44 protein-coding genes (2 of these 44 cut by a window edge) are annotated in these 57671 nt (G+C 42.3%); 28 read left to right on the top strand and 16 right to left on the bottom strand.

Features of this window, described 5'->3' with window-relative positions; genetic code table 11:
• From Xvie_RS13265 to Xvie_RS13205, 13 genes are all read left to right on the top strand, one after another.
• Window positions 1–284 carry the 3' portion of an ATP-binding protein gene (locus Xvie_RS13265; RefSeq protein ID WP_244175636.1) on the top strand. Its footprint begins 799 nt before the window's first position, so the window shows 284 of its 1083 coding nt (coding positions 800–1083); its start codon lies off the left edge, out of view; the stop codon is at window positions 282–284.
• Between the two features lie 131 nt (window positions 285–415).
• The gene (gene pstS, locus Xvie_RS13260; RefSeq protein WP_086109781.1) at window positions 416–1456 is read left to right on the top strand and encodes a phosphate ABC transporter substrate-binding protein PstS; all 1041 of its coding nucleotides are present in this window, start codon (window positions 416–418) and stop codon (window positions 1454–1456) included.
• Window positions 1457–1541: 85 nt separating this feature from the next.
• Complete coding sequence (gene pstC / locus Xvie_RS13255) at window positions 1542–2498, top strand: phosphate ABC transporter permease PstC (protein ID WP_086109780.1); 957 nt, start codon at window positions 1542–1544, stop codon at window positions 2496–2498.
• A gap of 58 nt (window positions 2499–2556) precedes the next feature.
• Window positions 2557–3408, top strand: coding sequence for a phosphate ABC transporter permease PstA (pstA, locus tag Xvie_RS13250; RefSeq protein ID WP_086109796.1), 852 nt, complete (start codon window positions 2557–2559; stop codon window positions 3406–3408).
• Between the two features lie 140 nt (window positions 3409–3548).
• Window positions 3549–4322: a phosphate ABC transporter ATP-binding protein PstB gene (gene pstB, locus Xvie_RS13245; protein WP_086109795.1), complete on the top strand. Its 774-nt coding sequence runs from the start codon at window positions 3549–3551 to the stop codon at window positions 4320–4322.
• A 17-nt stretch (window positions 4323–4339) separates the two neighbouring features.
• Window positions 4340–5056, top strand: a complete 717-nt coding sequence (gene phoU, locus Xvie_RS13240) for a phosphate signaling complex protein PhoU (protein ID WP_086109779.1) — start codon at window positions 4340–4342, stop codon at window positions 5054–5056.
• A gap of 155 nt (window positions 5057–5211) precedes the next feature.
• Window positions 5212–6060, top strand: coding sequence for an ABC transporter substrate-binding protein (locus Xvie_RS13235; RefSeq protein WP_086109778.1), 849 nt, complete (start codon window positions 5212–5214; stop codon window positions 6058–6060).
• 152 nt (window positions 6061–6212) lie between these two features.
• A complete protein-coding gene (locus Xvie_RS13230; protein WP_086109777.1) occupies window positions 6213–6950 on the top strand; it encodes an amino acid ABC transporter permease in 738 nt (245 codons plus the stop codon).
• A gap of 1 nt (window position 6951) precedes the next feature.
• Window positions 6952–7695: an amino acid ABC transporter permease gene (locus tag Xvie_RS13225; protein ID WP_086109776.1), complete on the top strand. Its 744-nt coding sequence runs from the start codon at window positions 6952–6954 to the stop codon at window positions 7693–7695.
• A gap of 246 nt (window positions 7696–7941) precedes the next feature.
• Window positions 7942–8421 (top strand): Hcp family type VI secretion system effector, encoded by a 480-nt coding sequence (locus tag Xvie_RS13220; RefSeq protein WP_086109775.1) that lies wholly within the window; start codon window positions 7942–7944, stop codon window positions 8419–8421.
• 166 nt (window positions 8422–8587) lie between these two features.
• Window positions 8588–9505, top strand: coding sequence for an Ssp4 family T6SS effector (ssp4, locus tag Xvie_RS13215; RefSeq protein WP_483053301.1), 918 nt, complete (start codon window positions 8588–8590; stop codon window positions 9503–9505).
• 42 nt (window positions 9506–9547) lie between these two features.
• Window positions 9548–10237, top strand: a complete 690-nt coding sequence (locus tag Xvie_RS13210; RefSeq protein WP_086109774.1) for a hypothetical protein — start codon at window positions 9548–9550, stop codon at window positions 10235–10237.
• A 97-nt stretch (window positions 10238–10334) separates the two neighbouring features.
• The gene (locus tag Xvie_RS13205; RefSeq protein WP_086109773.1) at window positions 10335–11555 is read left to right on the top strand and encodes a hypothetical protein; all 1221 of its coding nucleotides are present in this window, start codon (window positions 10335–10337) and stop codon (window positions 11553–11555) included.
• A gap of 283 nt (window positions 11556–11838) precedes the next feature.
• Here Xvie_RS13205 and ampC read toward each other — a convergent pair whose 3' ends face one another.
• On the bottom strand, window positions 11839–13002 hold the full coding sequence (gene ampC / locus Xvie_RS13200) for a class C beta-lactamase (RefSeq protein WP_422645936.1): 1164 nt from the start codon (window positions 13000–13002) through the stop codon (window positions 11839–11841).
• A gap of 390 nt (window positions 13003–13392) precedes the next feature.
• Entirely contained in the window at window positions 13393–14874 is a 1482-nt protein-coding gene (locus Xvie_RS13195) for an MFS transporter (protein ID WP_086109772.1), read from the bottom strand.
• A gap of 99 nt (window positions 14875–14973) precedes the next feature.
• Between Xvie_RS13195 and Xvie_RS13190 the strand changes: the two genes are divergently transcribed.
• Window positions 14974–15555, top strand: coding sequence for a TetR/AcrR family transcriptional regulator (locus Xvie_RS13190; RefSeq protein WP_086109771.1), 582 nt, complete (start codon window positions 14974–14976; stop codon window positions 15553–15555).
• 254 nt (window positions 15556–15809) lie between these two features.
• Window positions 15810–17147 carry an NCS2 family permease gene (locus Xvie_RS13185; protein WP_086109770.1) on the top strand — a complete coding sequence of 446 codons (1338 nt, stop codon included), beginning with the start codon at window positions 15810–15812 and terminating at the stop codon, window positions 17145–17147.
• Between the two features lie 73 nt (window positions 17148–17220).
• On the opposite strand, the gene Xvie_RS13180 is transcribed toward Xvie_RS13185, so the two are convergent.
• The gene (locus Xvie_RS13180; RefSeq protein WP_086109769.1) at window positions 17221–18693 is read right to left on the bottom strand and encodes a glycosyltransferase family 39 protein; all 1473 of its coding nucleotides are present in this window, start codon (window positions 18691–18693) and stop codon (window positions 17221–17223) included.
• Window positions 18694–18840: 147 nt separating this feature from the next.
• Here Xvie_RS13180 and yihI point away from each other — a divergent pair, with 147 nt between their 5' ends.
• Together yihI and hemN are read left to right on the top strand one after the other, a co-directional pair.
• Window positions 18841–19368 (top strand): Der GTPase-activating protein YihI, encoded by a 528-nt coding sequence (gene yihI / locus Xvie_RS13175; protein ID WP_086109768.1) that lies wholly within the window; start codon window positions 18841–18843, stop codon window positions 19366–19368.
• 233 nt (window positions 19369–19601) lie between these two features.
• Window positions 19602–20975 carry an oxygen-independent coproporphyrinogen III oxidase gene (gene hemN / locus Xvie_RS13165; RefSeq protein WP_086109767.1) on the top strand — a complete coding sequence of 458 codons (1374 nt, stop codon included), beginning with the start codon at window positions 19602–19604 and terminating at the stop codon, window positions 20973–20975.
• 206 nt (window positions 20976–21181) lie between these two features.
• On the opposite strand, the gene glnG is transcribed toward hemN, so the two are convergent.
• From glnG to Xvie_RS13145, 4 genes are all read right to left on the bottom strand, one after another.
• Window positions 21182–22627 (bottom strand): nitrogen regulation protein NR(I), encoded by a 1446-nt coding sequence (gene glnG, locus Xvie_RS13160; protein ID WP_086109766.1) that lies wholly within the window; start codon window positions 22625–22627, stop codon window positions 21182–21184.
• 37 nt (window positions 22628–22664) lie between these two features.
• Entirely contained in the window at window positions 22665–23714 is a 1050-nt protein-coding gene (gene glnL, locus Xvie_RS13155) for a nitrogen regulation protein NR(II) (RefSeq protein ID WP_208612583.1), read from the bottom strand.
• 119 nt (window positions 23715–23833) lie between these two features.
• A complete protein-coding gene (glnA, locus tag Xvie_RS13150; RefSeq protein WP_086109765.1) occupies window positions 23834–25243 on the bottom strand; it encodes a glutamate--ammonia ligase in 1410 nt (469 codons plus the stop codon).
• A 399-nt stretch (window positions 25244–25642) separates the two neighbouring features.
• Complete coding sequence (locus Xvie_RS13145) at window positions 25643–27469, bottom strand: RCC1 domain-containing protein (RefSeq protein ID WP_086109764.1); 1827 nt, start codon at window positions 27467–27469, stop codon at window positions 25643–25645.
• Between the two features lie 447 nt (window positions 27470–27916).
• On the opposite strand from Xvie_RS13145, the gene Xvie_RS13140 reads away from it, so the two are divergent.
• From Xvie_RS13140 to fabY, 8 genes are all read left to right on the top strand, one after another.
• Entirely contained in the window at window positions 27917–31708 is a 3792-nt protein-coding gene (locus Xvie_RS13140; protein WP_086109763.1) for an inverse autotransporter beta domain-containing protein, read from the top strand.
• Between the two features lie 361 nt (window positions 31709–32069).
• On the top strand, window positions 32070–33821 hold the full coding sequence (locus Xvie_RS13135) for a hypothetical protein (protein ID WP_086109762.1): 1752 nt from the start codon (window positions 32070–32072) through the stop codon (window positions 33819–33821).
• A 409-nt stretch (window positions 33822–34230) separates the two neighbouring features.
• Window positions 34231–35883: a hypothetical protein gene (locus Xvie_RS13130; RefSeq protein WP_086109761.1), complete on the top strand. Its 1653-nt coding sequence runs from the start codon at window positions 34231–34233 to the stop codon at window positions 35881–35883.
• A gap of 42 nt (window positions 35884–35925) precedes the next feature.
• Window positions 35926–37470, top strand: a complete 1545-nt coding sequence (locus Xvie_RS13125) for a hypothetical protein (protein ID WP_086109760.1) — start codon at window positions 35926–35928, stop codon at window positions 37468–37470.
• 356 nt (window positions 37471–37826) lie between these two features.
• Window positions 37827–39650 carry a ribosome-dependent GTPase TypA gene (gene typA, locus Xvie_RS13120; protein ID WP_086109759.1) on the top strand — a complete coding sequence of 608 codons (1824 nt, stop codon included), beginning with the start codon at window positions 37827–37829 and terminating at the stop codon, window positions 39648–39650.
• Window positions 39651–39913: 263 nt separating this feature from the next.
• Window positions 39914–40531, top strand: coding sequence for a glucose-1-phosphatase (gene yihX, locus Xvie_RS13115; RefSeq protein WP_086109758.1), 618 nt, complete (start codon window positions 39914–39916; stop codon window positions 40529–40531).
• 155 nt (window positions 40532–40686) lie between these two features.
• Window positions 40687–41124 carry a D-aminoacyl-tRNA deacylase gene (gene dtd / locus Xvie_RS13110; protein WP_086109757.1) on the top strand — a complete coding sequence of 146 codons (438 nt, stop codon included), beginning with the start codon at window positions 40687–40689 and terminating at the stop codon, window positions 41122–41124.
• 136 nt (window positions 41125–41260) lie between these two features.
• Window positions 41261–42178, top strand: a complete 918-nt coding sequence (gene fabY, locus Xvie_RS13105; protein WP_086109756.1) for a fatty acid biosynthesis protein FabY — start codon at window positions 41261–41263, stop codon at window positions 42176–42178.
• Here fabY and Xvie_RS13100 read toward each other — a convergent pair.
• Together Xvie_RS13100 and Xvie_RS13095 are read right to left on the bottom strand one after the other, a co-directional pair.
• Complete coding sequence (locus Xvie_RS13100; RefSeq protein WP_086109755.1) at window positions 42168–43985, bottom strand: AsmA family protein; 1818 nt, start codon at window positions 43983–43985, stop codon at window positions 42168–42170. The two genes, fabY and Xvie_RS13100, sit on opposite strands and share 11 nt — an antisense overlap.
• A 112-nt stretch (window positions 43986–44097) precedes the next feature.
• The gene (locus Xvie_RS13095; RefSeq protein ID WP_086109791.1) at window positions 44098–45483 is read right to left on the bottom strand and encodes a nucleobase:cation symporter-2 family protein; all 1386 of its coding nucleotides are present in this window, start codon (window positions 45481–45483) and stop codon (window positions 44098–44100) included.
• Window positions 45484–45726: 243 nt separating this feature from the next.
• Between Xvie_RS13095 and gltS the strand changes: the two genes are divergently transcribed.
• The gene (gene gltS / locus Xvie_RS13090; protein ID WP_086109754.1) at window positions 45727–46941 is read left to right on the top strand and encodes a sodium/glutamate symporter; all 1215 of its coding nucleotides are present in this window, start codon (window positions 45727–45729) and stop codon (window positions 46939–46941) included.
• A gap of 103 nt (window positions 46942–47044) precedes the next feature.
• On the opposite strand, the gene recG is transcribed toward gltS, so the two are convergent.
• The 5 genes from recG to gmk form a co-directional block, all read right to left on the bottom strand.
• On the bottom strand, window positions 47045–49126 hold the full coding sequence (gene recG / locus Xvie_RS13085; RefSeq protein ID WP_086109753.1) for an ATP-dependent DNA helicase RecG: 2082 nt from the start codon (window positions 49124–49126) through the stop codon (window positions 47045–47047).
• Window positions 49127–49190: 64 nt separating this feature from the next.
• Window positions 49191–49856, bottom strand: coding sequence for a tRNA (guanosine(18)-2'-O)-methyltransferase TrmH (trmH, locus tag Xvie_RS13080; RefSeq protein WP_086109752.1), 666 nt, complete (start codon window positions 49854–49856; stop codon window positions 49191–49193).
• A 5-nt stretch (window positions 49857–49861) separates the two neighbouring features.
• Window positions 49862–51976, bottom strand: coding sequence for a bifunctional GTP diphosphokinase/guanosine-3',5'-bis pyrophosphate 3'-pyrophosphohydrolase (gene spoT / locus Xvie_RS13075; protein WP_086109751.1), 2115 nt, complete (start codon window positions 51974–51976; stop codon window positions 49862–49864).
• Window positions 51977–51994: 18 nt separating this feature from the next.
• Window positions 51995–52270 carry a DNA-directed RNA polymerase subunit omega gene (rpoZ, locus tag Xvie_RS13070; protein ID WP_086109750.1) on the bottom strand — a complete coding sequence of 92 codons (276 nt, stop codon included), beginning with the start codon at window positions 52268–52270 and terminating at the stop codon, window positions 51995–51997.
• Between the two features lie 54 nt (window positions 52271–52324).
• Window positions 52325–52948: a guanylate kinase gene (gene gmk / locus Xvie_RS13065; protein ID WP_086109790.1), complete on the bottom strand. Its 624-nt coding sequence runs from the start codon at window positions 52946–52948 to the stop codon at window positions 52325–52327.
• A gap of 322 nt (window positions 52949–53270) precedes the next feature.
• On the opposite strand from gmk, the gene ligB reads away from it, so the two are divergent.
• Window positions 53271–55088, top strand: a complete 1818-nt coding sequence (gene ligB, locus Xvie_RS13060; RefSeq protein ID WP_086109749.1) for an NAD-dependent DNA ligase LigB — start codon at window positions 53271–53273, stop codon at window positions 55086–55088.
• A 131-nt stretch (window positions 55089–55219) separates the two neighbouring features.
• Here the strand turns inward: ligB and Xvie_RS13055 are convergent, their stop codons facing one another.
• Window positions 55220–55837 (bottom strand): trimeric intracellular cation channel family protein, encoded by a 618-nt coding sequence (locus Xvie_RS13055; RefSeq protein ID WP_086109748.1) that lies wholly within the window; start codon window positions 55835–55837, stop codon window positions 55220–55222.
• A gap of 135 nt (window positions 55838–55972) precedes the next feature.
• On the opposite strand from Xvie_RS13055, the gene Xvie_RS13050 reads away from it, so the two are divergent.
• The gene (locus Xvie_RS13050; RefSeq protein ID WP_086109747.1) at window positions 55973–57262 is read left to right on the top strand and encodes a YidR family protein; all 1290 of its coding nucleotides are present in this window, start codon (window positions 55973–55975) and stop codon (window positions 57260–57262) included.
• 108 nt (window positions 57263–57370) lie between these two features.
• On the opposite strand, the gene Xvie_RS13045 is transcribed toward Xvie_RS13050, so the two are convergent.
• On the bottom strand, window positions 57371–57671 hold the 3' portion of the coding sequence (locus Xvie_RS13045; protein WP_086109746.1) for a YceK/YidQ family lipoprotein. 92 nt of this gene lie beyond the right edge of the window; only the last 301 of its 393 coding nucleotides appear in the window; its start codon lies beyond the right edge, outside the window; its stop codon occupies window positions 57371–57373.

Below are 57671 nucleotides of genomic sequence, written 5' to 3'. Positions count from 1 at the left end.
ATGACAACGGCACCGGGATAACAGAGGAAGAAGTCGCTATTTTATTCCAGCCTTTCAAGCAAGGCGTTCGGGCCAGCAGCATCCGTAGCAATGGTGGCGCGGGATTGGGGCTTGCGATTATCCACCGTATCATTGGCATCCACGGGGGGAGTATTCAGGTAGGGAGCAGTGAAAAAGAAGGGTTATCCATCCGCGTATATATTCCATTGAGTGCAGCGTTGAGTACACCACTGAGACCGCAAAATAAGGTATCTCCGAAACGTTCTGTCATAAAAATGTCATAATTCATACATTGTATTGTCATTGAATTCACTTACTTTCCTTCACGATTCATCTTTTAACCTAAAAATCAAATTGTCAGCCATGCCTGGCATTATATTTTTAATGAATGATGTGTATCCCAATAGGAGAGAGTATGAAATCAATGCGTACTACCGTGGCGAGTATCATGGCCGCTGTATTTGCCATGACATCCCTGTCTTCATTTGCTGCCACCAGCTTGACGGGAGCAGGTGCGACATTTCCAGCACCGATATATACCAAATGGGCGGATTCTTATCAGAAAGAAACTGGCAACAAAGTTAATTATCAGGGTATCGGCTCTTCTGGTGGTGTAAAACAGATTATTGCCAATACTGTTGATTTTGGTGCATCCGATGCTCCTCTTCCTGATGAAAAGTTGGCTGCTGATGGGTTGTTCCAGTTCCCGACGGTAATCGGTGGTATTGTGCTGGCGGTGAACATTTCCGGTGTTAAATCCGGTCAGTTGGTTCTGGATGGTAAAGCCCTTGGTGACATCTATCTGGGGAATATCAAGAAATGGAATGACCCCGCGATTGCAAAACTGAATCCTAATCTCAAATTACCCGATCAAAACATTGCCGTGGTTCGTCGTGCCGATGGATCAGGGACTTCCTACGTCTTCACGAGTTATCTGTCTAAAGTTAACAGCGATTGGAAACAAAAAGTTGGGGCAGGCTCGACCGTCAAATGGCCAACCGGATTAGGCGGCAAAGGCAATGATGGAATTGCTGCATTTGTTCAGCGTCTGCCTGGCTCGATTGGTTATGTCGAATATACCTATGCGAAGCAGAATAACCTTGCTTATACCAAATTGCTCTCAGCGGATGGTGCAGTAGTTGCACCTACCGGAGAGAGTTTCAGTGCTGCCGCCAAAGGTGCAGATTGGAACAGTAGCTTTGCTCAGGATCTGACAAATCAAAAAGGTAATAATGCGTGGCCAATTACATCCACCACATTCATTCTCATCCATAAACAACAGGCAAATGCAGAGAATGGTACCGAAATTCTGAAATTCTTCGATTGGGCTTATGACAAAGGCAAAAAACAGGCGCAGGATTTGGATTATGCTGCTCTGCCAAAAGAAGTAGTCAGTCAGGTACGTGCAGCATGGAAGAGCAACATCAAAGACAGCAGTGGCAAACCGCTATATTGAATTTTCCTATCACCGGTGTGAACCGGCGATTATAAAATCTCCCCCTTTATTAAGGGGGAAATAACTCAAAATGAGAATTAAGCGTATGGCCGAACGTAAAACGGCACTGAAAGCACCAAGCAAAAATGGCGACATTATTTTCAGCATCCTGGTTAGGCTAGCGGCGTTGCTGACTTTGTTCCTGTTGGGAGGCATTATCGTTTCGCTGATCATTGCTTCTTGGCCGAGTCTACAAACATTTGGTTTTGCTTTCTTGTGGAGCAAAGAGTGGGATGCACCAGCGGGAGTGTTTGGCGCGTTAGTACCGATTTATGGCACATTGATGACTTCATTAATTGCCTTGATTATTGCGGTTCCGGTGAGTTTTGGCATCGCCCTGTTTCTGACGGAATTAGCTCCGAATTGGTTGAAACGTCCGTTGGGCGTGGCCATTGAGCTATTGGCAGCCATCCCCAGTATCGTTTATGGCATGTGGGGACTGTTTGTTTTTGCTCCATTATTTGCCACGTATTTCCAGCAACCCGTCGGTGATGTGCTCTCGAGCCTTCCTATCGTTGGCGAGTTGTTCTCTGGCCCCGCCTTTGGCATTGGCATTCTGGCGGCAGGTGTCATTCTTGCCATCATGATTATTCCCTATATCGCTTCTGTAATGCGTGATGTGTTTGAACAAACCCCCGTGATGATGAAAGAGTCTGCCTATGGCATTGGTTGTACAACATGGGAAGTGATTTGGCATATCGTTTTGCCTTATACCAAGAATGGTGTGATTGGGGGCGTGATGTTGGGGCTTGGTCGGGCATTGGGAGAAACAATGGCTGTCACCTTTATTATCGGTAATACCTACCAACTGGATAGTTTGTCTCTGTACATGCCGGGGAACAGTATCACCTCTGCATTGGCGAATGAATTTGCAGAGGCTGAATCTGGCCTGCATACCGCCGCACTGATGGAGCTGGGGCTGATTTTATTTGTAATCACCTTTATTGTGTTGGCGTTGTCAAAATTGATGATTATGCGTCTGGCAAAAAATGAGGGGCGCTGAGATGACAACCACCAATAAGCAACCATTACATTTAGTTGATGCAGCAAGCGAAGTGGACATGAAGAGCCGCCGTCGCATGCAGTCATGGCGTCGGCAGAAAAATCGGTTGGCTTTGATGTTATCCATGGCGACGATGGCATTTGGGTTATTCTGGCTGAGTTGGATTTTAATCTCCACCATCACTAAAGGCATTGATGGTATGTCGCTGGCGTTGTTTACTGAGATGACGCCACCACCCAATACAGGGGGCGGTGGGCTGGCAAACGCCATTGCCGGCAGTGGCTTGCTGATCTTCTGGGCAACGGTGTTTGGTACGCCATTGGGGATTATGGCGGGGATTTATCTGGCGGAATATGGTCGCCGTTCATGGCTGGCAGAAATCATTCGCTTTATTAATGACATCTTGCTTTCAGCACCTTCGATTGTTGTCGGGTTGTTTGTCTATATGGTCGTAGTAGCGAAGATGCAACATTTTTCCGGTTGGGCAGGGGTCATTGCTCTGGCGTTGTTGCAGATCCCCATAGTGATTCGCACGACAGAGAACATGCTGAAATTGGTACCGGATAATCTGCGCGAAGCTGCTTATGCACTGGGAGCACCAAAATGGAAAATGATTTCAGCCATCACGTTGAAGGCATCAATATCAGGCATTATTACGGGGGTATTGCTGGCTATCGCCCGTATTGCCGGAGAAACGGCTCCATTGTTGTTTACTTCGCTTTCCAACCAGTTTTGGAGCACTGATCTCAGCCAGCCGATTGCAAACTTGCCTGTTACTATTTTCAAGTTTGCCATGAGCCCATTTGCTGACTGGCAGCAACTGGCATGGGCAGGAGTATTGCTGATCACTCTGTGCGTACTGTTGATTAACATTGCGGCGCGTGCGTTGTTTGCGAAGAAAAAGCACTAATATTTTTCCAAACCTGCATTTTTAACATGCTATTTCTTGATGGAATACCCGATGGAATAAAAGCATGAAAGGTATTAAAGAGATAAATACTGATGAACAAGGCTAATGACATTGCAGTCAATAAAGTGACAGTCAACGAAATCGCAGTAGACAAAACAGCAGAAAGCAAAATTCAGGTACGTGACCTGAACTTCTATTACGGCAAATTTCACGCGCTGAAAAATATTACGCTGGATATCGCACAAAATAAGGTAACAGCATTCATCGGGCCATCGGGCTGTGGTAAGTCTACGTTGCTGCGTACTTTCAACAAAATGTATGAATTGTATGGCGAACAGCGAGCTGAAGGTGAAATTATTCTGGATGGCACTAATGTTCTGACAGATAAGCAAGATATTGCTTTGCTGCGCGCTAAAGTTGGGATGGTCTTCCAGAAACCGACGCCATTCCCGATGTCTATTTACGACAATATTGCTTTCGGGGTGCGCCTGTTTGAAAAACTATCCCGGGCAGAGATGGACGAACGTGTCCAATGGGCGTTGATAAAAGCGGCATTGTGGAGCGAAACCAAAGATAAATTACATCAGAGCGGGTATAGCCTTTCCGGTGGTCAGCAACAACGTTTGTGCATAGCCCGTGGTATTGCTATTCGCCCGGAAGTTTTGTTGCTGGATGAACCCTGTTCGGCACTTGATCCGATCTCAACAGGGCGTATTGAAGAATTAATCAGTGAGTTGAAATCAGAATATACCGTAGTGATCGTCACTCACAATATGCAGCAGGCAGCTCGTTGTTCTGATTACACGGCATTTATGTACCTTGGTGAACTGATTGAATTCAGCGATACCGATAGATTGTTCACCACACCGAAGATGAAACAGACCGAAGATTATATTACTGGCCGCTACGGTTGATATGGGGATAGCTTAAGATGGACAATCTGAATCTCAGCAAACACATCTCTGGTCAGTTTACTGCTGAACTGGAACATATTCGTACAGAATTGATGGTAATGGGTGGGCTGGTGGAAGAGCAGCTCAGTAAAGCAATTCTGGCGATGCATAACCAAGATGAAGTGTTGGCACGACAAGTGATTGAAAATGACCAGAAGGTCAATATGATGGAAGTGGCGATTGATGAGGCTTGTGTCCGTATCATCGCAAAGCGCCAACCGACAGCCAGCGACCTGCGTCTGATCATGGTTATTTCAAAAACCATTGCTGAACTGGAGCGAATTGGTGATGTTGCCAATAAGATCTGCCAGACTGCGCTTGAAAAATTTTCACACCAACAGCAATCCTTGCTGGTCAGTTTAGAATCACTGGGTCGCCATACTATCCAAATGTTGCATGATGTGCTGGATGCCTTTGCCCGCATGGATCTGGAAGAGGCTATCCGTATCTATCGTGAAGACAAAAAAGTTGATCAGGAATATGAAAGCATCGTTCGTCAGCTAATGACTTACATGATGGAAGATCCCAGAACGATTCCGAATATTATGACGGCTCTTTTTTGTGCCCGCTCTATTGAGCGCATTGGTGACCGTTGCCAGAATATTTGTGAATTTATTTTCTATTATGTCAAAGGACAGGATTTCCGCCATGTTGGCGGTGATAAGCTGGAAAAGTTGCTTACTCAAAAAGAGTAATTTTTTAATTATCTGAAACGCTGGTGTTTTTTCCGGCGTTCTTTTTTATATTCCATATAATTATAAACATAGCATTTTATATTATTTCAGGTGCTATATCGAAATTGATAGCTTTTGTTGGTCATATAAAAATTAATAACCAACAGGGGTGTACAATGAAAATTCGCAATAAATCTCACGTAGCGGTGGCGGCTTTATTGACCAGCTTGGCACTGGTTTCAGGTGTGGCAAAGGCTGATAAACTTGATGATATTAAAAAAGCCGGCACGGTACGCATTGCGGTATTTGACAGTAACCCTCCATTTGGTTTTATCGATCCTCAGACGAAGAAATTGGCAGGCTATGATGTGGATATTGCCAATGCGATTGCCAATGATTTGGGCGTTAAGTTGGAACTGCGTCCGACGAATCCCGCAAACCGAATTCCTCTGCTTTCTTCCAAGAAAATTGACTTAATTGCCGCTAACTTCACGGTTACTGACGAACGCGCCAAACAAGTTGATTTCTCCATTCCTTATTTTGCGACAGGTCAGAAATTTATTGCCCGCAAAGGCGTACTGACCAATCCGGACGATATTGCTAAATTGCGTATTGGAGCAGATAAGGGAACTGTGCAGGAAATTACTCTGCGTGAGCGTTATCCAACAGCAAAAGTTATCTCTTATGACGATACACCGCTGGCATTTGCAGCCCTGAGAAATGGTAATGTTCAGGCAATCACGCAGGATGATGCGAAATTGGTTGGCTTGCTGGCAAACGTACCAGAAGCCCAGAAAGCAGATTTTGAGATTTCACCTTTCAGCATTACCCGCGAATATCAGGCGGTAGCGGCTTCCAAAGGAGAGGGGCGACTGATTGATGCGGTTAATCACACTTTACTGAAATTGGAAAAAGAGGGTGAAGCAGGGAAGATCTACAACCGTTGGTTTGGCCCGGAAACTAAATCTGCTCAGCCACGTGGTGATTTTAAATTCGCACCATTGGAAAGTCATGCAAAACTGTGATGTTAATTTTATAGCTTCTGTTTAGCGCTATTTTTTAAAAAGATAGCTTAAAAACACAGCTTAAGAACACAGATTGAGATTGATTGAAAAACAAAGACTGAAATTAGCCCCGTTATCTCGGGGCTTTGCTGCTTGTTTATGCGGTGAATGATATGTTTGAGCAATTTATTACCGAGCACTTACTGGCTCCCGAATATCTACAATGGCTTTGGCAGGGGTTTCTGATCACCTTGTGGCTTTCTGCGTGTGCCATAGCCTCTTCCACTTTACTGGGCTTCTTGATTGCTGCGGCACGAGACAGCCAAATCAAGCCACTGTGCTGGCTGGTCACAGTTTATACGACTGTATTTCGTAACACACCTCTGTTGGTGCAACTGTTTTTCTGGTACTTCGCATCCGGGCAAATTTTGCCACAAGAGGCGATGGTGTGGCTGAACACGCCCCATAACATCACGATTTCCGGTCTGACATTGGAATGGCCATCCTTTGAATTTTTGGCAGGATTCATCGGATTGACCCTTTATTCAGCCCCATTTGTTGCAGAAGAACTACGCGCTGGAATCCAAGGCGTCGGACGTGGGCAGAAATATGCGGCTCATGCATTAGGTTTAACAGGCTGGCAGGCCATGCGTCATGTTGTATTGCCACAAGCACTGAAAATAGCCATGCCGCCTCTGTTGGGGCAATACATGAACATCGTTAAGAATTCATCATTAACCATGGCGATTGGCGTGGCTGAGTTGTCCTATGCTTCCCGTCAGGTGGAAACCCAAACCTTACAAACCTTTGAGGCATTTGGTGTAGCGACTGTACTTTACATCGCCATTATTGCTGTGATGGAAGGTTGGGGGCAATGGCGCCAGCAGAAAACCTTGGCGAGAGGGCATTGATATGGATTTTACTGTTATTGCAGAAAACTGGCACTATTTGCTCTTGGGAACCTTTCCTGACGGGCCACTGGAAGGGGCGGCATTGACGCTGGCGATCAGCATCATGGCGGGGGCGATTTCCATTGTATTGGGCACGTTAGGTGGAATTGCACTGGCAATGTTGCGTGGTTTTTGGGTCAACCTATTGGCGGCAGTGTTGGGTTTCTTCCGCGCCATTCCGGTCATTATGCTGATTTTCTGGACATATTTCTTGCTTCCCGTGGTATTGGGGATGGAAATTCCTGAAATTACTACCGTTGTCTGCGCGCTGGCGTTAATTACTTCGGCCTATTTGGCACATGGTGTCAAAGCGGGGATTCTGGCAATAGGGGATGGTCAATGGCGGGCAGGGCTATCGCTGGGCTTCAACCGTTGGGAAGTGCTGTGGTATATCGTCTTACCACAGGCACTGCGCATGATGGTGCCTTCATTCATCAATCAATGGATTGCATTAATTAAAGATACCTCATTGGCCTATATTGTCGGTGTGGCGGAATTGTCATTTTTGGCAACCCAAGTGAATAACCGCAGCATGGTCTATCCGATGGAAGTCTTTTTATTCGTTGCGCTGGTTTATTTTGTGATGTGTTTATCACTGGAATTGATTGCCAATTATATTGCCCGTCATTTTTCGGTCAGACGTGAAAAAACAGCAATCTTCGGATTCTGGCGTAAAAAAACATTGGACGTGGTTCCTCAAAATTAATATCTGACACCTGGCAGATATTTTTGTTGTATTCATTCCCTACCGTGAGGTGGGGATTTTTTATATTAGGCTGGTAATTTTAAAGTTATTTAATTTACTCGTTTGATATTTTTCTTATTAAATCAAAATGTTTTTATCTATGTGATTAGTTTGTTTTTTAGGATCTAATCGGTATTTGTTGATTGATTTTTTATGCTATAACAACAAGAGGTAAAGCAAAAAATAATGATGAAGGATTAAGATAATATGGCTAATTCTATTTATGTGACAATAAAAGGGAAGCTTCAAGGGTTGATCTCTCAAGGGTGTTCCACGCTGGATTCTATTGGTAATAAATTTCAGTTTGGGCATGAAGATCAAGTTTTTGTATTACAATTTAATCATGGAATTTCTCGTTCACAAAACGTTGCTCATCAACCGGTTAAGTTTATCAAACCTCTGGATAAATCATCACCATTACTATTGATGGCAATTTCAAACAATGAAGAACTTGATCTCATGTTTGATTTTTACCGAACTTCGCAAGCTGGTGGGCAAGAGCGTTATTACTCTGTCAATTTAAGAAATGCCAAGTTAATAAATGTTAATGTTCAATATCCACATTCTGTGAACCATAATGATCGGCAGCCAGAAGAGGTTGTTGCAGTAAGATATAAAGATATTGTTTGTCAGCATCATGTGGCAGGCACATCAGGGTATTGTGCTTGGGAAGAGACGGTTTACTGATTATATAAATTATCTTAGAACAATACATAAAATAATAATCACAATTGGTAAATAATATGCGATTTGAAAGTCTAACATCACAACTAAGAAACGAGTTTGATGAAAGTAAGTTACCGAGCTTACAGCATGCCAGAATGCTTGGTTCCATACATCACGGGCTTCCAATATAGATTTTCAGGCTATTGCGGATGCATTAGATTGCCACCGTGATTTTTATGGTGCTGGAATTATTTATTCCGATGGCTTCTATAAACGCTATTTAGTTAGACCATCAAAAAGACGTGGGAATAATGTCTCTTCTGAGTTAACACATATTATTATTTTCAATCTTGAGGCAGGAGTTACTCCAAAAGTAGAACTGAAAAAAACGGTATCAGAGCCTAGTTTGATGCTGGAGATTGGCTCTACGGCGCTTTCTTGTGGTGGAGCACTGGTATCGGCATTCGGATTATTTGGCTCGGGAGTAGCAGCACCATTTACAGGAGGAATGAGTACACCCGTAGCTATTTTAGCTTATGGCGGTTTAACAGCATCTGGTCTGCAATGTGTAAATGGAGGATATAGAGTTTATCAACTTACAGGTGCAGGGGGGGAAGGAGTAGAACATGTTGCTTGGTTAGATTCGCAAGATTGGTATGTTACAACCACAACTATATTAGATGTAATATCCCTTACCTCTGGAGCTGCTGCACTAAAGGATGCATATAAAACTTATAAAATAATGAAAGCAACTTCTCCTCGTAGAGCATCAGAATGGCTAAAAAACATGCCAAGACATGAGAGAAAACGGTTAACTGAAGAAATTATGCGACATAATAATCCTGGAATATCTAATCAAGTAATTAAAAAAGCGATAGAGCAGGGAAGGTATATTAAGCGTTATCCTAATGAAGAGATACAAAAGGCATTGTGGAACCATTTGAAAGATTCGCTTGTCGCAGGTAGTGGGTTTGTGGGTAGTGGAATGACAGGAACAATTAAGAGTCCAGAAAATATATTTACTTCAGGTAAATATATTATTGGCACGATTCACTCTATTGTTTACGAAAACCCCGCTAGTTATTTATCTGAACATTTTAAATAACTGTATTGATTCTATGGGCTCATTGTTTGTGATAATTATTGTATGAATATAAAAAATTTTGTTTTAAATGCAGGATTCAAAAAATTATTGGATAAGTCTAGAGATCTGGAATCAAAAATAAAGATGGCTGATCCAACTATAGAGTACATCACTGTGGATGAACGGAGTTATAAAAAATTCTTCGATTATCCTGGTAGGTTTAAGATAACTCTTATTATATTTTTTATTACGATAGTCTTCATGGCTTTTTTTTCAGGTGCAGCGGTAGCTATACCTGATTTGTTAATAAATAATCCAAGCAACGAAATAAAAGCATTTTCTTTCGTATTGTCATTGTTAATTAGTGGTGTTATTTCAATTTTTCATATTGGATTTACTTTAAGGGGATATTATTATGGTCCTATGATTCATAATAGTGTAAATTCAATTATATTTATTTTTAGTTTATTTGTAGCTATTTTACAAGAGGTGTTTAATTCTGATGGCCTATATTTTTTTTCTATAGCGTTATGTTGCTTGTTGATTAAATTTATATTGAATAGCCAGTATTACTCTGATTTTATATGGACTAGGATGTGCCTCAGAATTAATCGTGTTCTTTTTAAAAGTGAACTGGAAAAAATAAAAGTTTTTAATAAAAAACAATTAAGAGAGTATTCCAGAGCGTTAAAATTAGAAAATCGTAAAAAAATAAGAGATAAAAAAAGAGCAAGGAATTCTGAGGAGAAATAGGATGAATGAAAAATCCGATCACGTATCAAACCCGTCGATGATTTAAGTAAAAAAAGGAAATGAAATATAAAAACAGTTATTTTTTGGAAAAACAAACATGAATATAAGATATATATTAACTAACAATCAATTTAGAAATATTTTTATTCAGTATGAAAATATAAATAGTAGGATCAAAAAGAATGATTCTTCACTGTTGGGTGAACCAGATATTGTCAGGCTAAAAGATCAAGTGGTCATTAACCGATCTTCAGAAGCAAGTCTACTGCTGATGTTATTTCCTATATTGATATCTATTTCCTATATCATGTTGGTTATTGTGTTCTATGGTTTTTACTTTTCCTCTGATATTGCTGGTTTCCAACGTTCCGCCGGTATATTCATTATTTCTATAATCTGTTTATTAACGTTGTATGCCTATAGAGGAAGCCTTTTTGCTTTAAAAACTCTGAATGTGCTGAATACAGTAAGTATCATATTTGCGATCGCTATTCTTTTGTTTGATTACTTTGTCTATTATATGCATCACGAATGGTATTTATTAACAATCGTGTTTTTTAATTTCCTATCTAACCGAATTATTATTAATAGTAAGGTTTTTTCCCAAACAATGACGGAAATTTTATGGTTTAGAACAACTAATCATATTTTGAGAAAGAAGATAGACGGAATAGCAGGAAGGTATGATGTTGAAAATCATGAAAAAAAAATAAAAATAAAATTTTTTAAAAAAATTTGGCAATATTGTGTGCTAAATAGAAATTTAAACAATGTGCTTAAAATAAGCTATAATCTTAACCAAAGAGTAGAAAATAATGATATTAGTTTGCTGACAGAAGATAGATTAAATAAATATCGTAATTTATTGAATTTCGGAGTGCAAAAAAAGGCATTGCTGATAACATTATTGTCTACTGTTTTACTGGTAACAGATTATGTAATGACTACATTTATATTATTATCTCATCTTGATAACAAGAATGATCTTCCTATTTTATTTTTTGTAGTAGCTTTGGCATTAATGTTTTCTTCTTTTTCTATTTTATTAACGCATCGGGGAGTGAATTTTGGTTTTAAGATATTAATTATTGCTCATTATCTCTTTATAGTGCTTTTTATCATATTGGTGGTGCTGAAATTTGTTGTTGGAATATTAGATTATAGCAATATCTCTTTGTGTTTTATTGCAGTGAGCTTTTTATTGACATTCTTTATGTTAAATACCCAATATTACTGTAATTACCTTAAGGAGCTGCATTGTTTTTTGGCATGGCATAAGATGATTAGAAAAAATAGTAAATCAAATCGTATTTTTTGAGAATGCAATACTTTTGATGCCAAATTATTCGGTATTCTTAATCGAATAATTTGGCAAGCCAATGATAATTAGCTGAGCTTCCTTTTTGCCAGTAGAGCGATCATTGTAGAGGTCAATCACAACTTCAAGGGTTTTTAGATCCATTGGAACGAAAACCTACGTTTAGAGAGTCACAGTCTGATATGGCAAGACTCATGAGATTCAAAAGTATCTTTTTCGATTTTTGATACCGTTTAGCGTAGGTTTCCGTACCGTTGGACTTCAAATCCCTACAGCATCACCCTCAACGCAATGCCTTAAGAATACGATACGCAGCTTCCACGCGGACAGGATTTGGATAGTTCTTGTTAGCCAACATTACAATGCCAATCTTCTCCTCCGGGATGAAAGCAATATAAGCCCCAAAGCCATTGGTACTGCCGGTCTTATGTACCCAGGATGCCGGTACAGCAGAACGTGGCGGTATCAGTGCCTCAACCTTATGTGGCTGCAAGGCGATGTTATTGCTGCTGTCGGCAATCACCCTCTGCGGATTGATAGGCCAGTTATGCATTTCCCATCCTAGCCCCTGAAACATGTTTCCCACTTGGTAATAACGAGACTGGGCCGCGAGGATGGCCTTCTTTAACTTATCGTTATCGGCAGGCAGGCTGTCTGGAGCCATATTGGCCTGCATATATTTCACCATATCTTGCGCGGTGGATTTCACCCCGTAGGCTTCTGCACTCAACATGCCCGGTGTGACGCGTACTGGCTGGCCATTCTTATATCCCCACGCGTAATCAGACTGCATCGATTCCGGGACGGTTATAAAGGTATGCGTCAGTTTTAAAGGCTGGAAAACATATTTCGTCATATAGGCTTCAAATGTCAACTGGCTTTTATTCACAGCCAGAGAACCGAATAAGCCAATGCTGGCATTGGAGTAATTACGCATCATCCCAGGTGCCCACAGTGGTTGCCATTGCTGATAGTACTGCCACAATGACTTCTGGTCTGTGACCGAATCTGGGAGCTGAAGAGGAAGCCCTCCCGCAGTGTATGTCGCCAGATGCAGCATTTTAACCCCCCGCCACTGATTGCCCGTTAGTTCAGGACTGTACGCTGTCACCGGATCATTAAGGTTTAGGATATCGGTTTGCATGGCATATCCCCCGGCAACCCCGGTAAAGGTCTTGCTGACTGAACCCAGTTCAAACAGGGTATTTTCTGTTATCGGGCGTCGAGTTTTTATATCCGCCACGCCATAGTTAAAAAATTGAGGCTTTCCGTCATAAACCACAGCGACAGCCATACCGGGAATATCCTGTTTTTCGAGCAGCGGTGTAAGCGTATTATTGACAATCTTTGCGACCTGTTGTTCCGTCAGTGTTTTTTGTGCTGCAGCATAAAACGGAGAGGTTGCGACTGTGACAAAAACCAAGGTATTAATTACAAATTTTTTCATTATTGGGAAAGCTTCCATCAGTTGATATATCAGACTGTGACTCTCTAAACGTAGGTTTTCACTCCAATGGATCTCAAACCCCTTAAAAAGCCTCGATGATAGGCTGATTGCGGAAAGTGAAAAACCATCGTAATTGTCTTTCGAAGAGAGGACAGAAAAGAGATTTTAATTGAAGGTTCATAGTCAGGAAAACAAAATTCATTTTCCTGACATCTGAAAATTGGAGCAAGCCATTCTCACCCCAGACTAGAATGTATTACTGTTAGCTCAGTAGACTTTCGGTGTTTATTTTTCTTTGCGTCACCGGGATGCTGTTGCTCGCGCGCTAAAAAACTCCGCCCGCGATGTGTAACAACGCTCCCTCTGGATAATTTGGCAGGCCAATGATAATTAGCTGAGTTTCCTTTTTGCCAGTAGAGCGATCATTGCAGAGGTCAACAACAACGATATGCCCGCTGTGATCAATACCGACAGAAATGAGTGATTGAAAGCCTGTTTTGCTGCATGAAGCAAGGATTGTGCGGCATCGCCTTTTAACCCTTCTGCGGCGATAAGTGCTTCGTCAATGCTGTTTCGTGCCAGTTCTGAACTACCCATATCGGCCGGAAGGGTGAACGATGCAGAATAGACCGCCACCATCAGGCTACCGAGAACGGCTATCCCGATTAAGCTTCCCAATTCATATGCGACTTCCTCGATGGAAGCAGCGGTGCCAGCGTTGTTTTCTGGTGCATTCAGCATGATGGAGGTGGAAGCCGCAGTCATTGCTGCACCGAAACCAAATCCAATTATGCTAAATGCGGCTATTTGCACGAAAAGCCCAGATTGCAGACCTGCGAGATAGGCAAAGGTTCCCAGTCCAGCAAAGGCTAGAGAAAGCCACATGATTCTTTCAGAACCAAATTTGGGTATAGCAATCCCAGCCAGAGGGCCGGCAATAAAAGAGGCGATCGGAATGGGCAGAATAAACAATCCTGCCTGTAAGGCAGATAGACCCATGGCGAGCTGGAAACGTTGGCTAACGGCAAGTTCCATACCGACCAGTGTTGCCGTAGAAACGAAGGCAGCAATAATTCCCGCTGTGAAGGCGCGATTGCGGAAAAGGTTGAAGTCGATCATGGGGGTTGGAGAATTTAGCTGGCGACGAATAAAGACGGCCGTGAAAATAATTCCGGCGATGCCTACAGTCACAGCGGTTACTAACGACGGTACTTGCTTGCTTAATTCCTTGATTGCATAGGTAATGCTAATCAGGCCAATCATGATTTGTACCGAAGCTATCAGGTCAAAGGTATGGTCTGGATTGTTCCGGCTTTTAGCAATAAAAACCAGTGCAAAGCCGAGTGCGATGATTACAATCGGTACGTTGATAAGGAAAACCGATCCCCACCAGTAATATTCAAGCAGGAAGCCGCCGATAACCGGGCCAAGTGCCGCTCCGCCTGATGCCACGGCAGACCAGATGCCAATGGCAAGTGCCCTTTCGTCGGGATTTTCAAACGTTTGCCGGACTATCGCGAGCGTCGCAGGCATCATCATTGCGGCACCAAGTGCAAGAACCACTCGAGCAGCAATCAGAGTGCCAGAATCGGGGGAAAATGCGGCCATAAGCGATGCCGCACCGAAAATTGCTAATCCGTTAATAAACAGTTTTTTTGCGCCAAAACGGTCACTCAATGCCCCCATCGCGGGAAGTAAACCTGCAATGGTTAAAGTATAGGCATTCATAATCCACAGCTTTTCAGAGGCAGAAGCACGCAAATCATGAGTCAACCGGGGTAAAGCGGTATAGAGAACAGTCATATCAATGACGACTAAGAAAAGTGCACTGGAAATGATAGCTAGTACAAGCCAGCGAATATTTGATTTCATAGGCAAATTCACCAATGCGGTTCGGCGACCTTGTCGAACCTTGACTAAATTGTTGGCGATTATTATAAATACATACGTATTTAATTAAAAGGGGACCATATGGGACGAGGACGACGCAAGACAATTGACCGAGAAGTTCTTCTGGATGCAGCGGAGCAAATTGTCACAACACATGGAGCTGCGGCTCTCACCATTGATGCACTGGCGAAAGCGGTTGGTATTACCAAAGGCGGGGTACAGTACAGTTTTGGTACGAAAGATGCCCTTATTGATGCGATGTTTGATCGTTGGGGAGTAAGCTATGACGAACAATTTCAAAAAATTGCCGGAGGTGATCCGCACCCGCTGACAACGGTGCGTGCACATATTGAGGCGACCCGGTGCTCTGATGAAGCATCGATTGCAAAGGCGGCTGGTTTACTGGCAGCTTTATTACAAACACCGGAACATCTTGAATCAACCCGAAGCTGGTATCGGCAGCGTATCGCGGGTCTGGACACGACGACAGAAGAAGGCCGACAGGCACGTTTGGCGTTTTTAGCTACAGAAGGGGCATTCGTTCTGCGTTTCTTCGGTTTAATGGATATGACAGAAGATGAATGGGGAGATATCTTTAATGACATTCTTGCTACCATGTCATCACGAGCTTCTTCTGCAAACCCAATATCGAATCAATCGTGAGGCTTGCCACAATTACGCACAGATAATTAGCCATTATTAGGCGCTATATTGTTTTCTTTTTGAATGAATTTAATGGAAAGCATAATGAATAAAATAGCGCCATTTAATGAATATCCTCAAGAATCATAACCTTAATTAACTCTTTGATTGCACGTACCGCAAACGTTTTCTTTTTTTGCCGTTCCAGGGTAACGATTTATAGGGGTTTCCTGTAGGATAAGTCGAAAACTTCGTTTTTTGGGAAACAAAATTACATGAGCAAAATAACTTCTGGCCCGACTAATCGTCAGGGCTTGCTTCAGCGCGTGTTTAAATTAGAGGAACATGGTACGACGGTTCGTACTGAAATGATTGCCGGGCTGACGACCTTTCTGACAATGGTGTATATCGTCTTTGTTAACCCGCAAATTCTGGCAGTTGCTGGCATGGATATTAAAGCGGTATTTGTCACGACCTGTTTAATTGCCGCCGCTGGCAGCATTCTGATGGGATTGATGGCGAATTTGCCTGTTGCCGTTGCACCTGCGATGGGACTGAATGCGTTTTTTGCCTTTGTTGTCGTTGGGGCGATGGGTATTTCATGGCAGGTTGCAATGGGCGCGATTTTCTGGGGTGCGGTGGGATTGTTGATCCTGACTCTCTTTCGTGTCCGTTACTGGATGATTGCTAATATCCCATTGAGCCTGCGTGTGGGCATTACCAGCGGTATTGGTCTTTTCATCGCCATGATGGGGCTGAAAAATGCAGGCATTATCGTGCCTAATCCCGATACGATTGTCTCAATCGGCAACTTTGCTTCGCATAACGTCTTGTTGGGAACATTGGGCTTTTTCATCATTGCTATTTTAGCAGCACGCAATTTCCATGCAGCGGTATTGGTTTCTATCGTAGTGACAACGGTCATCGGTTTCATGATGGGGTATGTGGAATATCACGGCATTTTTGATCTACCGCCTAGTGTGATGAGTGTGGTGGGTAACGTTGATGTGAAAGGCGCACTGGATGTCACTTTGGCCGGCGTTATATTCTCATTTATGCTGGTGAATTTGTTTGATTCTTCCGGCACATTGATTGGCGTGACGGATAAAGCGGGTATTGCGGACAGTAACGGTAAATTTCCCCGCATGAAACAAGCCTTATACGTGGATAGCATTAGTTCAGTGGCTGGCTCGTATATTGGGACTTCTTCGGTTACTGCCTATATTGAAAGTTCTTCAGGCGTTTCTGTTGGTGGACGTACTGGCTTAACGGCGATTGTTGTCGGTATTTTGTTCTTGCTGGTGATGTTTATCTCTCCGCTGGCAAGCATGGTACCTGCTTATGCTACAGCGGGTGCTTTGGTTTATGTCGGTGTCTTGATGACTTCCAGCCTGACACGGGTGAAATGGAATGATCTGACTGAATCCGTCCCCGCATTTATCACCGCAGTAATGATGCCATTTAGTTTTTCCATTACTGAAGGCATTGCGCTAGGTTTTATCGCCTACTGTGCCATGAAATTGGGTACTGGCAAGTGGCGTGAAGTTGGCCCGTGCGTTCTTGTCGTGACGCTACTGTTTGTATTGAAAATGGTATTTGTGGATGCCCATTGAGTACGATTGAAATGGTGATAAAAAGAAAGCCTGACCGTATAGTTATGTCAGGCTTTTTTGTTGGAAGATGAATCTATTGTTGAGCCTTCTTGGGGGCCACAAAGCCAATGCAAACAGCTTCCAATTCAGCACTTGGTTGGGTTTTTAAGAAGAATTTTTCTTTGTGATCGAGCACCAATGATGGCCACTGCGAAAAAGTAGACTGGAAATTTTCCTCGGCACAGTTTTTCCCTCGATCTCCCACGAGCAAGGCACCATACTCCACGATATTACCCTCTTTGATATGACGGTTATAGATATTGGGTGGCATACCGTTACCTAATTCCCAGGGTTGTATCGTTTCTGGACGATAATGGCTATAAAATGTCAGCCATTGATGCAGATATTCTCCGCCAACATAACGCAATGGTGTTGGATACAGCTCGTTCCAGCGTTGATCAAGCTGGCTGGCAAAGGTTTTTATACCCACAAATTTTTGCCCTGCATCACGGATGTTTACCAACATTACACTGATGTAACCAATCAAGACCAAAACACCAAATAGGGTCAACCCCAGTAATGTGCCTCGCAGGGATTTGTTGGGAAATACCGTTATCGAACCCACTAACAATGCCGGCGAAACAGCCATGAAAGGTTGTATCCATTCGGTCATTCGCCCACCCTGATTGAAGGAGAACCAGCCGTAAATAATCAGCAGAGGCAGCAGGATCACGATATTGACCAGCGCGTTGGATTGCTGCTTGGGCCAGCCAATCCGACCTCCCAGCAGATAAATAATGCCACTGATGATAATTAACGGGTAGAACACAGAAAGTACAGCACGTGTGGTGTGCAGGTTGAACCCTTTCTGAATTTGGGAATCTACCCACTTAAACGCAACAAAGTCGTTATGCACCAGCCACCAAACGTTCGGTAATACCAGCGCGAACCAGATTATAATGGCGAGATAAAACAGCGGCTCCCGATAATTGCGGCGTACTTTGGGCACGAACAGAGAAAGCAGAAAGACAGAGCCGATTATGGCAAGCGAAGAATATTTTCCCATCGTTGCCAGCCCTGTGGTAAGAGCGAACGCCAGCCACCATTTGGGGTGCTCATCAATGGCACGCAGGAAAAACAGCAGTGACCACGGCCAGAGCATGACCAAAAGATAATTATCGTTATAAGGAATGATATCGAAATTGATGATACCGGATAGGTTCAGTGTCAGCATGGCAAGCCAGGCCAGTACAACTTTACCCGTTAATCGGAAAGCCAGTTGCCAAACTCCGAGCATACCGATGGCAATGGCAACAAAGTGGGCGAAATACCAATAAAAACTGAGGGAGATATTGCTGATAGAGATAGCGGGCAGCATTATAGCGCCTACCAGCCATGGGTTTTTGGGCGATCCCCACTCTCCATTGATGCCCCAGTTCAAGGCTTCTACAGCATCATAAGGAACAGTGGGATCGAGAAAATAGCTTGCTATTATCCACAAGGCTGCATAACCAGTGACCCAAAGATACAATGGCATGCGATAAGAAGAAGTATCAAAAAAGCGCATGGTAGTTAATGATCATATTATTTGAGTTGAATTTACCTAGAATAGTAGCCGAACTTTGAACGAGAAGTGAATGATGTTGTATGTTAAAGGTAGTTTCTGTTAGATTCCGCCGAAAATATCCTGATAAAAGCGAGTGAGTCACAAGCTATGAATCTGTTAAAGAAAAAATCACCAGCGAAGCTTTCTGCTGGTAAGCAAAAAAGAAAAAGTCGCGCAGAGCTGGATGCAGAAGGGCGCGAGCGTAAACGCCAGAAAAAACGCCGTGGTAACGGTAATCCAACAGGTAGTCGCAGTAACGGTGATAGCAGCAATAAAAATCGTTCAGCAGCCAAGCAGGAAAAAGATCCACGTATCGGCAGTAAGGTTCCGGTTCCTCTGATCGCAGGTGAAAAAGCGGCGATGGTGAAACCAGCGGTTAAACAAGTTGTAGAGGAACAAAAAGTTCGCTTGTCACCGCAGGAAGAGCTGGAAATGCTGGAAAATGATGAGCGATTGGATGACTTGTTGGCACGCCTTGAACAGGGTGAAAAACTGTCTCAGGAAGACAACGATTATGTCGATAATACGCTCGACCGCATTGATACCCTGATGGAAGAGTTGGGCATCAATCTGGAAGAGGAAGACAGCGAAGAAGAACCGCAGGAAGACATTATGCAACTGTTGAAGGGTAAGTAATTCCTTCATCAAAGAATTGTGATCGTAAAAGGTGGGTTCATTCCGATAACCGCGATATTAATAACCACAGTATTAATAACCACAATATTAGTATGTTATTTATTGTGGTTATTGGGTAAACTATGGCGGCTATCACGACGCAAACGTCGGTTGCGCAGTATCATCATGGCACGACATTTTAATTCCGTGAAAATGTTGCGTTTTGATGGGCGGAAACAGCGGAAGGAATAAGCATGTCAGAGCAAGCCATTGTTTGGGATCTGCCTTTGATCCAAAAATACAACTATTCAGGGCCTCGTTATACTTCGTACCCCACAGCACTGGAGTTTAACCAGCAGTATGATGCGACTGCTTTTTCACAGGCCGCCGACCGTTATCCTGATCGCCCACTTTCCCTTTATATCCATATTCCGTTCTGCCATAAACTTTGTTATTTCTGCGGTTGCAATAAACTGGTCACTCGTCAAAAACACAAAGCGGATGAATATCTGAATGTGTTGGAAAAAGAAATTACTGCCCGTGCTGAATTATTCTCCCGGCGGAAAGTCAGCCAGATGCACTGGGGTGGAGGTACGCCAACCTATCTGGACAAAACGCAGATCAGTCGATTGATGTTGATGCTGCGAGACCATTTCCATTTTCTGCCTGATGCTGAGCTTTCCATTGAAATTGACCCGCGTGAAATTGAACTCGATGTTATTGATCACCTGCGTCATGAAGGCTTTAACCGCCTGAGTATGGGTGTGCAGGATTTTAATAAAGACGTACAGCGTTTGGTGAATCGTGAGCAGGATGAAGAATTTATTTTCAAACTGGTTAATCGCGCTCGTGAAACTGGTTTTACATCCACCAGCATTGATTTGATTTATGGGTTGCCGAAACAGACACCTGAGAGTTTTGCTTTTACATTACAGCGTGTATTGGCGTTGTCACCGGATCGCCTGAGCGTATTCAACTATGCTCATCTGCCGAATTTATTTGCGGCGCAGCGCAAGATCAAGGAACAGGATTTACCAAGTGCGACGCAAAAGCTGGATATTTTGCAGGAAACGATTTCGACCCTGACAGGTAATGGCTACCAGTTTATTGGAATGGATCACTTTGCCCGCCCTGATGATGAATTGGCGATTGCCCAACGAAAAGGCATCTTGCACCGTAATTTTCAGGGATATACTACGCAGGGGGAATGCGATTTACTGGGTATGGGCGTTTCCGCCATCAGTATGTTAGGGGATAGTTATGCCCAGAACCAGAAAGACCTGAAAACTTATTATGCTGCGGTAGAAGCACAAGAACATGCTTTATGGCGTGGTTTGGCATTGACGCAAGATGATTGCATTCGCCGTGATGTGATCAAAGATCTTATCTGTAACTTTCGGCTGAACTTGACGGATATTGAGCAGCGTTATGGGCTGAACTTCGCTGATTACTTTGCTGAAGACCTGCAACTGTTAACCCCCTTAGTAGAAGACGGGCTGGTGGAATTGACAGAATCGCAGATTCTGGTATCTCCAAAAGGGCGTCTTCTGATCCGTAATGTTTGCATGTGCTTTGATAATTATCTGCGTAATCAGATGCGGCAACGGCAGTTTTCGCGGGTGATATAAGAACATAATTTTCCACTTAAATAGCGTTTAAGTAATGCCTTAATAAACTTAAGAAATAGTGTCGAGATGTTTCAATAAATTATGCTCAGCGATTTGTATAGGTTAACATTTATCAAATAAACGATGAAGCGATATTAACCCAGTTTGTTGATCTCTCTGAGTATTTTCTCAGTAATAGGTAGTCTTATGATTCACTGAATAACCTGTTACATCCCCAATTCCTTTAATTTCCGCGTTATTGTATTCCTTCCCCAGCCCAACAAGCGGGCGGCCTCTTGTTTATGCCCATTAGTATGCTCAAGCGCGCAATTAAGCAGGGTGCGTTCCAGCAATGGCAGGGCATCGGAAAGGAGATCGGTTTTTCCTTCTTTTAAAGCAGCTTCGGCCCAGATTGCCAATTGTTGTGACCAATGTTCTGTCAGCGCAGAATGAGGAACAGGAGAATTATCTTTCAGCTCCGCTAGTTGCTTCTCAAGCAAATCAGCAGGCAGATCTTGTACCAACACTTCTTTGCTCGCTGCCATTACGGTCAGCCAGCGGCAGACATTTTCCAACTGGCGAACGTTACCTGACCATGGTAAGCGCATCAAGGCAAGTTCAGTATCAGGATGTAGCACTTTGGCTTCAACACCCAGCTCTTTGGCGGTTTGTTGCAGAAAATGATGTGCCAGACGCGGGATATCTTCCACTCTGTCCCGCAGAGGTGGCAACTGAATACGAATCACATTCAGGCGATGGTAGAGATCTTCCCTGAATTTACCTTCTGCAACACGTTGCTCTAGATTCTGGTGAGTGGCGGCGATGATGCGGACATTAACTTTTACGGGGGCATAGCCTCCGACCCGATAGAATTGCCCTTCAGCCAGAACCCGCAGCAAGCGAGTTTGGATATCCAGCGGCATATCACCGATTTCATCCAAAAACAGCGAGCCGCCATTGGCTTGTTCAAAACGACCGTGGCGTACTTGATTCGCTCCTGTAAAAGCTCCTTTTTCATGGCCAAACAGTTCGGATTCAATTAAATCTTTCGGGATCGCAGCCATATTCAGGGCAATAAATGGTGCTGAAGCGCGTGGACTATGGCGGTGAAGAGCATGGGCAACCAACTCTTTTCCCGTGCCGGATTCCCCATTGATTAATACACTGATCGAAGATCGGGAAAGACGACCGATAATCCGGTATACCTCCTGCATGGCGGGTGCCTCTCCGATCATATCTGAAACGGATACCGGCAATTGCGGATTGGAGGTTGATTGATGTTGTTCCCGATAGTGATTCAATGCCCGCTCAACCAACGCAACAGTTTCATCAATATCAAAAGGCTTTGGCAGATAATCAAATGCGCCGTGTTGATAGGCACTGACTGCGGCATCCAGATCAGAATGAGCAGTCATAATGATGACCGGAAGCTGTGGGTGACTCTGTTTTATCTGGCTGAGCAGGCTTAGCCCATCCAGTCCGGGCATGCGGATATCTGAGAGCAGAACTTCAGGAGTGTTCTGTGCTGTATTAGCCTGTGATAGTGCAGCCAGAACAGCATCGGCATTTTCAAAACTGATGCACTCCATTCCTGCACCACTCAGGGCCCGTTCAAGTACCCAGCGGATAGAACTGTCATCATCAACGATCCAGACTTTTCCTCGTTGTTGCATTGTCACCCTCTACTTCCTGATCGGTTTTTTTGATCGGTTATTTCTTGATAGGCAGATAAATGGAAAACTCCGTATGCCCCGGCCAACTGGTAAATTCTATTTTGCCAGCATGTTGATCGACAAGATTACGTGCTATGGATAGCCCGAGTCCAGTTCCACCTTCATGCCCACTGACCATGGGGTAAAAAAGCGTATCCTGAATATTGGGAGGAATACCCGGCCCATTATCTTCAATATCAATTCTGGCCGCCAAGCGGTAGCGCTCACCCTGTAAGGTAATCTGGAACGCAGTTCGCGTTCGCAGAGTGATAGTACCGCCTTTTTTCCCCAGTGCCTGTAAGGCATTTCGGGTTATATTCAGTAATACCTGCTCGATTTGGTCAGGGTAATGGGACAGTTCGGGCAAGCTCGGATCATAATCTTTCAGCAGAGTGACATTTGCGGGCATTTCCAGAGAAACCAATTGATAGACCCGCTCGACCACATGATGGATGCTTTGGCGGGTTTGTGTTCCCGGATGCTGTGGCCCCAGTAATCGATCAACAAGGGCGCGTAGTCTGTCAGCCTGTTCAATGATGACCTGAGTATATTCCCTCAGTGATGGATCGGGCAGGGCTTTGGCAAGTAGCTGAGCGGCTCCCCGTAGTCCACCAAGGGGGTTTTTGATTTCATGTGCCAGCCCCCGAACCAATTCCCGAGCCGCCGCCTGCTGTGCTTGTTGTACCTGCTCTTGGCTTAACCGGCGTTGACTGTCCATAGGCGCCAGTTCCAGCAGAATAGACTGCTCGGAAATTGGTTGGGCACTGAGCGACATCACATGAGAATGATTATTGATGACCAGAATGACTTCGTTATCAGTAAATCCATGACCATTAATCAAACTTGATCGCATCAACTCTGTATCCAGCGAAATATAACTAAATAAAACCGGAAGCGGAGTACCGAATAATTTATGTGTACTCTGCGCCAGAAGTTGCAGAGCAGAATGATTGGCATAGCGGATAACTAAATTGTTATCCAGCACCAATACGCTGTTTATCAGTGAATCTAGAATCTGTTCTGCGTTGGTAAAATCAGCCATTGCCATTCAATTCCTGCACTTTTTTGGTGCATTGTAGCATTCGTGAAAAGAGCCCATCCAAAGATGGGCTAAAAAGTTTCACGGCAACAAAAAATAAATTCGGGATCTATTTGGCTATACCAGCATTACACGCTGTAATAGAGTTCAAATTCCAGAGGATGTGGCGTCATGCGGACACGCTCAATCTCACCTTGCTGTAATTTGATATAAGCATCAATCGCATCATCAGTGAAAACACCACCGCGAGTCAGGAACTCACGATCGGCATCTAAAGCAGCCATTGCTTCTTCCAGAGAAGACGCTACGGTTGGGATCTCCTGTGCTTCCTCAGCCGGCAGGTCATATAAATTCTTATCCATTGCATCACCGGGATGGATTTTGTTGATGATGCCATCCAGACCTGCCATCAATAGGGCAGAGAAAGCCAGATAAGGATTCGCTGCGGGGTCTGGGAAACGAACTTCAATACGGCGGGCTTTCGCACTGGCCACAACCGGAATACGGATAGAGGCGGAGCGATTGCGGGCAGAGTAAGCCAACATGACCGGAGCTTCAAAACCCGGCACCAATCGTTTGTATGAATTAGTGGTTGGGTTAGTGAAGGCATTCAGTGCGCGAGCATGTTTGATGATGCCCCCGATATAGTACAGAGCCAGTTCAGACAAACCACCATATTTATCACCGGCAAATAGGTTAGTGCCATTTTTGGACAGCGACATATGACAGTGCATACCTGAACCGTTATCGCCTACCAGCGGTTTTGGCATGAATGTGGCGGTCTTGCCGAATTCATGGGCAACGTTATGAACCACATACTTATAAATCTGGGTTTCATCTGCCTTTTTGGTCATCGTATTGAAGCGGGTAGCAACTTCGTTTTGCCCGGCAGTAGCGACTTCATGGTGATGAGCTTCAACTATCAGACCCATTTTTTCCATCGTCAGGCATATGGCTGAACGTAGATCCTGAGAAGAGTCCACGGGAGGCACAGGAAAATAGCCGCCTTTAACGCCCGGACGATGGCCTTTATTACCATTTTCATAACGTGTACCACTGTTCCATGCCGCCTCAATATCATCAATATGGTAATAAGAGCCGGAGATAGAACTGCCGAACCGGACATCATCAAACAGGAAAAACTCTGGCTCTGGCCCAAATAACACCGTATCTGCGATGTCACTTGCACACAGGAAATCTTCCGCCCGTTTGGCGATGGAACGAGGGTCACGGCCATAGCCTTGCATGGTGCCGGGTTCTAAAATATCGCAACGTATAATCAGTGTGGTATCACTAAAGAATGGATCAAGCATAGCAGTGCTTGGATCAGGCATTAACACCATATCGGACTCATTAATACCTTTCCATCCACCGATGGAGGAGCCATCAAACATTTTGCCATCTTCAAAGAAGTCTTCATCAATCTGGTGGGCTGGGATGGTAATATGCTGCTCTTTACCTTTGGTATCAGTAAAACGTAAGTCAATAAACTTCACCTGATGTTCTTCAATCATGGACAAAACATGCTCAATGGACATACTGAACTCTCCTGGGTTACGTCAGCCTGATAGAACGATGCAAGAAGGATATCGCTTTATCTTAAATGGCATTTCTATACGATCAATTTTTACAAAACCGTTATTGCAAATAGAAATGCGAAAAGTGTGCCAATATTAATAAATTATTTAATATCAATATGTTGATATTTAGCGGCTAAAAAATCATGGGGAAAGAGGATAGTTTTTAAATATACTTGCCCTAAATTAGGGATTGGTGCAATAGAATTGCACTATAATGATGCAATTGAGTATTTAATCAATATGTATATTTAATCAATATATGTAAGCAATAAGGCGCAATCTGTTATATAACATCAACGTTGATTACGCCTTCTGGTTTAGAATGAACTGATTATTATTCTGGTATCAGATATCATCTTAATCCATATAGTAGGTCAGTTTACCATCGAACAGAGCTTGTACTTCACTGCTATCCCCGCCACCATCAGAGCCACCCCAGGTGTAAACTTTGTTATCTGCTGTCAGAGCAAGAAATGCTGTCCCTGTTGCGTAGATGGCCCTTACATTATGCATTTCAGGTTGGGGTACTAAGCTAAAGTTACCCAGTTCAGGATATTGCCAGGTTAATACGGTACCGTCTAGCCTTAATGCCGCAGATGCAGTAGCTGAGCAAGTTATTTGAACCGCATTTTTGAGAGCCAGAAATTCCTGGATCACTGGGTCGTCGTCACTCGGGTCAAGTCCAGCAGCATATACTGCGCTATGTGGGGCGGTGCCTGTTAGTATAAGAAATTGTTGTCTAGTGGTTGCTATATCTACTGCATTAAGCAAGTCTGGCAAGTCATCTTTGCTCAAATCCTTCTTACCGTCCGAACCCTCTGCCATCATGCCACACCAACCATATCCTTTACCATCACGGTGAATTGCTACATTACCGGTTGGCATACCCGAATCAACAATATAGGGAGGAGTTGCAGCAACTTGTATAAAATCTTGAGATGGGGGCTGAAAACCGCTAAACATATCCGGATCACCCCAAGTAGAAATATCACCACTTTCGTCTATAACGGCGAATCCCCTTGACATTGATGTAAGGTAACGTGGTTTCGGAATAGTAGAAGAAAAAGGTGGGGTTACAGTCCAGTTACTCGGTGATGGACCCCACCAATTTTGTATCTGTCCCGTATTAGGATTATATAGAGCAGTAGCAAAACTATTTCCTACAAAAGCATTCTTCCCATCTCCAGGATAAGGAAAAGGAAAAGTATAAGGTATTGCTCCCCAGACTCTCATTTCTGCCGTAGTTTTCGAGACGGCAAAAAAGCTATTTGCACCTGCTCCCACATCATCAAAGAAACCAGTAGGCATAGGATTATTATAAGACTGACCATGACACCATAAGTTATTTTCTGAATCCATATTAAGCCCGGCATAAGAGGGGCCATTTGTGGTAATGGTTTTAACTCCAGGTTGAACATAGGAACTACCAAAGCTTCCTCCCCAACCAACCATGGTGTTGTCATTGAGTAGCACAGCAAAAGCAGAGGCATATTGATCTTCCATTGGATCGTTCCAAACGTTCTTTGGAAGACCTAGCGTACCACCGTTACCAAACACATTGATTGGGTTTATTTTGAGAGTGTTAGTACCGTCACTCACACTAATGGGAAGCCACGGAGCTGAATCATAGAAAAATGGGGAATTACTACTTGAAAAAGGAGAAGTGAATGATGGTACTCCACCTATATAAGTCCATGTTACTAGATATGGCTTACCATCTTTAGTCCAAGCAGTCAGCCGCTGTGGTGCTTTAAGCCCATTAGCTACAGCAAGATCAGCATAACGAGCACCCATAACGATAAAGGGTTCTTTGTCTGATGGGTTTGGTGGGTTTGTCGACGTGCCATTGATAACGTTGATATTAACTTGTTGCGAGTAAATAGGGTTGTCTCCGATGACGTCGTCAACTGTATAACCTACCTTATATTTTTTTGGAAGCATATCAGTAGAAAAATCAAATTTGATAAAAGGGCCAATGGTACCTTGTAGCTGCTTTGTAGAGGTGACAGATTCATTATTGTCATCAGTAAATGAAACTGTAACCGAGTCACCATCAGAGAGATTAAGGGGAGGAGATGTTGATACATTAACCTTAATCTTTTCTCCATTTAATTTAGATTTATCCAGAACGCCATTTTGGGCTTGAGGTAAAATAGGAGGTGGGAGTAAATAATTTTCGCTCATGATAATTAAGTCCTTATGTTTTTAATAATAATAGAAAATACTAATCCTGAAAGAAGAGTGGTTAATATAAATAAAAAAAAATTGAGTGACTAATGAAAATAAGCTATCACCTTAATACCGAGTGGTGGTAACAGCAGCCATTTTTGATGTTATTTACAAGGAAGTAGGTGCGATTTGTGATTCCCTAAATATTAGGGTTGGTTATCACAATGATGAAATTATGAATTTAATATGATTTGTGGATGTGAATTTAACGTATGCTAATTTGTTGTTTGCGAGAACAAAAAATCATGTGATAACATTTAGTTATTAATTGATAATAATTTTTAATTACTACTAATTAGGTTTGTGTACTATATGAAGTAAGGGGGAAGTTATCACTCATGCATATTAATTAATAATAAGTGGTGAATTAACTTCAAATAAAACATTCTGAGGTATCTATGTATGTCTTCATATATGATTATTATTCGTTTTTTAATTTTTTTTTACATATTATTTCTTCCGTCTTCTATAATTAGTGCTTTTGCAGATGGAAATGACAAAACTAACAAAATATACATGAGAAATTCAGAAGGTAAGAATAATATAGATATTCGAGTTAATCAACTAAGTAATGAAACTGTTAATAAAAATGCCAATGATATTTCAGAGTCTGACACCCCAGGTTTAATTGCCAGAAATATTCAGACTGTAGGCAATATCCTATTATCTTCTCCTTCGGATTTAGCAGAGCAAGCTAAATCTTATGCATTGGGTAAATTCAACAGCACTATTTCTTCCGAAACTCAAAAATGGTTATCACAGTTTGGTACTGCCAGAATTAACTTTGGTCTGGATAAAAAGGGAACGCTGGAAAATAACTCACTCGATCTATTACTGCCACTTTATGATAATAAAATAGACTGGCTGATTTTCTCCCAATTGGGTTATCGTAACAAAGACAGTCGCAATACCATTAACGTAGGTTTAGGTGGGCGTTATTTTTATCAGAGTTGGATGTATGGCCTGAATACTTTTTATGATCATGACCTGACGGGAAAAAACCAACGTTTAGGTTTGGGAGGTGAAATGTGGGGCGATTATATCAAACTCTCCGCCAATATTTATTATCGTTTGAGTGGATTACAAGAATCACGGAATTTTAAGTATTATCATGAACGTCCGGCAAATGGTTATGATATTAACGGTGAATTTTTCCTGCCCGCTTATCCCAATCTTGGCGCTAAACTAACATACGAACAATATTTCGGTGATAACGTTACCTTATTTAATCGTGATACCAGACAGAAAAATCCGAGTCTGGCTAAACTAGGTTTAACTTATACTCCGATCCCACTGGTAACAATGGGTGTGGATTATAAACAGGGTGAAAGCGGCCACACGGAAACGCAATTTTTGGCTAATTTCAATTATAAACTGGGGGTTCCTCTCAGTACTCAATTATCACCAGAAAACGTAGCTGCAATGCGTACATTGGCAGGCAGTCGTTATGACTTAGTGGAAAGAAATAACAATATTGTGCTTGATCATATAAAACAATCCATTACTCAACTTTCTATACCACCCACTTTAATGGGTTACAGTCACGAAGAAAAAACAATACCAGCCACTAATAACCCGAACAATAAAATTGAAGAGCAAAAAAATGAGGGTTTTGCCAAATTTATCAAAGATGGCGGAAAGTTAGATGTTAAGGGGAATAAAATTTCAATTACATTCCCGATATATCAACTTAGCACTGGGAAATCCAACAATTATCCTATTAGTTTCAACATATTTGAGAATAGTAATACAAAAACAGTTTCTCATCATGAAACAGTGACCTTAATTGTCAGGCCATTTGTAGTGAAAGAAAAAGAAGTCAATCCTACAGAAACATTACCTGCTGATGGTAAAAAAGCTTATCTCTTTACCCCCGTGATAACCTCCGATACCGTGGGTAACCAGCCTTTAGCTCAGGTTACACTTGATAATGTTCAATGGACAACTGAACCGGAGATTGGTGAACAATCAGGGCTACAGTGGGGAAAACCCGAAAAAACATCAAAAACCAATGATAAAGGGCAATTACAAGCCGCTTTAACCAGTTCTAAGCCTATCAAAGATGTAAAAGTATTCCTGCAAATGGATGGTATGCCGAAAACGCAAGTGGGGACAGTGAGTTTTGGAGAAGATACTTCACGTTTTTATGTGGATAAGATAAAAATTTCATTGCCAAACAATATGACAGCCCCTTTAACAGCGGATGGCACCCAGGCTTATACCTATAAAGCTGTTGTTTTGGATGGCAGTAATAATCCAGTCCCACCAAACACATTAATCACTAATGTAAAATGGGATCACGATCATAAAGAGATTTCGACTTTGAAATTAGTATCTAATGGTGACAAAACTGATGGTGAAGGGCAATTAACTGCAACACTGACGAGCTCTGAGCCAGTAGATAATGTCACTGTTACTCTTTCGATTGAAGAGCATCAAAAAAAATCAGCAAACCCTGTTCTTTTCAAGCCTGCAAAGATTTCGCTTAGTATTGATCCCCACCAAAAAATTATAACGGTTCATCAAACCTATACTTTGACGGCAGTAATCAAGGATATTAATAATAAACCTGAGGCCAATAAAAAAGTTAATTGGGCCTTAAAAAATCCTAATCAAGAAGGTGTAACAATATCTTCAACAAGCAGTACTACAGGTAATAATGGTCAAGCTACTACAACATTGACCAGTACTAAAGCTAATAAGATTACAGTAGTAGCCTCTGTTGATGAGGTAAGCGTGCAAGGAACAAATACTGTAGATGTAGAATTCCAATGGCCAAAAATCCAGAAGCCAATTTTAAAATCAGGCCAAAAGAGTGGAACTGTTTCTCCAAATGGGACAGACCATTATAGCTTTATTGCTGAAGTATCCAATTTAGATGGTACACCTTATACAAAAGCAGATCTTATATGGAGTCCAAGTTATCCACAGGGTACGGACAAAAACAAAACTTGGTTGAAAGATCAGGTCGTTGGTCAACCTGATGGAAAAGCAACAGTACAATTGGTAAGTAATCAGAAAAATCCTGTTGTGAAAGGTGCACAGGCTTGTCTTGCTATTGTTAATGAGCCTTCGACAGAGCAATGTTCAGAGCCTGTAAATTTTGCATCGCCACAAGTAGAGTATGAAATTGCAAGTGTTGAGGTCTATCGTGTAGAGATATCAGGTAAAGATGAAAATTTTGATCCTCAACACCCGTTATTTGGTGATGGGAAATCATTATATAAATACAGAGCGAAGATCGTTGATAAACAAAAGAAAGATGCAATTATTAATCATCAATTCAGTGATGTAACATGGGCACGAGATCATAGTAATATTGACGACTCTGAAGTACCGCCACTCGAATGGGATAAAGAGAATAAGACAGATGGAAGAGGGTATTTATATGCAACATTGAAAAGCTATGTGGGTATTGATAATATAAAAGTAACATTAAATATGACTGGATTACATGGTAGTAAGTTGTTTCAAGATGCTAATAAAAAAGTTAGCTTTGAGCCTACACCGGAGCCAGTGGCTTTAATGGTTTATCGATTTGATAGAACAACAAATCAACCAGATAAATCTGCTAGCCAACTATTTAAAGAGCAGAACAGACCATATAATGTGTTTACCGATAACCTGATAGCTGAATTGAGATCAATTACAGGTGAGGAACTAGTCAAGCCTGGTGATACTCCCAGTTATAATGTGAAAAAGATAGGTGGCAAGTGGGATCCAGTTACAATAGATAATAACACCGGATTGATAACATTTCAGGCTCCGGGACAAGCCAGAATTACTATTAATGTCAAGAAAAACAATGGAACAAAGCGTAAATATACTTATATAACTTATCCTCGTAGACTATTTTCATATTCACCTGGTTACACTTTTACTTATCCAATGAATGATGAACACAATTGTGAGAATCTTAAATACGATGGAGAAACAGGGCACTCACCTACTGTTTCTCAGTTGGTCTCATCAGGAACAGGCACCGCATTATCTGATGATTTTCCAAATTCTTATAAATTTGGTATTTTGGATGACATTGGTCCGATAAGTAAAACAAGTTCTTATATTAAGATGCTAAGAAGTCGTAATGAACTAGGAAAGTATTTTGTATATGATACAGCTACTGGTAGAGAGGTTCCATTAATATCAGATGGTAATACTCTTCAAGCATTTGTTATATGTATCGTGGAATAAATAACTTATATTTGTATATAAGTATGAGAACGATGTTTCAAGTTAAGCCGTGTGGATGGATATATCCTACGGCTTTTCTGTTCGTATTTCGGTTCAATTTTATGAAAGGTGATTATATCTGATTTAATTATTTTGGATAGTGAAAATATAGGAGAGATGAAATAAATTCATCAGATATTTTTATGTTATCATCTGATAACTATTTTTCATTATACATTTAATTGGGAAATGTGTTTAATATTTAAAAATCAATAGGTGATATAAATATTATTTATCCAGGGAATGTTTTGAGCTGTCAGTAATATATTATTAATAATCATATAGATAACAAAAGTTACATTATAATTCTGTGAGGTATACTATGTCAGTAGAAAGGCAAACTTTAGGAGGTGGTGGGGCTCCCTCCACCATTAATCCGACATTATCAGTACCTAACAATACTAACTTGGTCTATGGCCAAGAATTTTATTTTGATGTGATTTTAACGGAAACAGTAGGCAAATTGCCACTAGGAAAAAACCTTACCGTTACTCCAAAAGGAACTGGTCTAACAATAGATATAATTTATGCTAGTCTTACAACAACTGGTGCTGAAAAAGCGATTAGAGGACAATATTATTTAAAGATAAGCAACGATGAGAGTAAAATAACAGGAGATAAAGTATCTCTTAATATAAGTTTAGGCACTGATTTCAATATGGATATTATTTACAATATAAAAAAAATACAGTTTTATACTTTACAGTTAATTCCTGATAAACAGGTCATTGTTATCCCTAAAACATTCTCTGAACCAAAACCAAGCGATATTGGTGATAATTATATTCGTTACACTACGCAGTTATTAGAAGATACTGGAAATCCTTTAGAAAAAAAACCACTGAAAAATGCTCTGGTTTATCTTTCTTCTACACCTAAAGATAGTATTAATACAAATATTATTGTTACGACTGATCCAAATCCGGCGGATAAATCTGCAACGATAAAAACTTATACGCCTACAAATATCGTTGCCGATGATAGAACATTTATTAGTCTTATAAGTGATGATCACGGAAAGGTGAGTTTCCGTGTATATTCAAATAATAAGATAGCTGGAGGTACGACTACTGAGAAACCTATAATTCTTGTTTTAGAAAATATTATTTTGGGCCAAGAAAGTCATGCTTATACATCAGAAAATGTATATATTATCACTCCTAGACCGCAAGATTCCAGACATGTGCTAGAGTCAGTAATGATCCCCTCTGCTGACGGAGGTTTATTAAACGGTGGGCCAGACGAACCAACGTTTGAAGTTATGATTGAACCTTATGATAGCCCTACTCCTAGTGATCATATATTATTTTTTACAAAAGAAAGTGATGATGGGGTTCCTGATATTAGTAAATTAGTATTACCAATCTATGATATGCAAAGTACCCATAATGCTAATTATTCTTTTCCTATTCCTTATAATGTGCTTCCACATAATCAGTGGACAGAGTTTTTTTATGTGGTTGCTAGAAATGGGAACGCTCGTTATTCAGTTGGAATGCAACTTAAATATTTAGGAGGTGGTTCAGATCTTGTTCCATCAGATGGAGTTACACGAACTTATAATAAAGTTGAAGTTTACTCTAGTTTTGCAGATTATAAAAATGATCGCACACTTAGCAAGCCAGAAGAAAAAAATGCTCTACTTTGGGAACAAGCTTATACAAGCAGGGCGGAGCTTTCAAATTATATCAATAATGGTGGTTACGATGCATTTTTAAAAATAACCGCAACCAATGATACAACTGATATAATAAAAAAACATCCCCAAGTTGGAGATGATGTATATATAAATATGTATGTTAGATCGGGAAATAGAAACTTTTTCAGACAATTACCAAAAACAACACTTTTATCAACTCTAGACTCTGTTCCAGCTGGTAATACAACTTTATGTTCTACCGTGATCCCGATCATTCATCCAAAATATTCTGGAATCAGTTCTTATAGTGAAGGCTCGCCTGCATGGGTTTATTTTGAATATTATACGATGGATAAAACAAATACACCAACTTATAGTCATTACTGGCGAGGAATGACTGACACATCACTTCCTGGGGTAGATGATGATAGTTAATTTTTTATATTTTATTACGTCATTTATTATTAGACTTAATTTAATATATATCTAATAGATTTAAAATTGAATTGATGCGATAAGTAAAATGAATCCCCAGTCATATAGATAACTATGTGGCTGGGATGAATGTAGCCAACAAATAGGCAACTTGAAAGATGATTAATATAGAAATATGATGCTCTGGAATATATCATTTTTCCTATAGAAAAATGGTGTTTTAGATTATATTTTTAATTTTTTAAAGATTTATAAATTACATTAAATTCAATAAATATCAAGACGTATTGCAGCAGCAATGGAACGAATTTTAGGAGTATAAATAACTATGTATCTGAAACTAGCTAATGTGAATATAAAACATACAACTTGGAAGCTAAATAATATTAAAAACTAAATGAGGTTTATTATGATTAATAAAGAAGATAAATTATATAATTCAGATCTATCATCTGTAACTCTATCTGTGCCTAAAGATTCTGATGTGGTAATTGGGCAAAGTTTTTATCTTTATATTACCATTATACTTAATGGGAAATTACCTTCAGAATTAGATGTTAATTTAGATGTTAAAACAGGTTTGGCAGTTGATAGTATTACTAAAGCTGTTCCACTCCCGTCAAAACAAAATGCTATGCAAGCAATAGCTTATTTAACTATTGATGATAAAGATTCTCTAAAACCAGGGGATCAAGTATCATATAAATTAAGTATACCTAATATTTATTCAAAGGAAATTAATTATACAGCAAATTTGATTGATTTAGATTCATTGCAGTTATCAGTAGATAAGTATTACTGTATATTACCACAAGGAAATACTAATATTGGTGTTGGAAATAATAATTTCATCCGTTATTCTGCGAATTTGAATAATAATAATGGTAAAGGGATGAAAAACACACCTATTCAGATTTCCGCATCAATTAAAGATGACCTAAATGAAGATGTTATAATAACCACTGATCCGGATGATGGGCTTCATTCTCCTGTACAGATTATTCCTATTGATGAATATGATCAAGTTGTAGTTCCTATTGTTAGTAATAACAGTGGAAAAATAAGTTTTCGAGTTTATCCTATGAAGGATAAACCAGTTGTACTTCAGTTAGGAAGTGAAATACCAGGGGGTGACGAATATTTCTTAGCTCCTACTGTATATATGCTTAGCCCTAGACCTAAAGATCCTCGCGAGTATCTTCCGGTTCCAACTATAAGTAATTTTAGTGATGGTCAACTAAAAGCGTATGGATCAGATTATACGTTTGATGTGAAAATTGAACCTTATCATAATGCATATGATAGCGATAGTTTGATATTTTTTATTGATGACAAGATAGTATTGCCAATTAGTACGATAGGCCACTCAAATCCTCCTAATTATAGTTTTAAATTGTATTATGATATGTTTACTGAAAATAAAGAATCTAAACTTTATTATGTAATAGCACCAAGGTCAGGTAATAATGAATATTCAAAGGTATTACCTATCACATACATTGGTAGTGGGGATAATATACCATCGGATAAAATTTCACGCGTTTATGAGAAGCCTATAGTATATTCAAGTTGGGCTAATCCTAAGAGCCATCCTCCGTTAAATAATGATGATGATATTATTGATGAAACATATTACATTAATAGCTTTGATATAAAAAATGGTCGTAAGGAGTATTCTCATAATCATAATAATGGCGGTTATGGTTTATTTGTAAAGATAACAGGAACAAAAGATACACAAGATAAATATAAACCAAAATTTGGCGATACGGTTCACTTCACTATGTATCTTAATGGTGGTTTTTACAAAAATGAACGTGTGCATGAGAAAGATGTTAAACATAGGAAAGATATTTCTCGTGTTATTAAAGATGTTCCTGACCATAGTGGCGGTAATACTTCTACTACTGTTGTTTATATAGAATATGAACAGCTTGTTGGATTTTCACATGATTCTAATAACGGTCAAGCAATGATTTATTTCGAATATTATTTTTATAATGAAGGAAATAGAATATACAGTGATTTCTGGAGTAGTAAGATTGAAACTTCAGGGAACTAACGTGAAAATATAATTATTTAATATTGATTTCATGGAGATAATATGAGTAAGCATATCACTACTTCTGTCATATCAGGATCTGATATAGTAATAGGGCAAACTTTATATCTTGATATTATTCTAACTTCTGATGATCCTATTTCAAATGACACTAGTATTAATTTAACAAGATTTAATAATGCTGAACCTGAGGACGATATTCCCCAAATTAAACTCTATGATAATGGTAAAAAAGGAATTTTCACTGTTGAATTAAGTGTTTTTGATGATCTTCCTGATAAAGATTCAGTTTCTTTTTATATTGAACCAAACTCAAATGCAGCGGGTTTTCCTGAGACTAAAATTGAGTATACTGCACGAATCGTCAATATGTCTTCACTTCAATTGAAGATTGGAGCTGATCATTTAAAAGTTCCTCAGCATCCTAATATTCCTCCTAGTGGCAGATTTTTTGTGTCAGTTCATGCTACCGTTACTGCTCAGGATGGAAAAGATAAACTATCTGGTACTCCTATTAATATACTCGATATTGATGGGGTATTTGATAGAGTGGATTTCTATACTGCCGATAAAAACAGCAAATTAGAAGTTAGGGATATCGGAGATTACAGGGGATTGACCATAAATACAGACTCTAGTGGTAATTTAGCATTTTATATTTTTGCGAAACAAGATAAGACTGTGGTACTTAATCTATTCTCTGCAATAATGGGTGTTGAAGGCACGGTTGAAGCTGAAAGAATTTTGTATGTTATTGATGTGGGGCCAGTGAACCCTGGACATACTTTGAATCCTCCCGTCATTAATGGTGAAGTTGGTGGTGTTTTACATAAAAGTATAGGCTCAAAACACTTCTCTGTTAATATTCCGACGTACAATGATATTTCAGTTGGTGATTCGATATTTTTCCTTGTTAATAAATTTATGGTTGACCCACCTGTTTATTTGACAGATCCATCCACGCAATTAAATAATATATTAGTGTCTTATTCTGTTTTATCAGATAATAATGAAATTGAGTTTTCTTATGTGGTTATTAAAGAGTCAGCAGAAAGATACATGTCAATGCCAACGGTTTTCACATATGTAAAAGATGAACTTCCTGCAGATAATGTTTATGAAAAATGTAAGGTTTATGCTAGTTTTGGTACAGGTGAAAATGATCTTATTACTGAAGGTAAGGTTGTAAATTGTAAGGTTATATCTGGTTATAATAAAAACCCAGGCCAAGATGGATTATTTGTAAAAATTACTGGAACCAATGATCCTCATGATCAGACTAAAGTACCTTTAGGGAATAATGTTAATGTTACGTTGTGGTTGCATATTAGAGCTAAACAGAAAAAGTTAGATAAATCTATCGTCTCTATAGCTATGCCTGATATAGCCGGTAGTGATGGGGTAACAAACAATGTAATAATAGGTATACCTCAAACGTATCTTGCGGGTAGTGATACATTTGATGAATATCATCCTGCACAGATTTATTTTTATTATATAGTTAATATAGATGGTCAACATATAAAAAGTCAGACTTGGAAAGGGAAAATTGATACTGTTCCATCTTGGGGAACGCCCCATTGCTAGTGATATTAACGTACAGTTTTATTTTAATAAAATCTTTGATATTAATATTATCTTTGTAGAATGATTTTATTGACCTTTTGCATTTTATTTGCAAAAGGTCAATTTTTAGATCGTGTATTCGAGGTATTGAATGTTTTTTAGGTATAGAACTCACGGTTTTATAAAAGTACGATTTGTTTACTCACCATATCCATCCCCCCAAAAACAAACTTTCAAGGTGATACATCTCACATTTATTTCACTCTCTAGCTATAACGTGTAAAATAGCAGCATATTTGTGTTAGATGAATGCAGCGGCTTTCTGCCAGGCGGCATCCATGTAATATTTTCTCAAATAGCTAAAACGGTAAAAATACTTGTCAATTAATAACTTAAGAAATATCGCCATCATCGCCCACGTCGACCACGGCAAAACCACGCTGGTTGATAAACTCCTGCAACAGTCCGGAACTTTTGGTGAGCGTGCTGCAACTGCCGAGCGCGTGATGGATTCCAACGATCTGGAAAAAGAACGTGGTATCACCATTCTTGCGAAAAACACTGCCATTAAGTGGAATGATTACCGCATCAATATCGTGGATACCCCAGGTCACGCCGACTTTGGTGGTGAAGTTGAACGTGTAATGTCAATGGTAGACAGTGTGTTGCTGCTGGTTGATGCGATGGATGGCCCAATGCCACAGACTCGCTTCGTGACTCAGAAAGCTTTTGCCCACGGTCTGAAACCTATCGTTGTTATCAATAAAGTTGACCGTCCTGGCGCGCGTCCTGACTGGGTTGTGGATCAGGTATTCGACCTGTTCGTAAACCTGGGCGCAACAGATGAGCAGCTCGATTTCCCAATCGTTTATGCTTCTGCATTGATGGGAATTGCGGGTAACGATCATACTGAGATGGCTGAAGATATGACTCCGTTGTATCAGGCTATCATTGATCATGTTGAGCCACCTAAGGTTGACCTTGATGGCCCATTCCAGATGCAGATTTCACAGCTGGACTACAATAACTATGTAGGGGTTATCGGGATTGGCCGTATCAAGCGTGGTACGATAAAACCAAACCAGAACATCACTCTGATTGATAGCGAAGGCAAGTCTCGCAATGGCAAAGTCGGTAAAGTCTTCAGCCATCTGGGGCTGGATCGTATCGAGTCTGATAAGGTGGAAGCGGGCGATATCATCGCAATTACCGGTCTGGGCGATCTGAACATCTCCGATACTCTGTGTGATGTCAATGCGGTTGAAGCGCTGCCAGCACTGGCGGTTGATGAGCCTACCGTAAGCATGTACTTCTGTGTAAATACGTCTCCATTCTGTGGCCGCGAAGGTAAGTATGTTACTTCTCGCCAGATCCTCGACCGTCTGAGAAAAGAACTGGTTCATAACGTTGCACTGCGTGTTGAAGAAACTGAAGATCCAGACGCATTCCGCGTATCTGGTCGTGGTGAGCTGCACCTGTCTGTTCTGATTGAGAACATGCGTCGTGAAGGTTTCGAGCTGGCGGTTTCTCGTCCAAAAGTTATTTTCCGTGAAATTGATGGCCGTAAACAGGAGCCATTCGAGCAGGTAACTCTGGATATCGAAGAGCAGCATCAGGGTGATGTGATGCAGGCTCTGGGTGAGCGTAAGGGTGAAATGCGTGACATGCTGCCAGATGGCAAAGGCCGCGTTCGTCTTGATTACGTTATTCCAAGCCGTGGTCTGATTGGTTTCCGTACTGAGTTTATGACCATGACTTCCGGTACTGGTCTGCTGTATGCAACATTCAGCCACTATGATGATATCCGTCCGGGTGAGATTGGCCGTCGTCAGAACGGGGTACTGATTTCCAACGGGCAAGGCAAAGCAGTTGCTTATGCGTTGTACAGTTTGCAGGAGCGCGGTAAATTGTTCCTCGGTCACGGTACTGAAGTGTATGAAGGCCAGATCATCGGTATTCACTCACGTTCTAATGACCTGACAGTTAACTGCCTGACCGGTAAAAAACTGACTAACGTACGTGCGTCAGGTACGGATGAAGCGACAACGTTGTCTCCGCATATCAAGAAAACCCTGGAGCAGGCTCTGGAGTTTATTGATGATGACGAATTGGTAGAAGTAACTCCACAGTCAATTCGTCTGCGTAAACGCCATTTGACTGAAAATGATCGTCGTCGTGCAAACCGTAGCAAAGAAGTTTAATTTCTGAATTACGTATTGCGTGTGACCGATTAAATATGAGTAGCTTAGGGCACTTCGGTGTCCTGAGTTTTTTGTTATATCCCTTCCAGTAATTTTTGTTATCCATTCTTGGTTATTGACCTGATTATTGATTAATACAGTGAATCAGAACTTCAACACCACTTCATAATAAGAGCAATTTGCTTATTTTTTATCTCTTCATCTTTTTTCTTAATAAAATTATGATAAAAATATTGAACAATGAGCGTTAGTCAGGAGGGGGTATGCTGTATATTTTCGATATAGGTAACGTGATTATTGATATTGATTTTAGAAGAGTACTCGCTGTTTGGAGTAACCTGAGTGGGACACCACTGGCAACATTGACCTCAAAATTTTTGTTGGGGGAGGCTTTTGAAAAATATGAATGTGGGCAAATCAGTGATACTGAATTTGCAGAAAGGATGTGTGATGAAATGGAGGTTTCACTCAGTTTTGAACAATTTGTGGAAGGCTGGAATGCAATATTTATTGATGCCAGGCAGGAAGTCATTGAATTAATGAATGAATTGCGTGCTCAAGGGCACCGTGTGGTTGTTCTGTCAAATACAAATCGTCTGCACTTCGAGTATTGGTCACTGCATTATCCTGAGATTAAAGCATCAACGGATTTCTTTTATTTATCTCAAGATTTGGGAATGCGCAAACCGAACCTTGATATTTTTAACTATGTACTTGCAGCAGAAGGAATAACAGCGGCTCAGGCCATATTTTTTGATGATATTGCAGAAAATGTTGAAGCAGCGGAAAAATCAGGTATCAATGCAATTCATGTGACTGACAGGCGTGTGATCCCTGATTATTTTAAGACACATGATTTCACGCTTTCCTCAAAAAATTAACATCGTTAGCTTATTGCAGATGATGTTTTCCGACATATTCCTTGCCTGTATTCTATATCAGGCAAGACGAGCGGTTTTGTTATTGCCACATAATTTGTTGCTATCTATGACTTTCTATCCCACACGGATAACTAAACGGGTAACGGGCAAGAGAAATGATCGCATTAATTCAGCGTGTAACACAGGCAAAAGTTGTTGTTGAAGGTGAAACTATTGGAGAAATTGGACAAGGGTTGCTGGTGTTACTGGGGGTTGAGAAAGACGATACCCCTCAGAAAGCGCAACGTTTATGCGACAAGGTAATGGGGTATCGGGTATTCAGCGATGAACAGGGAAAAATGAACCTGAATGTTCAACAGGCTCAGGGGAGCTTGTTGGTTGTATCCCAATTTACATTGGCTGCGGACACGCAGAAAGGCTTAAGACCGAGCTTTTCTGGTGGTGCTGAACCACAAAAAGCAGATGAACTTTATCGCTATTTTGTTGAACAGTGTCGTGAAAGTGGTGTAAAAACAGAAATGGGGAAATTTGCAGCAGACATGAAAGTCAGTTTGACAAATGACGGACCCGTGACTTTTTGGTTGCAAGTATGAAGTGGGTGAACTGCCGCAACGACAAATAAAGATTGCTGTTTAAAACAAGTTGCAGTTTAAAAAAATAAAACAAACCCACAGTGTGCTGCATTTCCCTGACGACACATGACCACACACAAGAGAAGGGGCTGTTTCTATGTACCATCTGAGAGTACCTCAAACAGAACAAGAGTTGGAAACCTATTACCAATTTCGTTGGGAGATGTTGCGTAAACCGCTTCACCAGCCTGTCGGATCAGAGAAGGATGGTTACGATTCGATGGCTCACCATCAAATGGTGGTGGATGAACATGGTAAACCGCTTGCTGTTGGGCGTTTATATGTCAATGCGGACAATGAAGGCGCTATTCGCTTTCTGGCTGTCTATCCCAATGTGCAGCGAAAAGGATTGGGTACACTGATTGCGATGGCATTGGAATCTGTTGCCAGACAGGAAGGGGTGAAGCGGGTTGTTTGCAGCGCACGGGAAGACGCGGTTGATTTCTTCAACAAGCTGGGTTTTGAAAACCGTGGGTTGATCAATGGGGCGAGAACGTCACCGATTAATCATTTTCTAATGATTAAACCTATTATGAGCCTTGATGATATTTTACACCGTCCTGATTGGTGTGCAGAATTACAGCAGGCATGGCATCAGCACATTCCTTTAAGTGAAAAGATGGGGCTGCGGATCGCTCAATACACAGGGCAACGTTTTATTACGACGATGCCCGAAGCCGGAAACCAGAATCCACACCAGACTATTTTCGCGGGCAGCTTATTTTCTCAGGCCACATTAACGGCATGGGGATTGATTTGGTTGTTGCTACAGGAACGCCAATTGGGAGGCGACATCATTTTGGTGGATGCCAATATCCGTTATCGGCAACCAATAACGGGGCGTCCCTGTGCAACAGCAGATTTTAATAACATGAGCGGGGACCTTGCCCGTCTTGCCCGTGGTAACAAAGCGCGTGTAACGGTGGAGGTGCAGGTTGGCGGTGAACATGGCGTAGGTAGCGTGTTCACCGGTACTTATCTTGTCATGCCCCCCGAACGTTTTGCTACAGCTTGATTTTTACGCAGGTTTGGTTTTCCCCTGTTTGATTTTCTGTAGAGTGATGGCCTGTTGTCGAGTGATCGGCTTCAGGGTTATCTACAGGAATCTGATTATTTACGGAAGAATGGGCTGTTGGGATACAGCGACTCGTTGAGATCAAACCTTGCTTAATAGATTGTGATTCTTTTTCTGACGATTTATCTTCAGCCACTAATGTACCGTTTATGGTTCCTTTCACATCGTCAGCGGAGAGATCCCCAGTGATAGTAAGTGAAAAATTCCCTTCTCCCTGAATTTTGAGCGGTCTCCAACCCCATTGTGGCAAGGTTTCTAAATCTGCATTCATACCTTTGAAACTGAGATTAAAAGGCATTTGGGTAGTGTGTTGTTCCACTGCTCCAGTAGCTTGCAGTAGCCCTTCACTTGTAAAGCTATTCAGTTTATCAATGCTGATTTTGTCATCTGTGGCATGCAGTTGAAGATAAGGACGGGCTACTTCAACTTTGTTGAATGTCCCTCCGGCTGCTTGCAGTGATGCCTGACCATTCCACAATCCCCATTTGCCATTTTTCAGGATATCCATGCTGCCAATATGAGCGGCAAAGGTGGTGAGCTGGAACGGGAAGCCGGGGTTGGTATCAATCAACAGCGTATTGTTGATGGCTATATCATGGAGTTTAAGACCAGAAATCCATTCCGGTGCAGGTTTTTTGATGTAGTTGAGCCATGTGGATGGCAGAACATAAAGCAGCCCAGTGACAGAACTATTTTTGAGGGTAAGAAGCCGATTTTTGCGATCCCATTCAGACTGGATATTGAACAATCCTTTTTGATAATGAGTTGTCAGATTAGCAATGGTAAAAGTATCATCAGAAAAACGGAATTTTCCAAGTGTATCGTTGAACTGTGCGTTACCCAATGCCATGTTTGCCACACTGAAATCAATCAACCCATCTCTGGCATTCCAACTGCCATTGTCTAATCCCAAATTTTTAATAGTGCCATCCAGATAATCGACAGACCAATTTTGCCCTTGCAGTTTGGCATTGGTGATATTGAGATCGTTGACATACATGACCGGAAGGTGGCTGATTTTTTCCTTCAACTTATCCAGTGTCAGCGGTGTTTGCCAGCGAATATTACTGACCAGAATATTGTTCCATTGCCAACTGCCATCCGGCAATTGCTGTCCATCGCCAGAAATGGAGCCTTGCAGGAACGTTGCACCAAAAGAGTCGATAGTCAGAGCTTTATTCTGGTAACTGCCTTGCATAACGACATTTTCAACAGGTATGTCGTTTAAACGGACTGTACCAGCACTGAATTGATATTTTCCGTTACCAAATGCGTTATCCACCGCAGGAGCCCAGGGTGTAATTCCACCTGTGATATTTTTCCCCTGAATGTGGGTGTTGGGAGAGTCTAGCTGTATATCCATCTGGTTCAGTTGCAGGATATCCGCTTGTAAGGGCAGAGGGAATTGGTTCCCGGATAATGTCAGCTCCCCTTGTTGCAATGTCAGACGATGGAGGTTTTTGAGTGACAATAAATGCTGCCACTTGAAATCTAGATTAATAGTCTTGGCTGTGAGTGAGAAAGGGCCTTGTGTGTCGCGAAGATTAATATGGTCAAATGTTAAGGTAGCCGGTTGTCGCCAGTTATGGCTGATGCTTTCGATGCTGACTTGATAATGCCCTTGTTTGTTGAGCCATCGACTTAACTGTTTGGCTCCCCAGTGCGTCTGGACAGCAAAATAGATAACTATGATTGCCAAAACCAGCAATAATAGAAGAGCAACAAAAGATTTCCCTAACCACCTCATTATCTCACCTCAAATTAGCCTACTAATAGAGGCTCTTTTATGCCGTAAAACTGATAGGCACTCAATAGATGATTCAGATAAAAACATCATTGAGTGCATTCAAATCTATAGATTATTTTTCTTGGGGGAAAATCAGATTAAGTAGAATAGCGGTTAGACCACCAGCAGCAATACCTGAAGAGAGTAAGTTTTTCACCCAGTCAGGCGCAAACTGTAAAATCAGTGGTTGCTGGGAGACGCCCAACCCCACTGCCAGAGACAGTGCAATAATCATGATTGCACGGCGGTTCAGGGGTTCACGGGAAACTATTCTGACACCAGATGCGGCGATGGTGCCAAACATCACAATCGTCGCCCCTCCCAGAACGGGTTCAGGAATGTGCTGTACGAAACCAGCCACAGCAGGAAAAAGCCCCAATAAAATCAGCATGGTTGCAATAATGTAACCAACATAGCGACTGGCGACACCAGTTAATTGAATCACGCCGTTGTTCTGACCAAAACAGGAATTCGGAAATGTATTGAACACGGCTGAAACCATAGAGTTGAGACCGTTTGCCAGCACACCGCCCTTAATACGTTTCATATATAGTGGGCCGCTGACAGGTTGCTCGGAAACATCTGAGGTTGCTGTAATATCACCAATCGTTTCCAAAGATGTCACCATAAAAATCAGAATGAGTGGGATCAGCAGATGCCAGTCAAAAGACAGGCCATAATAGAGAGGGGAAGGAACTGTGATGATTGGTGCATTTTCTTTTGGTACTGAAATGGGCAACATATCCATGTACCAAGCCACCAGATAACCCACCGCCATGGCAATGACCAGAGAAGCAACGCGTAAGTAAGGATTATTTTGGCGATTCAGTAAGACGATAACAGCAAAAACAACTCCCGCTAGCAGCAAATTTTCAGGGGCGCCAAATGTGCCGTTTTGAATCGCAGAATAACCGCCACCAATGGAAGTTAACCCGACTTGAATTAGCGACAAGCCAATAATCATTACCACGATACCGGATACCAGAGGTGTAATGACTCGTCTTGCCAAATGCAATACTCGTGAGAGCAGCACTTCCGTCATAGAGGCGAGCATCAGCGTACCGAACAGAGCTGCCATCATAGTTGGAATATTTGCGCCTCCGTTTTTCAACGCCAGCCCACCCATAATAAGTGGAGCAACGAAATTAAAACTGGTGCCCTGAATTGAAAGCAAACCTGAGCCGATGGGTCCCCAAGAGCGAATTTGAATAAGTGATGCTAAGCCTGAGGCAAACAAAGACATACTGATAATACGTTGAGTATCCTGTTCCGGAAGCCCTAAAGCCTGACAAATCAAAATCGCCGGAGTAATAACAGCCACAAACATTGCCAATAAATGTTGGCACGCAGCAAATAGAGCATGTGGGAGAGGAGGTTTATCTTCCAGACGATAGATAAGTTCATTGTCTGATTTATTGGGAACTTCCGATGAATTGGATTCATGGGATAACTTGACCATATTGCGAAATTCCGGATGGACAAAAAGATGCATTTTAATGATCTGCACCATTAAAGCAATCGTTTGCGCAGGGTTTTAATAACAAAATACGACTTAATTTCGTCACACTTTTAAATGTTTTAACTTGTATTTATTAAGAAATTTATTTCTAATCCAACCCTTACCTGCTCTTGGCGTTTTTATAGGATGATTATAACGTCACATTAATTTAACATGATATTAACAAATGGATGGGGTACATAAATGTATCATCTGGATATTTATGGCACGCTCGTTGCTGCCACACTTGTTTTGCTACTAGGAAGAAAACTCGTACAATCAGTCTCATTTCTTGAAAAATATACGATCCCTGAGCCGGTCGCAGGTGGGTTATTGATCGCTTTAATTTTACTGGCGGTTAAACAATCCACGGGTTGGGAAGTAAGTTTTGATTTATCCCTCCAAGAGCCCCTGATGTTGACGTTCTTTGCCACAATCGGCTTGAACGCTAACCTTACCAGCCTGAAAGCGGGCGGAAAATTTCTGGTCATTTTTATCTTCGTGGTTGTTGGTCTGTTATTGGTACAAAACACCGTGGGCATTGTATTGGCGAAAATGCTAGGCCTTGATCCATTAGTGGGATTGTTGGCAGGCTCCATTACACTTTCTGGTGGACATGGAACGGGAGCCGCTTGGGGTAAAGTATTCACAGAGCGCTATGGTTTTGAAAATGCCACAGAAGTAGCAATGGCATGTGCAACATTCGGCCTGGTTTTGGGCGGTTTGATTGGTGGTCCGGTTGCCCGTTTTTTGGTGAGAAATACCAAAACACCCGGGTTGAAAGCTGAAGATACTGAGATCCCGACTGCATTTGAGAAACCTTATACTGGACGGCTTATCACGCCATTAGTGATGGTGGAAACCATTGCCATGATTTCCATTTGCTTGTTGGCGGGAAGTTTTATTGAGAAGCAGCTGGAAGGTACGGCCTTTGAATTACCAACATTCGTATGTGTACTGTTTGTTGGTGTCATTCTCAGTAATGGCCTGTCTTTTCTTGGTTTTTATCGGGTATTTGACCGAGCGGTTTCGGTCTTGGGTAACGTCAGTTTATCGCTGTTTTTGGCAATGGCATTGATGAGCCTGAAACTGTGGCAGTTGGCTTCCCTTGCGCTGCCAATGCTGATCATTCTTGCCGTACAGGCAGTCGTTATGGCTTTGTATGCTATTTTCGTCACTTATCGAATAATGGGCAAGAATTTCGATGCGGCAGTATTGTCAGCAGGTCACTGTGGTTTTGGCTTAGGCGCAACCCCAACAGCCATCGCAAATATGCAGGCGATTACTGACCGTTTTGGGCCATCCCATGTGGCATTCTTACTCGTGCCAATGGTGGGAGCGTTCTTTCTTGATATCGTTAACGCTGCCGTCATCAAATTATATCTGTTGTTACCAGTGTTCCCATCTGTAGCAGGTTAGATTAATTCACTTTTGGCTTGCCTGATATCTTGGCTAAATATGCCGCTGAAATACTCAGCGGCATTTTTTTGTGTTTTGCTGCTTGTTTGTTCCCTATTGGAACTTAAGCATGACTATATTGAGAACGATCCGGCAACCAGCGTTCAATCAGCGCTTTGGCATGTTCAGGATAGTGCTGGTGGATATAGCGGGCTATCCGCTGAACTTCAGGCAGCATACTTTGATCCCGTAATAAATCTGCGATCCTGAATTCTGCATTACCCGTTTGGCGTGTCCCAAGTAATTCACCCGGCCCACGGATCTCCAAATCTTTCTGGGCAATCACAAAACCATCGTTACTGTCCCGTAAAACTTGCAGGCGAATTCTGGCTGTATTGGTCAGAGGGGTTTTATAGAGCAGGACACAATGTGAAGCAATGGCTCCACGCCCGACACGTCCACGAAGCTGGTGCAGCTGGGCCAATCCCAGTCGCTCGGGGTTGTCGATAATCATCAGGCTGGCATTGGGCACATCAACTCCCACTTCGATTACCGTAGTCGCAACCAACAACTGTAGCTCACCCTGCTTGAAAGCCGCCATGACGGCCTGTTTTTCTGCCGGCTTCATCCGCCCATGCACTAAGCCAATCTTCAATTCAGGCAATGCCTGTGCCAATTCTTCACTGGTTGCCTGTGCTGCTTGCGCTTCCAGTACCTCAGAATCTTCGATCAGAGTACATACCCAATAAGCCTGACGGCCTTCATCCAGACAGGCGCTTTTGATTCGTTGGATGATGTCATTGCGGCGGGTATCTGGGATAGCAACGGTTGTTACTGGCGTTCGGCCAGGTGGTAGTTCATCAATGACAGACGTGTCCAGATCAGCATAGGCGGTCATTGCCAATGTGCGTGGAATAGGCGTTGCTGTCATGATCAATTGATGGGGATGGAAGCCTTGTTCGCGCCCCTTTTCCCATAATGCGAGACGTTGATGCACACCGAATCGATGTTGTTCATCAATGATAACCAGTGCCAGTCCCGCAAATTTTACCTGTTCCTGAAACATGGCATGAGTACCGACAACCATATTCACTTGGCCGCTTGCTATCGCCTCTTGTTGTATCTGACGCGCTTTACCTTTCTGTTTGCCTGCCAACCAGCCGACCTGAATGCCGAGCGGTTCAAGCCATTGACGGAAAGTATTGGCATGTTGTTCCGCCAGCAGTTCAGTTGGTGCCATTAATGCCACCTGCTTGCCGTGAACAATAGCGCGAACGGCTGCCAGCGCTGCCACCAATGTTTTCCCCGAACCAACATCCCCTTGTATCAGGCGCATCATGGGGACATTTTTTTCTAAATCATGTTCTATTTCTGCAACGACACGGGCTTGTGCACCTGTTGGTGAGAATGGCAATTGGCTCAGAAGTTGCTGTTTCAGTGAATTATCTGCCGTGAGGGGCTGTGCGTGAAAGCGCTGGGCTCCGGCTCTGACCGCTAACATACTTAAATGATGTGCCAGCATTTCTTCCAGAATCAACCTTTGCTGGGCTGGATGCCTGCCATTCTCCAAATCGATCAGGGAAATATCCGGCGGTGGACGATGCAATGTATGCAGCGCATTGGGCAGGCTGATGATCTTGCGGCTTAACTCTTCCGGCAGTAATTCATTAATGGCACAGGTATCCAATATTTCCAGTGCTTGCTCGATTAACTTTCGCAGCGTTGTTTGGCGCACTCCCTCGGTTGTAGGATAGATAGGCGTTAAGGTTTCTTGCAGTTGAACACTGTTGGCGTATTGCTGGACTTTATATTCAGGATGAATGATCTCTGGCCCCTGAGTGCCGCGACGGATTTCCCCATAGGCAATAACGTGCTTTCCTTCGGCCAGATTATTTTTCATGGCGGCAGTAAAATTGAAGAAACGCAGGGTCAATATGCCAGTGTCATCACTGATTTGGCAGGTCATAATACGCCGACGCCCAAAAGCCACATTCGTGCGTAACACCTTACCTGTTACTGTGGCGTAAATGCCGGGCAGTAATTCATTGATGGTATACAGGCGGGTTTGATCTTCATAGCGGAGAGGCAAATGCAAAAGTAAATCCTGTAGATTGACCAACCCTAATTTGGCGAGTTTAGTAACCTGATTGGTTCCAACACCACGCAGAGTGGTTAAGGGGATGGCATCAAGTAGTTGGCCTTTCATGTGATTTCTCCGTCAGTGTGATTTATTTCCTTGTTGATGGTACAGTTGTTGCTTGCATAGCTGACTACCATGACTCACTTGCGATGATTTGCCCTTGTGCATCTATCGAAGGTCGTTCCAAGCCTTTGCGACGAGAAACGGCGGCCAACACGGGATATCCCCCTTCGAAAAGCAGTTTTTGCTGCTCCTCTTGCGGCAGAGTGCTTTTTTCCCGTTGGTACATGCCCGCCAATTGGCGCTGTCGTTGTGCTTCATACAGGATCAAGGCGGATGCGACAGAAACATTCAATGATTGCACCATACCTGCCATCGGAATGATGATGTCATGATCTGCTAAAGCGATAGCTTGTTTTGAGATACCTTTTTTTTCCTGCCCCATAATGATGCATGTAGGTTTAGTGTAATCAATCTGACGGAAGTCGACGGCCTTATCAGAAAGATGAGTTGCCAGTATTTGCATACCATCAGATTTGAATTGCTGAATAGCTTGTTCAATTGTGGAATGCGTTTCCACCTGAACCCAGCTGTTACTGCCTGCGGCAGAAGAGAGCTGAGTTCTTAATTGCTCGGTAGGCCAGATAGCATGGATTTGGTGGATACCAACGGCATCCGCAGTACGAATAACAGCGGATACGTTATGGGGTTTGTGAACTTCTTCTAAGCAAATCGTCAGATCAGGTTGACGCATTGCCATCATCTGGCAGATACGCGCATAACGTTTAGGGTTCATAACCTTTAGTTTCGGTTACGGCTGACTCGCACCACGTCAGGCATTACACGTATCTTACGCATGATATTTGCCAGTTGGATACGGTCTTTGGTCGTCAGCCTGATGAAAGCACAATAAACGCGGCCATCTTTTTCTTCCGTATTCATGCTTTGAATGCTGGAGTTCGCGTCATTAATGGCAGCAGTCAGATTTGCCAGCGCTCCCTGATGGTTAAACATATCGACTTTGATCTCAGCAATAAAATCGCTATTGATATCTTTATCCCACTCAACAGGCATGAATTTTTCCGGTTCTTTCTGATATCCACGGATATTGCGACAGGACTCGTGGTGGATCACCAAACCTTTTCCCGGGCTGATATGGGAAATAATCGGGTCACCTGGAATTGGGCGACAGCACTTGGCAAAGGTAATCAGAATGCCATCAGCACCCTTAATGGGCAGTTTACGGGCCGTACTACCGTTGTTGTTTGGCGCTTTTTCTGCTGAACCCAGTAATAAATTGCGGGCAACAACTACACTCATGGCATTGCCCAATCCGATTTCCGCCAACAAATCATCCAAAGTGGCAAGTTTCATTCTTGCCAGCTCTTTGTTGATATTGATTTGCGGTATATCGGTTATTTTCGTGCCGTTACCCAGTGCATGATTGAGCAGGCGACGCCCCAAACCAATGGAATCATCCCGTTTTAGATTTTTCAGTAACTGGCGAATTTTGGCTCTTGCCTTAGAACTAACGACAAAGTTCAGCCATGCCGCGTTAGGGCGAGCGCCAGGCGCAGTGATAATTTCGACAGTTTGCCCACTGCTGAGAGTTTGCGAGAGAGGATAGGGCAGACGATCAACGCGTGAGCCAACACAGGCGTGGCCGATATCCGTATGGACGGCATAGGCAAAATCGACAGGAGTTGCCCCAGCCGGTAACTCAACAATTCGTCCTTCAGGAGTAAAAACGTAAATCTCATCCGGGAACAAATCAGATTTAACGCTTTCAATAAATTCAAAAGAGCTGCCGGCACTTTGCTGGAGCTCCAGCAAGCTCTGCATCCAGCGTTGAGCACGAACCTGTGCTGTCGTACCGGATTCCCCTTGTTCTTTATAGGCCCAGTGTGCGGCAACACCCATTTCTGCCATTTGATCCATATCTTCGGTACGGATCTGAACTTCAACGGGCACTCCATGCGGGCCTATAAGGGAAGTGTGCAGGGATTGATAACCGTTGGCTTTGGGAATGGCAATATAATCTTTCACTCTACCGGGGCGTGGCTTGTACAAACTGTGCATTTGCCCCAGTACGCGGTAGCAGGTATCAAGATTATTGACGATGACACGAAAGGCATAAATATCCATGATGGAATGGAAACGCTGCTCTTTCAGGCGCATCTTACGATAGATAGAGTAGAGATGTTTTTCGCGGCCACTGACGGTACATTCAATGCCAGCATCTGTTAATCTGCCTTCAATCTCTGACAGAATTTTTTGGATCATTTCTTTGCGATTACCACGGGCGGCTTTCACAACTTCTTTAATCACGCGGTAACGATTTGGATACAGGGCTTCAAACCCAAGCTCCTCTAGCTCCGTTTTTAGGTGATGAATACCCAAACGGTGGGCCAGCGGACTATAAATTTCCAGCGTTTCTCTGGCAATGCGCCGCCGTTTATCGGGACGCAGGGAGCCAAGAGTTCGCATATTATGTGTACGGTCTGCCAGTTTGATCAAAATGACGCGAATATCCTGCACCATAGCCATGATCATTTTGCGGAAGTTTTCAGCCTGTGCTTCCTTTTTGTCGCGGAAGTTCAGCTTATCCAGTTTGGATACACCTTCCACTAACCCAGCAACGGTCGTGCCAAATAACTGTTCTATATCCTGAAATGTCGCAGGAGTATCTTCAATGACATCGTGCAGAAGTGCCGCCATAAGCGTTTCATGGTCAAGGCGCATTTCGGCCAGAATACAGGAAACGGCGACGGGATGAGTAATGTATGGTTCACCGCTGGAGCGGGTTTGCCCTTCGTGGGCATCCCGCGCAACCACATAGGCCTGTTTAAGTAGATCGATTTGATCTTCAGGCAAATATTTCAGAACCAGCTGATTCAGGCTTTCAAACAGGTACAAGGCAGACCTACCGTAAAATTAACGACGACCTTCAGCGATGGCAGAAACCGCTTTGATTTCTGCAGCTTCTTGTTCTTGCTGTTCCTGACGCTCACGAGTATCAAGAATCTTATTATTGATGAGGCCTTGCTCGATTTCACGCAGAGCGATAACAGTCATCTTATCGTTTTCTTCTGGAACGAGGGGATCTTTGCCACCTGATTGCAATTGGCGTGCTCGGCGAGCAGCGACCAACACCAGGTCAAAACGGTTACCAATTTTTTCTACTGCGTCTTGAACAGTTACGCGTGCCATATGTGTGCTACTCCACAGATAAATAAATGACTGGGCATAATACTGAAACTTGGTTCAGTCTGCCAATAATTTGCTGATTAAGGCATTATGCCGCTGAGTCTGACGATCTAATCGTAGACGCTCTGAACGAATAATAGATTGTAAATCGGCCAGTGCCGTATTGAAATCATCATTGATGATGACGTAATCATATTCGTTGTAATGTTCCATCTCCGCGACAGCCTGAGCCATTCGTTTGGCAATGACTTCTTTGCTGTCCTGACCACGCCCTTGCAAGCGGCGGAGCAACTCTTCCCTGGAGGGAGGAAGGATGAAAATGCTGCGAGCTGCCGGCATTTTCTGGCGGATTTGCTGTGTACCTTGCCAGTCAATATCAAGAAAAACATCAATGCCACTGGCAAGTGTATCTTCGATGACTTTTCGGGATGTACCGTAATAGTTACCAAAAACACAAGCATATTCCAAAAATTCATCATGGCTGATCATATTTTGAAATTCATCCACAGTGACGAAAAAATAATGTTCACCATGGTTTTCGCCTGGACGAGCTTGACGCGTTGTATGTGAAACAGAAACCTGAGTGTCATACAAAGGCTGAGTTTTTAATAAAGCCTGAATAAGGCTTGATTTGCCTGCTCCACTCGGCGCAGAAACAATATATAACGTTCCTTGGTTCATGATGATTACTTGACTGATTGGGTATAAATAGATGCAAGTGCGGGAATATAAAATCCCACGAATATAAAATCCCATATAGTATACACGGATACGTTGATCCATGTAGCGTTACAATACATGCCAATGGACAATTCAACAAAATTTTTTCTTAACAAACGGGTGTTACTGGAAAATTTTGCGAAACAATTTCAGGAAAAATAGTCGGTTGCAGAAATTGCATATTTATTTTTCGAAACGCTCCGCAAACTTAACGTTTCCATCTTGGTAAAAATTCTTCTGCTTTTTATTCTTTGCCCGTGTTTTAGGAACCTACGGAGCAGGGATGCCTAATTTTCTCATCAATTTTTTAATAACAGTATGGATACTGCTATTTGGTATGCCAATGGCATTTGCAAACACAATTAATTGTCCTGAATGCAATTGCCCTGAATGGCCACAAGAAAAATTTCAGCATGAAATTAATTATCTGACACAGCAGGTGGCTAAGTGGGATCGTCTTTATCATCAGCAGGGTATTAGTGAAATAGATGATGAAATCTATGATCAATTACTGGAAACCTTGGGACTTTGGAAAAGTTGCGTAAATCACGAATCAGACAGCGCTTTTATCTCTGTTAGCGCTGTTGCCGGTACATCTGTGATTTCTGCGTTACAGGAAGAGAAACAACGTCATCCTATCCAGCACACGGGATTGAATAAATTGAAAGTGGCGCAGGAAATTCATCAGTGGTTGCAGGGACGTACAGGGGTTTGGCTGCAACCTAAAATTGACGGTGTGGCGGTTACTTTGGTTTATGAAAAAGGTCAATTGGTGCGATTAATCAGCCGTGGTGATGGCATTGAAGGAATAGACTGGATGGATAAAAGTACATTTATTCCCAGTATTCCTAAGCGGATTGAAAATGCGCCTGAACGTTTGGTATTGCAAGGTGAGCTTTTCTGGCAATTGGAGCATCACCGACAGTCCATTTCGGGGAGTCAGGGAGTGCGCAGTAAAGTTGCAGGCTTAATGATTCGCAAAACTCCAGCACCGGAACTTGAACAAGTTGGCATTTTTATTTGGGGCTGGCCGGATGGGCCAAATGAAATGGCTGTGAAACTGGAGAGACTGGCTGTAATGGGGTTTCCCATCACACAACAATATAGTCACCCCATTGCCACTACAGAAGATGCCGAAAAAGGATGGAAAGATTATTTTGTTCAGCCCCTGCCTTTTGCTACGGATGGCGTTGTTTTACGGCAGGAGGTTGAACCGGCAGGCCGACAATGGAGAACTGGGTCAAACAGTTGGGCGATTGCATGGAAATATCCACTGCGGCAGCAAATTACAACCATAAAAGACGTTAATTTTACGATAGGCAGGACAGGGAAAATATCTGTTGTATTAGAGCTGGAGAAAGTAAAGGTAGATGATCGACAGGTGAGTCGAGTCAACATTGGTTCCATCAAGCGCTGGAAACAATGGGATGCTTATCCCGGAGATAAAATCACGGTGGCGTTGGCGGGACATGGTATACCCAAACTCGATAAGGTGATATGGCGTACTGCTGAACGCTCTGATATTCATCCACCCAGTGAGCGTGATTATCATTTCCTGAGTTGCTTGGCACTCGATCATGAAAATAAGGAAAATAATTATCGTTGCCAACAGCAGTTTGTTGCTCGCCTTACATGGCTCGGGGAAAAATTGAAAATGAAAGGAGTCGGGCAAGCAACGTGGTCAGCTTTGGTAAGCCACGGTCTGGTAGCAAATTTAACGGATTGGTTGTATTTGGATAAGAAACAGCTTGAGGTAGTGACCAATATTGGAACTAAACGTGCAGAGTTGATTTTCTCCCAATTTCAACAGGCAAAGTTACGTCCACTTTCACTATGGCGTGAAGCTATTGGTTTGCCCCACGCTAAGCTTCTTGCGGATGAAATGGGATGGCAGTGGGAAACGGTATTATCAGATAAAAAAGCTAAACACTCATTAACAGCAAAACAAAGAGAAAAAATCTTAGCCTTTTTACAGCATCCTGAAATTAAGGCAGTAATTCAGATTTTGTCCTTGCGGGATATTAATGGGGAGCAAGAGATCGAAGAGAAAAGGATGATGGAGAAGGAGATGACAGCGAAAGATATGGCAGAAAAGATATAGTGAAGAAAGAAATGGCTTCAATAGATATAGGTAAGGCTCAGTGAATCGAAGTATCAGTGAATCAAAGTATCAGTGGATGGAGCTATCAGTAAATAGGGGCAAAAAAGCAGCCCCAAATGTTCATGATAGTCTCAGTGGTCTGTGCCATCGTAGTTGAAGATGGGTAAACCAAGACGATAACGAATAGCTATCAATCGTGCAGCCAGACCTGCAACGAGTGTAATCAAGATCGAGATGTTTGAAGGTAATGGCGTATGCAGTAAGGCGATATAGAGCCAAGCGGCTGCAAAAGAGACACCTGCATAAATCTCTTTTTGGAATACCAAGGGAATAGTATTGCAAAACATATCGCGCAGTACGCCGCCAAAGACACCGGTGATTACGGCTGCAATGACTGCGATAATCATGCTGTAGTGCATTTCCATCGCGATTTGTACGCCAAGGATGGAAAAAACAATCAACCCAATTGCATCAAGAATGAGAAACAGGCGGCGCAGATGTTTCATCATGGGAGCAATCCAGATAGTCAATACAGCAGCACAGGCAACGGTCACGATATATTCTGGATTTTTTACCCAGCCGAGGGGATAGTGCCCCAAAATAATGTCACGGACGGTGCCACCACCGATGGCTGTCACGGAAGCAATAATGATAACGCCGAATACATCCATTTTTCGGCGACCTGCAGCTAAAGCGCCTGTCATGGCTTCAGCTGTAATACCAATGATATAGAGGACACTGAGTAGCATAAGTTTAATCAAATGGAATATAACGTAGAAGTAAGAGTACTGTTGAAATAATAACGTCTCGACTGAATTTTTTTAGTTAAATTTGAACAAAATTAGTTTTTATTATCCGAAACCTCGCAATATTAAGGTAGCCAAATGGTTTTTAAGGAACGCCAGATTACATTCGATAGCCGTAGCCATCAGATAACTAATATAAATGTTTGGACACCTGACAGCCAATGGTTGGTATACGATGTTCGTCCTCATGGCGCATCTTTTACAGGTTTAACGATAGAAAAAATTCATGTTGATCACGGGCAAAATGAAGTGATCTACCAGGCAAGGGAGGGAGCGCATGTCGGTGTTGTGACAGTGAGTCAGCAGGAACCGGTTCGTTATGCCTTTATTCATGGCCCCGAAAATCCAGACGCACAGTGGCAATATGATTTTCACCATCGCCGTGGTGTTATCGTCTCTGATAATCAGCCCAACGTGGCAATTAACATTGATGCAATGGATATCACTCCACCTTATACCGTAGGTGCTTTGCGGGGAGGAACACATATTCACGTTTTCAGTCCCGATGGTGACCGTCTAAGTTTTACTTACAATGACCATGTGATGCATGAGTTAGATCCTGCGTTAGATTTACGTAATGTTGCCGTGGCTGTTCCGTTACGAGCTGTGATACCAACAAAGAAACATCCGAGGGAATATGACGGTAGCTATTTTTCGGTTGTTGTCAGCCAGACAACGGTACGCCCACGTTCCGGAAGTGATGACATTAATCGGGCCTATGAAGAAGGGTGGATTGGACAGCGGGGATATCGCAAAGATAATGGTCAATGGCAGCGTTGGGCGCTGGCTTTTATTGGGGACACATGTGCTGGCAATGGCGAAAAAATACCGGAAATTTATCTCGTTGACTTACCTGAAAATGACGATGATTACGCCATTGCGGGCAATCAGCCTTTGGCTGGGACAGAAACAGCATTACCAGCACCGCCTGCGGGAGTGAAACAGAAACGCCTGACTTTTACGCATAATAGACGCTGGCCGGGCGTGGTGAATGTTCCACGCCATTGGCTAAGAACATCACCTGATGGCAGTAAAATCTGTTTTCTGATGAAAGACGAAGGAGGGATTATCCAGCTATGGTATATCTCACCAAATGGTGGTGAGCCAATGCAGGTAACTGACAGCAATAACAGCATACAATCTGCATTCAGCTGGGATAGTCGTGGTCGGTTTATTGCTTGTGTCTGTGACAATAGTGTTGTGCTCTGTGATAGCCAGACAGGGAAAATACAGCGTTTGACAGAGCGTACCGATGTTGCCCCTTCTACGGATGCTATAGTGATATCCCCTGATGATCGTTATGTTGCTTTTATGCGCGATATTGATGGTTACCGACAAATCTTTGTAGTTGAGACAGGAATTAACTGAAAGAGCTATGGCAGAAACGGGCATCAAGGTTTGATGACGATGCCCGAAAAGATTTTGATAATAGGGCGCTGATATAGTTTATACGTTTTTATCCCCCCATAGGGATGATTATAAGAATGGCTGGTGCTTATAGTGAAGTGAAGATGAATGAAATTGTGCATCATGGTCTACATTTTCTGCTGTAGATTGTATGACAATTGGATCTTTATTTAGCTGCTCTATGCGATATTTAGGAGATTGCTCTGAGCTATTTTGATCGGAACGGGAATAATCGTAAGGAAGCAGAAGTGTGTCCAAGAAAGTAGAAAGAGGGAGGTCGACTGCAAGTAAAGGTTTCATAAACCACCCCGTTTTGTCATCTTTCAGCATACCAATATTGGCTTTTGCTCCAGAATAATAGCCTTGATAG

Origin of the sequence: Xenorhabdus vietnamensis, assembly GCF_002127535.1 — a bacterium.
GTDB lineage: Bacteria > Pseudomonadota > Gammaproteobacteria > Enterobacterales > Enterobacteriaceae > Xenorhabdus > Xenorhabdus vietnamensis.
This window is presented reverse-complemented; position numbering and strand designations above follow the sequence as displayed.

Coding starts and splice junctions, on each gene's coding strand:
- hemN (WP_086109767.1), top strand. CDS start 19,602: ATGTCAGAGCAAGCCATTGTTTGGGATCTGCCTTTGATCCAAAAATAC.
- Xvie_RS13210 (WP_086109774.1), top strand. CDS start 9,548: ATGAATATAAAAAATTTTGTTTTAAATGCAGGATTCAAAAAATTATTG.
- pstA (WP_086109796.1), top strand. CDS start 2,557: ATGAAGAGCCGCCGTCGCATGCAGTCATGGCGTCGGCAGAAAAATCGG.
- glnG (WP_086109766.1), bottom strand. CDS start 22,627: ATGCAACAACGAGGAAAAGTCTGGATCGTTGATGATGACAGTTCTATC.
- Xvie_RS13180 (WP_086109769.1), bottom strand. CDS start 18,693: ATGCGCTTTTTTGATACTTCTTCTTATCGCATGCCATTGTATCTTTGG.
- Xvie_RS13230 (WP_086109777.1), top strand. CDS start 6,213: ATGTTTGAGCAATTTATTACCGAGCACTTACTGGCTCCCGAATATCTA.
- dtd (WP_086109757.1), top strand. CDS start 40,687: ATGATCGCATTAATTCAGCGTGTAACACAGGCAAAAGTTGTTGTTGAA.
- Xvie_RS13055 (WP_086109748.1), bottom strand. CDS start 55,837: ATGCTACTCAGTGTCCTCTATATCATTGGTATTACAGCTGAAGCCATG.
- Xvie_RS13140 (WP_086109763.1), top strand. CDS start 27,917: ATGTCTTCATATATGATTATTATTCGTTTTTTAATTTTTTTTTACATA.
- ligB (WP_086109749.1), top strand. CDS start 53,271: ATGCCTAATTTTCTCATCAATTTTTTAATAACAGTATGGATACTGCTA.
- Xvie_RS13235 (WP_086109778.1), top strand. CDS start 5,212: ATGAAAATTCGCAATAAATCTCACGTAGCGGTGGCGGCTTTATTGACC.
- gmk (WP_086109790.1), bottom strand. CDS start 52,948: ATGAACCAAGGAACGTTATATATTGTTTCTGCGCCGAGTGGAGCAGGC.
- ampC (WP_422645936.1), bottom strand. CDS start 13,002: ATGAAAAAATTTGTAATTAATACCTTGGTTTTTGTCACAGTCGCAACC.
- glnA (WP_086109765.1), bottom strand. CDS start 25,243: ATGTCCATTGAGCATGTTTTGTCCATGATTGAAGAACATCAGGTGAAG.
- Xvie_RS13125 (WP_086109760.1), top strand. CDS start 35,926: ATGAGTAAGCATATCACTACTTCTGTCATATCAGGATCTGATATAGTA.
- Xvie_RS13190 (WP_086109771.1), top strand. CDS start 14,974: ATGGGACGAGGACGACGCAAGACAATTGACCGAGAAGTTCTTCTGGAT.
- Xvie_RS13185 (WP_086109770.1), top strand. CDS start 15,810: ATGAGCAAAATAACTTCTGGCCCGACTAATCGTCAGGGCTTGCTTCAG.
- Xvie_RS13050 (WP_086109747.1), top strand. CDS start 55,973: ATGGTTTTTAAGGAACGCCAGATTACATTCGATAGCCGTAGCCATCAG.
- pstC (WP_086109780.1), top strand. CDS start 1,542: ATGGCCGAACGTAAAACGGCACTGAAAGCACCAAGCAAAAATGGCGAC.
- yihI (WP_086109768.1), top strand. CDS start 18,841: ATGAATCTGTTAAAGAAAAAATCACCAGCGAAGCTTTCTGCTGGTAAG.
- Xvie_RS13135 (WP_086109762.1), top strand. CDS start 32,070: ATGTCAGTAGAAAGGCAAACTTTAGGAGGTGGTGGGGCTCCCTCCACC.
- trmH (WP_086109752.1), bottom strand. CDS start 49,856: ATGAACCCTAAACGTTATGCGCGTATCTGCCAGATGATGGCAATGCGT.
- glnL (WP_208612583.1), bottom strand. CDS start 23,714: ATGGCAATGGCTGATTTTACCAACGCAGAACAGATTCTAGATTCACTG.
- recG (WP_086109753.1), bottom strand. CDS start 49,126: ATGAAAGGCCAACTACTTGATGCCATCCCCTTAACCACTCTGCGTGGT.
- Xvie_RS13100 (WP_086109755.1), bottom strand. CDS start 43,985: ATGAGGTGGTTAGGGAAATCTTTTGTTGCTCTTCTATTATTGCTGGTT.
- rpoZ (WP_086109750.1), bottom strand. CDS start 52,270: ATGGCACGCGTAACTGTTCAAGACGCAGTAGAAAAAATTGGTAACCGT.
- Xvie_RS13130 (WP_086109761.1), top strand. CDS start 34,231: ATGATTAATAAAGAAGATAAATTATATAATTCAGATCTATCATCTGTA.
- Xvie_RS13220 (WP_086109775.1), top strand. CDS start 7,942: ATGGCTAATTCTATTTATGTGACAATAAAAGGGAAGCTTCAAGGGTTG.
- gltS (WP_086109754.1), top strand. CDS start 45,727: ATGTATCATCTGGATATTTATGGCACGCTCGTTGCTGCCACACTTGTT.
- yihX (WP_086109758.1), top strand. CDS start 39,914: ATGCTGTATATTTTCGATATAGGTAACGTGATTATTGATATTGATTTT.
- pstS (WP_086109781.1), top strand. CDS start 416: ATGAAATCAATGCGTACTACCGTGGCGAGTATCATGGCCGCTGTATTT.
- Xvie_RS13225 (WP_086109776.1), top strand. CDS start 6,952: ATGGATTTTACTGTTATTGCAGAAAACTGGCACTATTTGCTCTTGGGA.
- Xvie_RS13195 (WP_086109772.1), bottom strand. CDS start 14,874: ATGAAATCAAATATTCGCTGGCTTGTACTAGCTATCATTTCCAGTGCA.
- phoU (WP_086109779.1), top strand. CDS start 4,340: ATGGACAATCTGAATCTCAGCAAACACATCTCTGGTCAGTTTACTGCT.
- Xvie_RS13145 (WP_086109764.1), bottom strand. CDS start 27,469: ATGAGCGAAAATTATTTACTCCCACCTCCTATTTTACCTCAAGCCCAA.
- Xvie_RS13205 (WP_086109773.1), top strand. CDS start 10,335: ATGAATATAAGATATATATTAACTAACAATCAATTTAGAAATATTTTT.
- fabY (WP_086109756.1), top strand. CDS start 41,261: ATGTACCATCTGAGAGTACCTCAAACAGAACAAGAGTTGGAAACCTAT.
- Xvie_RS13095 (WP_086109791.1), bottom strand. CDS start 45,483: ATGGTCAAGTTATCCCATGAATCCAATTCATCGGAAGTTCCCAATAAA.